Source organism: Rheinheimera sp. KL1 (assembly GCF_001275035.1).
Lineage (GTDB): Bacteria > Pseudomonadota > Gammaproteobacteria > Enterobacterales > Alteromonadaceae > Pararheinheimera > Pararheinheimera tangshanensis.
This window is the reverse complement of sequence record NZ_LAMX01000023.1, coordinates 57,672-101,259: the sequence shown is the minus strand read 5'-3', so window position 1 is coordinate 101,259 and position 43,588 is coordinate 57,672. Positions and strand designations below refer to the sequence as shown.

The 43,588-nt window shown below is 46.2% G+C and carries 47 protein-coding genes (1 of these 47 running past the window's edge); 35 read left to right on the top strand and 12 right to left on the bottom strand.

Features of this window, described 5'->3' with window-relative positions:
• The first annotated feature begins 269 nt into the window (after nt 1-269).
• The 15 genes from WH43_RS13640 (at nt 270) to WH43_RS13570 (ending at nt 8,577) form a co-directional block, all read left to right on the top strand.
• On the top strand, nt 270-632 hold the full coding sequence (locus WH43_RS13640) for a hypothetical protein (protein ID WP_053425158.1): 363 nt from the start codon (nt 270-272) through the stop codon (nt 630-632).
• A 413-nt stretch (nt 633-1,045) separates the two neighbouring features.
• Complete coding sequence (locus tag WH43_RS13635; RefSeq protein ID WP_053425157.1) at nt 1,046-1,438, top strand: ankyrin repeat domain-containing protein; 393 nt, start codon at nt 1,046-1,048, stop codon at nt 1,436-1,438.
• Nucleotides 1,439-1,836: 398 nt separating this feature from the next.
• Nucleotides 1,837-2,166: an SMI1/KNR4 family protein gene (locus WH43_RS13630; protein ID WP_053425156.1), complete on the top strand. Its 330-nt coding sequence runs from the start codon at nt 1,837-1,839 to the stop codon at nt 2,164-2,166.
• Nucleotides 2,167-2,241: 75 nt separating this feature from the next.
• On the top strand, nt 2,242-2,460 hold the full coding sequence (locus WH43_RS13625; protein ID WP_053425155.1) for a hypothetical protein: 219 nt from the start codon (nt 2,242-2,244) through the stop codon (nt 2,458-2,460).
• Nucleotides 2,461-2,560: 100 nt separating this feature from the next.
• Nucleotides 2,561-2,782, top strand: a complete 222-nt coding sequence (locus WH43_RS13620) for a hypothetical protein (protein ID WP_053425154.1) — start codon at nt 2,561-2,563, stop codon at nt 2,780-2,782.
• Nucleotides 2,783-2,880: 98 nt separating this feature from the next.
• Entirely contained in the window at nt 2,881-3,168 is a 288-nt protein-coding gene (locus WH43_RS13615; protein WP_053425153.1) for a hypothetical protein, read from the top strand.
• Nucleotides 3,169-3,339: 171 nt separating this feature from the next.
• The gene (locus WH43_RS13610; protein WP_286049746.1) at nt 3,340-3,489 is read left to right on the top strand and encodes a hypothetical protein; all 150 of its coding nucleotides are present in this window, start codon (nt 3,340-3,342) and stop codon (nt 3,487-3,489) included.
• Nucleotides 3,490-4,265: 776 nt separating this feature from the next.
• A complete protein-coding gene (locus WH43_RS20070) occupies nt 4,266-4,595 on the top strand; it encodes a hypothetical protein (protein WP_152342859.1) in 330 nt (109 codons plus the stop codon).
• A complete protein-coding gene (locus WH43_RS20065; RefSeq protein ID WP_152342858.1) occupies nt 4,586-5,011 on the top strand; it encodes a hypothetical protein in 426 nt (141 codons plus the stop codon). The genes WH43_RS20070 and WH43_RS20065 overlap by 10 nt, the downstream gene beginning before the upstream one ends.
• Before the next feature lie 67 nt (nt 5,012-5,078).
• A complete protein-coding gene (locus tag WH43_RS13595) occupies nt 5,079-5,513 on the top strand; it encodes a hypothetical protein (protein ID WP_053425149.1) in 435 nt (144 codons plus the stop codon).
• Between the two features lie 155 nt (nt 5,514-5,668).
• Nucleotides 5,669-6,022, top strand: coding sequence for a hypothetical protein (locus tag WH43_RS13590; RefSeq protein WP_286049744.1), 354 nt, complete (start codon nt 5,669-5,671; stop codon nt 6,020-6,022).
• Nucleotides 6,023-6,271: 249 nt separating this feature from the next.
• Nucleotides 6,272-7,072: a CPBP family intramembrane glutamic endopeptidase gene (locus WH43_RS13585; RefSeq protein WP_053425147.1), complete on the top strand. Its 801-nt coding sequence runs from the start codon at nt 6,272-6,274 to the stop codon at nt 7,070-7,072.
• Between the two features lie 240 nt (nt 7,073-7,312).
• Nucleotides 7,313-7,771, top strand: coding sequence for a nuclear transport factor 2-like protein (locus WH43_RS13580; RefSeq protein WP_053425146.1), 459 nt, complete (start codon nt 7,313-7,315; stop codon nt 7,769-7,771).
• A gap of 136 nt (nt 7,772-7,907) precedes the next feature.
• Nucleotides 7,908-8,117 (top strand): hypothetical protein, encoded by a 210-nt coding sequence (locus WH43_RS13575; RefSeq protein ID WP_053425145.1) that lies wholly within the window; start codon nt 7,908-7,910, stop codon nt 8,115-8,117.
• A 94-nt stretch (nt 8,118-8,211) separates the two neighbouring features.
• Nucleotides 8,212-8,577, top strand: a complete 366-nt coding sequence (locus tag WH43_RS13570) for a VOC family protein (protein ID WP_053425144.1) — start codon at nt 8,212-8,214, stop codon at nt 8,575-8,577.
• Between the two features lie 29 nt (nt 8,578-8,606).
• Here the strand turns inward: WH43_RS13570 and WH43_RS13565 are convergent, their stop codons facing one another.
• The gene (locus WH43_RS13565) at nt 8,607-9,440 is read right to left on the bottom strand and encodes an AraC family transcriptional regulator (RefSeq protein ID WP_053425143.1); all 834 of its coding nucleotides are present in this window, start codon (nt 9,438-9,440) and stop codon (nt 8,607-8,609) included.
• A gap of 186 nt (nt 9,441-9,626) precedes the next feature.
• Here WH43_RS13565 and ggt point away from each other — a divergent pair, with 186 nt between their 5' ends.
• From ggt to WH43_RS13545, 4 genes are all read left to right on the top strand, one after another.
• On the top strand, nt 9,627-11,366 hold the full coding sequence (gene ggt / locus WH43_RS13560; RefSeq protein ID WP_082335784.1) for a gamma-glutamyltransferase: 1,740 nt from the start codon (nt 9,627-9,629) through the stop codon (nt 11,364-11,366).
• Nucleotides 11,367-11,437: 71 nt separating this feature from the next.
• A complete protein-coding gene (locus WH43_RS13555; protein ID WP_053425141.1) occupies nt 11,438-11,797 on the top strand; it encodes a hypothetical protein in 360 nt (119 codons plus the stop codon).
• A 93-nt stretch (nt 11,798-11,890) separates the two neighbouring features.
• Nucleotides 11,891-12,256, top strand: coding sequence for a hypothetical protein (locus WH43_RS13550; RefSeq protein ID WP_053425140.1), 366 nt, complete (start codon nt 11,891-11,893; stop codon nt 12,254-12,256).
• Nucleotides 12,246-12,704 (top strand): acetyltransferase, encoded by a 459-nt coding sequence (locus tag WH43_RS13545; RefSeq protein WP_286049743.1) that lies wholly within the window; start codon nt 12,246-12,248, stop codon nt 12,702-12,704. The genes WH43_RS13550 and WH43_RS13545 overlap by 11 nt, the downstream gene beginning before the upstream one ends.
• Nucleotides 12,705-12,711: 7 nt before the next feature.
• Here the strand turns inward: WH43_RS13545 and WH43_RS13540 are convergent, their stop codons facing one another.
• Nucleotides 12,712-15,204, bottom strand: a complete 2,493-nt coding sequence (locus tag WH43_RS13540) for a glycoside hydrolase family 95 protein (protein ID WP_053425139.1) — start codon at nt 15,202-15,204, stop codon at nt 12,712-12,714.
• Nucleotides 15,205-15,447: 243 nt separating this feature from the next.
• Between WH43_RS13540 and WH43_RS13535 the strand changes: the two genes are divergently transcribed.
• From WH43_RS13535 to WH43_RS13515, 5 genes are all read left to right on the top strand, one after another.
• On the top strand, nt 15,448-16,908 hold the full coding sequence (locus WH43_RS13535; RefSeq protein WP_053425138.1) for an aminoacyl-histidine dipeptidase: 1,461 nt from the start codon (nt 15,448-15,450) through the stop codon (nt 16,906-16,908).
• 180 nt (nt 16,909-17,088) lie between these two features.
• Nucleotides 17,089-17,400: a hypothetical protein gene (locus WH43_RS13530; RefSeq protein ID WP_053425137.1), complete on the top strand. Its 312-nt coding sequence runs from the start codon at nt 17,089-17,091 to the stop codon at nt 17,398-17,400.
• A 34-nt stretch (nt 17,401-17,434) separates the two neighbouring features.
• Complete coding sequence (locus WH43_RS13525; RefSeq protein WP_053425136.1) at nt 17,435-17,749, top strand: helix-hairpin-helix domain-containing protein; 315 nt, start codon at nt 17,435-17,437, stop codon at nt 17,747-17,749.
• Nucleotides 17,750-17,803: 54 nt separating this feature from the next.
• Nucleotides 17,804-18,310 carry a DUF2937 family protein gene (locus WH43_RS13520; RefSeq protein ID WP_053425135.1) on the top strand — a complete coding sequence of 169 codons (507 nt, stop codon included), beginning with the start codon at nt 17,804-17,806 and terminating at the stop codon, nt 18,308-18,310.
• 192 nt (nt 18,311-18,502) lie between these two features.
• The gene (locus WH43_RS13515; RefSeq protein ID WP_053425134.1) at nt 18,503-20,662 is read left to right on the top strand and encodes a TonB-dependent siderophore receptor; all 2,160 of its coding nucleotides are present in this window, start codon (nt 18,503-18,505) and stop codon (nt 20,660-20,662) included.
• Between the two features lie 121 nt (nt 20,663-20,783).
• Here WH43_RS13515 and fusA read toward each other — a convergent pair whose 3' ends face one another.
• Nucleotides 20,784-22,889, bottom strand: coding sequence for an elongation factor G (gene fusA / locus WH43_RS13510; protein WP_371870996.1), 2,106 nt, complete (start codon nt 22,887-22,889; stop codon nt 20,784-20,786).
• 204 nt (nt 22,890-23,093) lie between these two features.
• Nucleotides 23,094-23,279 (bottom strand): hypothetical protein, encoded by a 186-nt coding sequence (locus WH43_RS13505; protein ID WP_053425133.1) that lies wholly within the window; start codon nt 23,277-23,279, stop codon nt 23,094-23,096.
• A gap of 286 nt (nt 23,280-23,565) precedes the next feature.
• On the opposite strand from WH43_RS13505, the gene WH43_RS13500 reads away from it, so the two are divergent.
• Together WH43_RS13500 and WH43_RS13495 are read left to right on the top strand one after the other, a co-directional pair.
• Nucleotides 23,566-25,674, top strand: coding sequence for a TonB-dependent receptor (locus tag WH43_RS13500; protein WP_053425132.1), 2,109 nt, complete (start codon nt 23,566-23,568; stop codon nt 25,672-25,674).
• 3 nt (nt 25,675-25,677) lie between these two features.
• Entirely contained in the window at nt 25,678-27,078 is a 1,401-nt protein-coding gene (locus WH43_RS13495; protein ID WP_053425131.1) for a PepSY-associated TM helix domain-containing protein, read from the top strand.
• A 336-nt stretch (nt 27,079-27,414) separates the two neighbouring features.
• On the opposite strand, the gene WH43_RS13490 is transcribed toward WH43_RS13495, so the two are convergent.
• The 3 genes from WH43_RS13490 to WH43_RS13480 all read right to left on the bottom strand — a co-directional run bounded on the left by WH43_RS13490 (nt 27,415) and on the right by WH43_RS13480 (nt 29,808).
• Complete coding sequence (locus WH43_RS13490) at nt 27,415-27,957, bottom strand: phosphatase PAP2 family protein (RefSeq protein ID WP_053425130.1); 543 nt, start codon at nt 27,955-27,957, stop codon at nt 27,415-27,417.
• A gap of 16 nt (nt 27,958-27,973) precedes the next feature.
• Nucleotides 27,974-28,324 carry a NirD/YgiW/YdeI family stress tolerance protein gene (locus tag WH43_RS13485; protein WP_152342857.1) on the bottom strand — a complete coding sequence of 117 codons (351 nt, stop codon included), beginning with the start codon at nt 28,322-28,324 and terminating at the stop codon, nt 27,974-27,976.
• Nucleotides 28,325-28,509: 185 nt separating this feature from the next.
• Entirely contained in the window at nt 28,510-29,808 is a 1,299-nt protein-coding gene (locus WH43_RS13480) for a DUF5666 domain-containing protein (RefSeq protein WP_053425128.1), read from the bottom strand.
• A 91-nt stretch (nt 29,809-29,899) separates the two neighbouring features.
• Between WH43_RS13480 and WH43_RS13475 the strand changes: the two genes are divergently transcribed.
• Both WH43_RS13475 and WH43_RS13470 read left to right on the top strand, forming a co-directional pair.
• Nucleotides 29,900-30,568, top strand: coding sequence for a response regulator transcription factor (locus tag WH43_RS13475; protein WP_053425127.1), 669 nt, complete (start codon nt 29,900-29,902; stop codon nt 30,566-30,568).
• Complete coding sequence (locus WH43_RS13470) at nt 30,558-31,796, top strand: sensor histidine kinase (RefSeq protein ID WP_053425126.1); 1,239 nt, start codon at nt 30,558-30,560, stop codon at nt 31,794-31,796. The genes WH43_RS13475 and WH43_RS13470 overlap by 11 nt, the downstream gene beginning before the upstream one ends.
• Nucleotides 31,797-31,840: 44 nt before the next feature.
• Here WH43_RS13470 and WH43_RS13465 read toward each other — a convergent pair whose 3' ends face one another.
• Together WH43_RS13465 and WH43_RS13460 are read right to left on the bottom strand one after the other, a co-directional pair.
• Nucleotides 31,841-32,893: an alkene reductase gene (locus WH43_RS13465; protein ID WP_053425125.1), complete on the bottom strand. Its 1,053-nt coding sequence runs from the start codon at nt 32,891-32,893 to the stop codon at nt 31,841-31,843.
• Between the two features lie 10 nt (nt 32,894-32,903).
• On the bottom strand, nt 32,904-33,209 hold the full coding sequence (locus WH43_RS13460) for an ArsR/SmtB family transcription factor (protein WP_152342856.1): 306 nt from the start codon (nt 33,207-33,209) through the stop codon (nt 32,904-32,906).
• Nucleotides 33,210-33,502: 293 nt separating this feature from the next.
• On the opposite strand from WH43_RS13460, the gene WH43_RS13455 reads away from it, so the two are divergent.
• Complete coding sequence (locus tag WH43_RS13455) at nt 33,503-33,985, top strand: fasciclin domain-containing protein (protein WP_053425123.1); 483 nt, start codon at nt 33,503-33,505, stop codon at nt 33,983-33,985.
• 118 nt (nt 33,986-34,103) lie between these two features.
• Nucleotides 34,104-35,090 (top strand): DUF481 domain-containing protein, encoded by a 987-nt coding sequence (locus tag WH43_RS13450; protein WP_053425122.1) that lies wholly within the window; start codon nt 34,104-34,106, stop codon nt 35,088-35,090.
• Nucleotides 35,091-35,130: 40 nt separating this feature from the next.
• Here WH43_RS13450 and WH43_RS13445 read toward each other — a convergent pair whose 3' ends face one another.
• Nucleotides 35,131-36,939: a S8 family serine peptidase gene (locus WH43_RS13445; RefSeq protein WP_053425121.1), complete on the bottom strand. Its 1,809-nt coding sequence runs from the start codon at nt 36,937-36,939 to the stop codon at nt 35,131-35,133.
• A gap of 278 nt (nt 36,940-37,217) precedes the next feature.
• A complete protein-coding gene (locus WH43_RS13440) occupies nt 37,218-38,204 on the bottom strand; it encodes an LLM class flavin-dependent oxidoreductase (protein ID WP_053425120.1) in 987 nt (328 codons plus the stop codon).
• Nucleotides 38,205-38,532: 328 nt separating this feature from the next.
• Between WH43_RS13440 and WH43_RS13435 the strand changes: the two genes are divergently transcribed.
• From WH43_RS13435 to WH43_RS13415, 5 genes are all read left to right on the top strand, one after another.
• Entirely contained in the window at nt 38,533-39,807 is a 1,275-nt protein-coding gene (locus tag WH43_RS13435) for an MgtC/SapB family protein (protein ID WP_053425119.1), read from the top strand.
• 86 nt (nt 39,808-39,893) lie between these two features.
• Nucleotides 39,894-40,448, top strand: a complete 555-nt coding sequence (locus WH43_RS13430) for a cytochrome b (RefSeq protein ID WP_053425118.1) — start codon at nt 39,894-39,896, stop codon at nt 40,446-40,448.
• Nucleotides 40,449-40,507: 59 nt separating this feature from the next.
• The gene (locus tag WH43_RS13425) at nt 40,508-41,440 is read left to right on the top strand and encodes a pseudouridine synthase (protein ID WP_053425117.1); all 933 of its coding nucleotides are present in this window, start codon (nt 40,508-40,510) and stop codon (nt 41,438-41,440) included.
• On the top strand, nt 41,440-41,790 hold the full coding sequence (locus WH43_RS13420; RefSeq protein ID WP_053425116.1) for a putative quinol monooxygenase: 351 nt from the start codon (nt 41,440-41,442) through the stop codon (nt 41,788-41,790). Before WH43_RS13425 ends, WH43_RS13420 begins: the two co-directional genes overlap by 1 nt.
• A gap of 112 nt (nt 41,791-41,902) precedes the next feature.
• A complete protein-coding gene (locus tag WH43_RS13415; protein WP_082335782.1) occupies nt 41,903-42,151 on the top strand; it encodes a DUF2798 domain-containing protein in 249 nt (82 codons plus the stop codon).
• Between the two features lie 62 nt (nt 42,152-42,213).
• Here WH43_RS13415 and WH43_RS13410 read toward each other — a convergent pair whose 3' ends face one another.
• Nucleotides 42,214-43,588 carry the 3' portion of a PhoX family protein gene (locus WH43_RS13410; protein ID WP_053425114.1) on the bottom strand. The gene runs 629 nt beyond the window's last position, so only the last 1,375 of its 2,004 coding nucleotides appear in the window; the start codon falls outside the window, past its right edge — the gene reads right to left on this strand; the stop codon is at nt 42,214-42,216.

Below are 43,588 nucleotides of genomic sequence, written 5' to 3'. Positions count from 1 at the left end.
AGCCAGTGTCTCAAGTTACAAATCATGTTCTTGCAACATTTATCCGCCAAAAACTGGCCTTAGCCATTGTAGTTCCAGAGGCAGAAAATCGCCTTAAACGTGGTTACGTAGATGATACAGAGCTATACGATGAAGAGCTGGAAGTAGCAATAAATGAACTATCAAAAACCTAACAAGGCGGTTAATTTCGTTCGCTCCGCTCACTGGGACAGCTTACACGCCGCTTCGCTCTGTTCCAGCTGCCCATTACCGCGGTGTTAAGTGTCAATATGAATTCGTACTCTGAATTACTCGACTACATAGTTTCTCTAGATTCTAAATATCAAGAGGTATGGGATAGTGAAGATAATTACCATCGAAATGACGACGGTGATTCAACAATGTGTGGGGTGTTAGCAGCGTTCGGGCAATATCTACAAAATCACCAAAACTTAATGTCACTTCCTTACTTGGAATCATTATTTCAATTTATTGAAATTGAAGCAGACTCTCAAACTGACCTTGGTGGCTCGATCCGAGTTTGCATTCTAGAAAATTTAAGTCAGACCGAGGCAGGTAAAAAGCTAGAAAAGTATATGGGTAGCCGTACTTTTCATTACTACAACGGAGGCTCGTTCCCATGGAACACTTAACAAGCAAAGGCAGCATCGCCCTTCGGGCTGGACGCGCTATCGCGCGCCGCTGCTTTGGGCGTTATGTGTAATTGGTGAATTATCTCTTAATTATGAGTATTGGAAATAACAAAGATATACCTATGAAAGACTGCCTTTCTTGCAATGGTAAAGGGGAAGTCAAATGTCCTGCATGCCAAGGTAAAGGCAGGCCTTTTGATTGTAGTCACTGTGGAGACATCGAAAAACCCGAATCGTGGGGATTCGTGCCCTGTAACCGTTGTAATGGTACTGGTAAAGTTAATAGAGGTTAGTCCGTGCTTAAAACACATAACAAGGCAATGAAAAATCGCCCACAAAAAACGTGGGCTGGACTCGCTAACGCTCGCCTTTTATTGCGGCGTTATATTTGCGTTCAGCATCGAGGTTAAATTTTGAATCAAAAGGAATTGGATGATGCATTAATTCAGGCGGCTGATTGTGACGTCGAATCAGCTCGAGAGTTGCTTGCGGCTGAAGCAAATCCAAATGGCATGCCTTTGATTATGGCTATTCAGTGCGGTGCCGAGGATATTGTTTCTCTTTTCATAAAAGCAGATGTTGACTTGAATTCTAGTTATTCTGATACAACACCTCTAATCAGAGCCGTCACTGCAGGCTACCCTAATATAGTAAAATTGCTTATTGTTAACGGAGCTCAACCTGACTTAAAAGATACCACTGGAAAAACAGCGGAACAAAGACTATCTGAATGCTCTATGCCCCGTTTAAATGAACACAATAAAAAGTTAATTACTGAGTACCTGAGTGGTGCAAAGCAAATATAACAAGCGCCATCAAAAATGCGCCCTTTGGGCGCTCGACTCGAAACAAGTTGCTCGCGCTTGTGGCGGGCGTTATAAGCTTGGGTGAGCGATGAAGTACTTTATTGCAGTAGTAGTAAACATTTTGATTCTGGCTCTTTCGGTTGTGGGGCTTTTGTCTACTTGTATGTGGGGTTGTCCCAATACAGGTATACAGCTTGTTTTTAAAATTTCTTCGGTATGTTTACTAATAAGCCTCGGGATGATTATTTGTCTTTGGATAATAAGTAAAAATGGCAAAAAATATACTCACGGAAATTGATGTGACACCAAATGCTTATAACAAGCGCCATCAAAACGCCGCTTCGCTGCTCGACTCGCAACAAGTTGCTCGCGTTTGTGGCGGGCGTTAGGGCTAAGATGTGAATCGAGCATTTGGTAAAGTATTCAAAAGCGAAACTGGCGTTGAATACGGCGTAATCCGAAAAGCCAAGGAGCCATTTCCTGAAGTCTTATCCACTTTGAATGTCCTTGCCGAAGACGATTGCGGTAACTATTTCGTTTTGCGTCACGAGGCTGTGTGCTTCTGGGATCACGAAACAGGAGAGAACGCGTTTCTTTCTGAGTCAGTAGATGATTTTGTTTCTAGGTGTTCCGCTCCAGAAGAAGTTGAACTAGAGGCTAGCCAAATAGAGTCGGCTTGGATAGATCCCGAGTTTGCGAAGCAATTCGGCATCAAGAGCAAGCCCTAACAAGCGCATGTTTCGGACAAATTTCCGCTGCGCTCCAATTTGCCGCAAATGCGAGCGTTACGTGTCAGGTTAGCCATGAAGAATGAAATCTCGGAATACGATGTTGTTGAGGTGATAGCATTTAATCCTGACGTTCCAGAAGCTGAAATCGGTGATCAAGCGGCTGTACTAATGATCTTTTTCGACGATGATGTTGCCGTTGCTTATGAGGTTGAGTGTGTGTTGCCGGATGGCTCAAATAAGTGGGAAGGCACATTTTCAACTAAGCAAATTAAGTTGGTACAAAAAGTATGAAAGTAAAACACATAACAAGCAAAGGCAGCATCGCCCTGCGGGCTGGACGCGCTAACGCGCGCCGCTGCTTTGGTAGTTATAAACCACAAGGAGAGTTCATTTGAATATCAATGCAACGCTAGTTGGCCAAATTATGTTTGTATTTGTGCTGGTTGTAGGCGCATTAAGCTATTACCTCGGTCGCCGTAAAACGCAAACGCCGGTTTTGGCGGGTTTACTTGGCGTGGTGCTATGTATTATTCCACCATTTGCGCTGGTTTATCTGGTTGTATTAGTACTTAAAAAAGACGTAGGTTCAACATCGGCGGAAGTAAGTGGGTAAAGTGGTTTATAACAAGGCCAGTCACGGCGACGCCTTTTCCGCTGCGGCTTCGCCTCCACTACAAAGCCGCGCATGCTGGCGGCGTTAGGTGTGAAGGTATGCGTTGGTTAAGCCGAAACAGATATTTGCTTCTCAATGGCTTTGTTTTAGTTCCATTGGGCTTGTATATGATGATGATGTGGCTGGCGTTTGCATCTGGATTTGCCCGAGAAAAAAATCCATTGGCAATTATTATTCCACCACTACTTGCGTTGCACATTATTGTTTTTCTTGTTTGCTGGCTGTTCGCGATAAGGCGTTTTAGAAAGCTTGGTAATTATGGCAAGTGGGACTTGATACCGATTTGGTATTTTTGTCTAGCAACGTTGATCATGTTTCTTGTTTAACTATGCAGGTGTAGATGCACCTAACAAGTTGCTGTTGGTCGCCCCTGCGGGGCTGGGACGTCCAACGCGTTGCGTTGTCCGCCCCAAAGCAAATAGTTATAGGGCTTATTGAGGAATATGAGCGAACTATCTGGAATGACTATTAATGAGCGCCTATTTCGGGTTGGAATCATGGATAAGTTTGATGCGGCAATCTTGGCTGGGAATCAGGAAGAGGCAATTTCCCTGTTGCTGCGAGTGGAGCTATCCAGAGAGGCAGCTATCGAAACTGTTGCTGCGATTGTTGAGAATCCAGGTAAGTATGGCTACGCCAATCGTTAGCGGGTCTGCCGCACAGCCCTATAACAAGCGCATGTTGTCGCCCTTGGGGCTGGGACGGCTTACGCTGCGCTTCAGCCGCCCCAAATGCGGGCGTATGTTTAAGGAGCTCTGTTGTTCAACAAGCAATTTTTTCAGGTTCTGATTTGGATCGAAATGATTCCTTTGGTTGCGTCCTTATTAATGGGCGTATTTCAATTATTTCAGTATGATTCGTGGGTTGCTTTTAAAGTGTGGTTGTTTACTTTCATTTTTTTACAGCCATTCTACCTTGTACCAAAATGGCGGCTATTAAAATCATTGGCGAAGGGCAATCGTTTATGAGCAGCGTCTTTAAACATAACAATACGCAGCACTCGCTCTCTGCGGTCGCTGGGACGCCAACCCGCTGCGCGGCTCGTCGCCCGTGTGCTTTGCGTTAGTTTTCGGAGCAGTCAATAATGAACGAAAAAAACATGAGGAGTTGCCGGATCAAGAGGACAAACCTTGGTCTGCAGAGCGATGCCTCTATACTTCTATGATATTTGCAGCATTAAAAGTTTACATACTGTTAACAGAGCAAACCTTTGGCAGAAGTGGCGGCTTTACTCCTCAGGATGATCCTTATTGGTATTGGGGTTGTATCGCTATTTTTGGAGGCATATCTGTTTATCTATTTGCCGCTTACATTGATCGGAGCAGTCGTGAATAAAACTAACAATCTGCATCATTATGCCGCCGCAAGCGTCGGCGGGACGCTCGTAAACTCGCGCCCATGTGCAAGTCGTTAGAGCACTCGCATGAAAGCACGCAGATACTTAACAATTTTGATTAGCTTGTTTTTACTAGGCTGTTCAAATAAGCAAATAAATTTTGATACCGGAACTGGCTTTGCGTGCTTTGATGAACCCCAATGGCCAAACGATAAAAAGCAGCACTATCTATGCGTTTTCGAGTTAAATACAGTTAGCCCGCATTCTTCAAATAGTGACCGCATGGTTTTAGTAAACAAGTTTGTAAAAAAGATAGGTAAAGAATGTACTGTGTCAGAAGCTCAAGAAATGGTAGATCCAAAAGCTGAGGCTGACCACGGTATGTATTTAATGGTGCATCATGTTCGTTGCAATTAAACCGTGCTCTAACAATCGCCATCAAAACGCCGCTTTGCGGCTCGACTCGCAATACGTTGCTTGCGTTTGTGGCGGGCGTTGCAATCTTGGCTAGTCGTAAACTATCGCCCAATTTAATTTTATGGCTTCCTTTTTTGCCAATAATTATTGCGTTTGTGTTTTTCGTATTTATTCTTGATGTGGTGCCAAATGCGTTGTGTGAAGTCGTTGAGCGGGAAATGGGCTGTTCATGGCGGCCATGGGCCGTATATCTCCGTAATATATTTTTTGTTTTTCCTTGGCTTATGGTCGCATCATGCTTTTTCATTAGTTCTGTTAAAAATATAAATTGGAACGGTTGGGTAGCGCTGGCTCTTCTTGCTTTATTGTATATAGGCGGGTATTTCGGCATTGTGCTGCTGAACCGCAGCCACTAGATTTCTGGAAGTAAAATGAATTTATGCTTTCACAATTCTACACCTAACAAGCAAATCTTAATCGCCCATGCTGAGCCTGGGCTGCGACGGCAAAACGCATGCGCGTTTTCCCGCGCTAAATTTGGTAGTTATATTGCCTGAGGTAAATTTGAGAAATCTGACAGTTTTAATTTTATTGCTATTAACATCGTGCGCTTCAACAAATGACGAGAAAGATGTTAAATATCGCATAGACAGTAATACATACGTTAACTCTGAAGGCGTGATTATCCGTGAAGTATCAAAGCAAGAAGGTAAAAAGATATTGCGGGCTTTGGACAAGCAAATGGACGAGTATAATATCCCGAGGCAGTCTGAATACGAGACGTGCGAAGAGCTTTTAGCCTTGTTAAAGGAAAGAAATCTGGAAGTGACCTCTGTCAAAGAGAGGGAAGTTGAAATCAAGTTGAAATGGAATCTTTGGCGCAATATACATCTTAAATCAGGTAATTGTTTAGATTAGTTTGCAATATTACCAGCAACTATTGCAGCTCACTGTGAGCAGTATTTTGCGATATAACAATCGCCATCAAAAACGCGCCCGCTGGGCGCTCGACTAGCAACACGTTGCTCGCGTTTGTGGCGGGCGTTATGTTTGCTCAAAAGTATGGAAACGAAATGACCATTTTGACCACTCCACAGCTTGCTGAAAAATTGGCAGGTGGAGACTCTTATATTCGAACCAAGGACAATATTGTGAAAGGTCTAGCTATTACCATTGAGCTAAACCCCGAAGCACCTGAAATTATTGTTGTTGGAAATGGTACTCGCATCAGAGCAAATGCCAGGTTGCTTTTAGAGCAACAAGAATACGTACCTGTTTATCTGAAGCAGACTGTGAATGCTTGGAAGTTCTTGGGCAAATATAAGGCAGATAGATATTCTCAAGATCCAAAAGTCCGCTTATCTGAAAATGGCAATCTGCGTTATTGCTCTACCAGCTTTGAGAGAGCTAAACATCAATATACATAAGATGTTCCGCAAATCCGTGTCGCTGGACAAGGGCAATTCTCGCAGCCTGTGGTCGATGATGTTAACTACAGAAGGAGTGTGTCAGGTTTATAGTGATGACCCTGAGGGACGTGATTGGATGATTTAACCAGCGGAAGCGCAGATACAACACCTGCTAGTTCTGTCAGTTGTGATATTTCTTACAAATCATTATGTTCCGGGCTGGCAGCGTCTATTTGTCATTTCGCCTGATGCGACCGGAGTACCTCAATGAATACAGATAAACGGCAAAAATCCGTATTGATCGAAAACGAAGTGCAGCATCAGGCCGGTGCAGTGCAGCTCTTGTCATCCGAGCACGCGAGAGTCGCCTCGTCTCAGTCTCTGAACTCTGTGGTTGAGTGCTCATGGCCACTGACTCGTTTGTGTTGGGCTGCTTGCCTGGCATTTACTCTGATGTTGGTATTGATCGCATTTTCCTACAGCTGGCAGCACACATGGCTATATGACTTGTTTGTCCAGGTCTTTTTTTCCGGTGCAATGATTAGTTGTTATCTGCTGATGTCTCCAGGCGGTCAGTCGATTGAAGCGTTGCTGGCGTTGAAACGCTGGCGTGCGTTGTCGCTGATAAGGTTTATTTTGGGGCCTGGCTTGATAGCGTTGCTGCTGGCTATTCTTTATTGCTACTGGCGATTTGAGCCTCTGGCGGCACAATCCAGCGAAACTATTTCGCTGGCATCGACATTCGGTCTCTTGCTGTTGTTGGTAGCTTTTGGGCCGTTGTTTGAAGAAATTCTATTTCGACAGTTGTTGTTAAAGACGCTGATACAAAAGTTAAAGTCAGTCTGGTCAGCAGCGCTGTGCAGTGCTTTGGCGTTTGCCATTATGCATTCAATATCGACGGAACAACATCTCTGGCTTGGCATACAGTTACATCAGTTGCTGTTATTTGTGGCTGCTTTGTTACTGAGTTGGATTCGTTTGCGTTACGACAGCCTTTGGCCTGCTATTATTTTGCACGTCGCATATAACCTTGGCGTTGTACTTATGTCGTTTTATCTGGCAGCCTAAACTGGAACTGAAGTCAAATAGCAAGCGGATACCTGGTACTTAAAAATCTGTTGTCGGCTGGATAATAGTGCTGCAGATGTGCGGATTGGGAAAAGTAGAGCATGGTTTTCTGCTTAATCACTGCTTCAAAGTAAAAATAACAGGGCAATTCTCGCAGCCTGTGATCGAAGGAACGCAAATGTTGACCTGTGTAGCAAAGTAAGGTGTTATATAAATTGTTGAAATAGAAAAGGAGTTCTTATGAAAAAGTTATTGATCTGTCTAGCTGCTGTGACGCTCTTTAGTGCAAGTACTTTGGCTGATGATTTTGACTACGATGCCTTTGTCAAAGCCTATTACCATGCTCAGGTTATGACTCAGCAGCCAAATGCAACACAGGAAGATCTTGAGCATTATTTATCATTTCTGACCGATGATGTTGGCAATCAGCACTTCCCTAATGCGCCAGATGACTCCAGAGAGCCTGATGGTAAAGCAATGATGCGTAAGGGGATGAGCCGTTATCTCGGTGTTCATACCGAGTATAAAGCCGAGATCATTGACTATCAGTATGGTTATAACGCTGTTTCAATAAAGCACAAATTCTCAGCCAAAGGGAAGCGCTCAGATGGTTCAGACTTTAGCTACAGCAAAGTAGCCCTGGATGTACTTGAACTTGAAGATGGTAAGGTGGCTGTGATGCGCAGGTACAGTAAATAATTCACATAACACGCTACTTTTATTGGTGGCAAAAAGTGCTGGCTAACAGGCTGTATTATTTGTTGTTTCAGGCCTCGGCCAGCTTCACACTTTTGTGTGCTTGCCTGCGGACTTCTAAAAGACAAGGAGAGTTTTTTTGAATATAAATGCGACGCTTTATGGTGAATTCATAATCCTATTTGCGCTAACTATGGGGGCTTTGTGTTATTACCTTGGTCGTCGCAAAACACAAAGTCCTGTTTGGGTTGGCGGGTTTGGTGCGCTCCTGTCTCTCATTCCACCTCTGGGCCTGGTTTATTTGCTGGCATTGGTGCTCAAAAAAGATGTAGCTTCAGCAGCAGACTAACCTGTTTTATAACCAGCTCAGTTACAAAGGTGCAGCGTGGACAGGCTCTTAAAGGCTGCACGAGTTTCTCAGGTTAGCTGTGGAGGAAAAAACAATGGATGTTATTGATATAAAAGCTTTTGTTCCAAGTGAAGATTATGAGGTTTCCAAGTCGTTCTATTCAGAGATCGGATTTAAAGCTGACTATGTTTCTGAAGATTTAACGCTTTTTCAAAACGGAGATTGTCTTTTTTTCCTGCAACGATTTTTTAATGCAGATTTAGCTGCAAATTTTATGCTGCAGCTGTGTGTATCAGACATCGAATCAGCATACCGTCTTTGTTCACAATCAAAACACAAAACCAAGATTACTCCAATTCAGCAAGAATCCTGGGGGAAGGTGTTTTATTTGTGGGGGCCTGCGGGTGAACTGTTGCATGTTACAGAGTTGCGCGGCTTACAAAACTCATCACTAGCTTGAGATACCAGCAAACCTGATACTCCAGCTCATCACTCTGAATAGTATTGATTCAGTTTGGCCCAGACTTTTGGCGTGGTACCAAAGCAGCTTTTAAAATGTCGGGTCAGATGACTTTGATCAGCAAAACCACTGCTGATAGCTACTTGTACTAAGGGCAAGCCTCGCTCAATCAAGGCTTTGGCTTTTTGTAGCCGTTTCAGTGTGACGTAACGGTAAGGTGTGGTGCCATAAAGGGATCTGAAATCCCGGGTGACTTGCCACTTGCTGTAGTGTGAAATAACGGCCAGTTCATCCAACGTGATATCGATGGGCATACAGGAATCGATAGCCATAAGATCGTCAATGTATTCACGGACTCGTTTTATTGCCTGGTAGTTTGCTTTGGTATGTTGAATACTGTTGCCCGTTACCTGTTGTAAACTGCTGGCAAAAGCAAAAATAAGATCCTGCTGCTCCAGTGTCTCCAGTGGACGATCAAATTCAGCCAACAACCTGGTGGCGATTTGGATAAAGCGCGGATCTCTTGTGACCCCACCTTGCAAGAAGGGCAGGCTGACACCTTGCAGAATGTTTTGTACATCAACAGGATTGATACTGATCGCGCGATAGGCAAAGGGGCTATCGGTTCCAGCCTGGCCGTCGTGGGTTTCGTCTGGGTGCAAAATGACCACTTCACCAGGCAGTGAATGGCGTAGTTCACCACGATAATTAAAGCTTTGCACGCCCGCTGTAGTTAACGCCAAAGTGTAGGTGTCATGGCTATGTGGCGCATAAGCAAGACCGCTAAAACAAGCTTCGATGCGCTCTGTTTCGCCTGCAGCTCTTTTTACCCAGCTTGTTACCAAATTCTGGTTTTTAGCCATCCTTGTGATACTCCTGAATTTATCCATTTCCAGCCAGACCAAAGCGGATCTTAGTCTCTGCATCAAAGCGCAATATCGTTCAATAACAGACTAGCTGACCAGACTACTATATCCCAGAACTTTCATTGGGTTATAGTTTCTGACTAAAAAACAGATCATGGCCAAACATCGGGGAAACAAAATTATATGAATGGAATCAAGAGGTTTTTACTTTGGATGCTGGCGATCATCAGTCTGGTCGCTATATCGGCTATTGTGGCTGGTTTTTCATTTCGGGCCGGCCTTGGTTCACCTAGTGAGCCTTTTGAGGCAAAAGCTGTGTATGCGCCCAATGGCGTGGTTTCAACCAGCCAGCCTTTAGCCAGTCAGGCAGGTCTTACTGTACTGAAAAATGGCGGCAATGCAGTGGATGCCGCAGTCACCGCAGCTGCGGTTTTAAGTGTGGTTGAACCTTATATGACAGGCATTGGTGGCGACATGTTTGCCATGCTGTGGCTGGAAAAGCAGCAACGCTTGGTTGGCATCAACGGCAGTGGCCATGCCGGTGCCTTAATGACCTTTGAAAAAATGGCAGATCGTCGTCGTGTGCCAGACGAAGGCCCGGAGTCTATTACATTGCCTGGCGCATTATCGGGTTGGGCAAAACTGTTAGAAGCGCATGGCACTATCAGTTTGGCTGAAGCATTGGCACCTGCTATTGAATTGGCAGAAAAGGGCTTTCTTATCTCTGAAACTACAGCAACGGAATGGGGATTGTTCGAAAGCAAGATCAATTGGGATCAAGGTTCAAGAGCCACTTTTTTAATGGAGGGTGGCAGAACCCCTAAAGCCGGTGAATGGTTTACGAACCCTGATTATGCCACCACTTTGAAACTCATTGCGAAGCAAGGCCCGCAAGTGCTGTACGGTGGCGAGCTGGGTCAAAAAATTGCGACAAGAGTACAGGAGTTAGGTGGCTTTTTAACGCAAGATGACTTTGCCAACTACAGCGCCGAATGGGTCGAACCTTTATCGGTTTCGTTTAAAGAGTACCAGCTATGGGAATTGCCGCCCAATGGTCAGGGCATTGCCGCTTTAGAAATGCTGAAGATATTAGAACCTTTTGATTTAGCGGCTATGAAACACAATTCCGCAGACTATTTACATCATTTGATTGAAGCAAAAAAACTGGCTTATGCCGATCTGGAACACTTTGTCGGTGACCCCAAATTTATGCAAATCACGCCAGAACAGTTGCTGTCAGAACAGGTGATTGCCAGGCGTCGCGCGCAAATTAACGCAGACAAAGCCATGGAAAGGGCCGATCCGGAACCCTCTTTAACCACCAGCGAAACCACGTATTTAAGCGTTGCAGATAGCCAAGGCAATATGGTGTCTTTTATCAATAGCTTAGCAGGGTCTTTTGGTTCAGGAATCGTGGTACCGGGCACAGGTTTTGCGTTACAAAACCGAGGAGTAGGGCTATCAGTGCAGCCTGACAGAGCCAATACAGTAGCGCCAGGCAGACGCCCATTTCATACCATCATTCCAGGTTTTGTTACCAAGACAGATGCACAAGGCAGGCAACAGCCCTGGTTAAGTTTTGGTATTGTCGGTGGACCACAGCAGCCACAAGCTCATGTGCAAGTGTTGCTCAACATGGTGCTATTCGATATGGATGTGCAACAGGCCATGGACGCGCCACGGTTCCGGCATTGGGAAGACAATAATGTGAGTTTTGAGCAAGGCATAGCTCAAGACACAGTAGATGAATTATTATCGATGGGGCATGCGCCACAAAATCCAATTATGGCCACAGCGCAAAGCGTTTTTCTTGGCAATAGCAGAGGCCTGATCTTTGGTGGTGGCCAGGCTGTAATGAAATTAGACAAAGGTTATGTGGCAGGCTCTGATTCCAGGCGGGACGGCGTTGCAGCGGCACACTAAAACAAAAAGAGAACGGTGCGGCAGTTACTGCGTACCGCATCTTTTAACGCTACATTGCCCATGGGAGCATCATGAAACTTCTGTATAAAACCGTATTTTCACTACTCACTTTATTGATCGTTATTTATTACTCAAGTTTCTATGTGTTACCTGGTATCAGCATTGTGAACAGTTCCACAGTTGGAATAGCTCAGGCTGAAATTGATTTACCCGCTAGTCATTTAGATTTTGGTTCTATTGCCATCGGGTCAAGCAATGCACTGCATTATTCGTTGACGCAACCAAAGGATGGCGTGTACAGCTATATAATCAAATTTACCGATTCTGTTGAAATAACCGGCAGTTGCGGGTACGTTACTGACAACGAATTCAATAAGCGTGTTGTTATTACTGTAGAAACTGATTATCAGATTCGCTGTGAACAGCAATAGAGCAGGTTCAGTCAGTAAGGCAATTTGTCATTGGGTTTTGGATTTCAGCCAGGATCATAAGTGGCTTGAGATAATAGATGTTAAGGACAACAAATGGATTTTCTTAATCGTCACCTTTGGCTGAAAAGAACCTTGATGTTTCTCGCTATTTTAGTGGCTGCACCTTTTGCAGGTTATTTATTGCTATTTATTGAAGTCGTTGGTTTGGAAGTAGCTTTTACTTGTCTGCTGATACTGATAAACCCATTTTTAACCTGGCTTAAAATGCATGTCGATGACATCAGGGCTACCTTTCGCGCCATTTCAAACAACCTGCACAAACATATCATGGCAAGTCCTGCGGTGTATTTTTCACATGCGGCGAGCAGTACAGCGTTATTTGCCATAACGGGAGTGATCTTTGTATCTGTAGCCGTTTGGCTGCCATTATTTATAGTGGGCGCGCGCTATGCCTGCTAAATCGGGTTATGTAGTGAGTGTAGAGCATGTAGAAAAAGCTGATCATCCAAAGCTATTGGACATTTGGGAAGCCTCGGTCAGAGCCACTCATGATTTTTTGCAAGAAGAAGATCTACAAGAGTTAAAACCTCTGATCCTTGAGCAGTATTTTGATGCGGTTGACCTAAGATGCGCGAAGAACTGTGAAGGTGACATACTGGGATTTTGTGGTGTGCATGACGGTGCTATTGAAATGCTGTTTATAGCTCCTGATAAGCGCCGCCAAGGGGTTGGGTCACTATTGACTATCCATGCCATCAAAGAGCAAGGCGCAACCAGGGTCGACGTGAATGAACAAAATGAGCAAGCCAAAGGTTTTTACCTGCATAGTGGTTTTGCTGTCATAGGCCGCTCTGCGCTGGACGGGCAGGGAAAACCCTATCCGCTGCTGCATATGGCATTGCGTTGATCTGCTGCTAGATACAAGTCCACTGATAATCCTTGCCAGCTTTTGTTGGCACATCAATCAAATAGCTATTGGCCAAAGAGAGCTGTGGCAGGTTTTTGCTGCTGTGTTTTAGTGGTGTTTTAATCTGTGCCTGTTGGTAAAAGGGGTTGGGGTTTTCAGAGCTTCCACTTAGCTTGTGAATCTTAAACGCTGCTACTTCCGGCAAGGGAGAGTGGCTGCGCAGGCGTAAATTACCACCTAAGCGCGAATGGATTTTTACTGTGCAAACCTGGCCGTTTTGCCAGCTTATATCCAGCACAAAACCGCCACGCATCATCAGGCCTGTAACTTTGCCATTGGGCCATTCTTGCGGTAAAGCCGGCAGCAGATGCACAGCGCCATCATGGCTTTGCGCCAGCATTTCTGCCATGCCTGAGGTAAAACCAAAATTGCCGTCAATCTGAAAGGGCGGGTGCGCATCAAACATATTGGGGTAAGTGCCACCGTTTTCGGAGATTTTGCCATCAGCTGTCAGGGCAGGTTTGATTTGGTCTCGTATCAGTTTAAAAGCCCTGTCACCATCCAAAAGACGGGCCCACATATTGATTTTCCAGTTCATCGACCAACCTGTGGACGGGTCGCCGCGCTGCTCCATAGTGACACGGGCCGCATTAAATAACTCAGGTGAGCGCAAAGGTGAGATTTGATTGCTGGGATAGAGCCCATACAAATGCGAAATATGGCGATGTTTATCTTGTGGGTCGTCCCAGTCCTGCAGCCATTCCTGCAACTGATGGTATTTGCCTATTTGCATAGGCGGCAGGCGGGACAGTATGTTTTGCCAGGCCGGGAGCAGGGTTTTGTCTTGGTTTAGAATTGTGGCTGCAGCTATGGTGTTGGAAAACAAGTCAAATAACAGCTGGTTATCCATAGTCACCCCAGCAGCGATTTTGGTGCCTGTGGCTTTGGGGGCATTTTCCGGTGACATGGAAGGGGACACAATCAGCCATTGCTTATCTGGTGATTCAACTAAAAAGTCCTCAAAAAACTCTACGGCAGCTTTCATCACAGGGTAGACCTCAGCTAAATAGGCTTTGTCGCCGCTGTATAAGTACTTTTGCCATAAATGTTGGCTTAGCCAGGCGTTACTGGTAGGCCAGGACCCCCAGCTGTAGTCGATACCTCCTGTGATACGCCAGATGTCGGTGTTGTGATGCGCCATCCAGCCACGGGCGCCATACATGGTTTTGGCGCTTTGCTGCCCAGTGACTGCGAGCTCTTTAATCATCTGGATAAAAGGTTGGTGCAGCTCCGTTAGTTGTGTGACTTCCGCTGGCCAGTAGTTCATTTGGGCATTGATATTTAAGGTGTATTTGCTATCCCATGGCGGGTCTTGTCTATGATTCCAAAGCCCTTGCAAATTGGCGGGCTGACCGCCAGGCTGTGACGAGGAAATCAGTAAATAGCGGCCAAACTGAAAATACAGACTAACCAGCTCTGGGTCATGCCGCTGTGCGAATAAACGGATACGTTGATCTGTCGGCTCGGTGCTAAATTCGCTACCGCCCAGGTCTAAAGTGACGCGGTCAAAATAGTTTTTATAGAGGGTGCTGTGGGCTGTTTTACGGGCCTGATAGGGCTGGCGCTGAAACTGTTGTTGTGCTGTATCCAGATACTGCTGGGCGCGCTTAAGCGCATCAGCGCTGATGTCTTTGTAGTTGATAAAGTTGGTTGCCATGGACACTAAAAGCAGCACCGAATCGGCGTTTTTCACCTGGATCTGATGATCCTTTTGGCTTAGGCTGCCACCACTGTTTTGTACTTGCAGCAAGGAGCCCAGTTGTACTTGCCCTTTTATTCCTTCGTGATCGGCTGATTGCACCTGCATCAGCACCGTATTGGCATTTTGTGTTGAAAAAGCCGCATTGGCCGGATGGGATAAATAAGCTTTAAAGCTGAGCTTGCCAGGTTGGCTGGCGGTTAATTTCACCACCAACACCTGATCGGCCAATGAGGTAAAGACTTCACGGCTGTAAACCACATCTGCCACTTGATAGCGGGTGGTGGCCACTGCATTGGCAATATCTAAATCCCGATAATAATTCTGATACTGCGTATGAGCAGGAAACTCTAAATGTAAGTTGCCAGCGCTTTGATAAGGCATGCCGTTAGCGCCCTGGCTGGTAATGGTTTTAGCGGCCAGTGCTTCGGCAGCGGCATAGTCCCCAGTGGTTATTAAGCTGCGAATTTTGGGCAAGGATGCCAGCGCTGCGGTATTGATGTTGTTATGCGGGCCGCCAGCCCAAAAGGTGTTTTCATTCAACTGGATAGTTTCGTCTGCTGGTTTGCCATAGACCATGGCACCTAAGCGGCCATTGCCCAAAGGCAAAGCTTCTTCCCATAAAGTGGCAGCTTGGTTATACCAAAGCTTGAGATCTGTTGTCGCTGGGGCTGCAATTGCAGTAAAAGCACTGACTAAGCTCAATAAGCAAAGTAAAGAAAATTGCACAGTTTTTGTCATTACCGTCCTGGCCCCTGAAATTCTGTTGTTACAGTCAAGTCGTGGTCATCAGGTTTAACCGTCTGATTTTGATATGTATATAGTGTTTATCGTTAACTTAGTTAAGATTTTTTGTCGCTGCGACCAAGAGCGACCAGCGCCCTTACTGTGCCTGCGCTCTGTCGTGTGCGGCATTCAGTGACTGCTGCTCTTTGTGCTAAAATGCCGGCGTTTTTTAGCTGAGCCTTTAAATCAGGAGTTGTAGTGTCAGCATTATCATCTTTATATCCGCAGCCTTTATGGCAATGGTTTGCACAAATTTGTGCCATTCCTCACCCCTCTAAACATGAGCAGGCCTTAAGCCAGCATATCCAGCACTGGGCACGTGACAAAGGTTTGGCTGTTATTGAAGACCAGGTCGGCAACCTGATCATTAAAAAGCCAGCCACTGCAGGTTTTGAAAATCGCAAAGTGGTGGTGATCCAGGCGCATCTGGATATGGTGCCGCAGAAAAATGCCGACAAAGTTCATGACTTCACTAAAGATCCAATCGACGCTTATGTAGATGGCGACTGGGTAAAAGCCCGCGGAACTACACTAGGTGCAGACAACGGCATCGGCATGGCCTCGGCTTTAGCTATTTTAGGCAGCGACGAGATTGAACATGGCCCTTTAGAAGTATTGCTGACGGTGGATGAAGAAGCCGGTATGACAGGCGCTTTTGGTGTAGAGCCTGGTATGCTGAATGCTGAAATACTGATCAATACCGACTCCGAGCAGGAAGGCGAAATTTACATGGGCTGCGCCGGTGGCGTGGATGCTGAATTTACTGTGCCTGTGCAATGGCAAGCCACAGCAGCTGGAGTGACCGCTGTTGATTTAAGTTTAACGGGTTTAAAAGGTGGCCACTCTGGTGTGAATATTCACCTGGGGCGTGGCAATGCCAATAAGCTGTTGGCGCGTTTTTTAGCCGATCATGCCACAGCTCTGGAATTGGCTATCGCCAGTTTTAGCGGTGGTTCTTTGCGTAATGCTATACCGCGTGAAGCGACTGTTAGTCTGACTGTTCCTGCGACAAAACTTAGTCAGTTACAGCTGGCTGTAGCCCAATTTGAAGCTTTGTTGCAGTTTGAATTGGCCGCCGTTGAGCCAGCATTAAAACTGAGTCTTGCCGAAGTTGTCACTCCAGCTCAGGTGCTTGCAGCTCAGAGCCAAAACACCCTGATCCACTTACTGAACTTATGCCCTAACGGCGTGATGCGAATGAGCGATGAAGTGGCAGGTGTGACCGAAACCTCTCTGAATATGGGCGTGATCAGCACTAAAGAGAGTAGCGTTCAGGTGCTGTGTTTAATCCGCTCTTTAATCGATAGCGGCCGTCAGCAAGTCGAGAGCATGTTAACTTCGCTGGCGCAGTTATCAGGCGCAGCAGTCAAATTCAGCGGGGCTTATCCTGGCTGGAAACCTAACCCGGATTCACCAGTGATGGCGATAGTGCGCGATACCTATCAGGATATTTATCACAAAGAGCCGGTAATTATGGTGATCCACGCGGGTTTAGAATGTGGTTTATTTAAAAAACCATATCCGGATATGGATATGGTGTCGATAGGCCCTACTATTCGTTTCCCACATGGGCCGGACGAAATGGTCAATATCACTACTGTGGGCCAGTACTGGGAATTATTGCTGGCGGTATTAAAACGTATTCCAGAGCGCTGTTAACCTGAGCGCCCTGAACTCAAAGCCCCACTAATTGGGGCTTTTTTTTGCACTGGTGACAGCGGCACTAACGTGATTTCAATCAAAGTCTAAGCTATTGTAGCAACAAGCTTTTCCCGATAAGCTTTTCGCGACAGAGAGTGGAACCACCCGTTATTATTCTGGCACAAAAGGAGGATATAGATGCCTTGGCAATGCCAACATTGCAATACCACTATTGAAGATGACGACTTTGAAGTCTGTTGGAATTGCAACAGTGCACAGGGTGCGCTTGTTCCTGAAAAGGCGGCTGGTCAGTTTGTGCCTGATTGTCTGCGCTGCAAGAAAAAATTGAGCTTTATCGGCACTAAAAACTTCCATGAAGGCACACGTTGGGGCATCTTAGGCGATATAGGTGAGTTTTTTATTAACAAAGAAAACCTTGATATGTACGCCTGTAAATCCTGCGGCAAAGTTGAGTTTTTTATTGCCGGTTTTACTGAGCGTCAGAGCTGATAGCTCTAACGGCTTTAGTTTTAAAGGGCAACAGATGGATCCGGATAAAGTGAGACGCGAAACAACAATCAAGCTGACAGACTTGCCCAATATTGGTAAGGCGGGTGCAGCTGATTTGTTAGTTTTAGGTATCCTTAAGCCGGACGATCTTAAAGGTCGTGATCCCTATCAAATGTACAGGCAGCTTTGTGAGATCACAGCACAAAAGCACGACCCTTGTGTTATTGATGTATTTATCTCTATTACCCGCTTTATCGAAGGGGATGAAGCAAAACCCTGGTGGTTTTACACCGAAGAGCGCAAAAGTATTGTGGCTAATACAGCAGGCAGGGCAGAGCGTTCATTATGAAGCGCCTCGCCTATGAAAAATTTCCAGAGTGAGTAACCCACAGGAAGCACCATTTTGATAGGAAGACTGTTCGACAAATTAGTGTTTGCAGTGGCGCTTATTGCAGCGCTGCAGGTGCCTTTACTGGTTGATCATTATCATCAGTATTTATCTGGCTGGTACAAAGCCATTCAATCACAGGTGGATGGTCACGAAACCACAGCAAAAGCTCATCAGTTTGCTGATGCTAAGGCCATGATAGACAACCATCTGACGAACCCTGAACCCAGTGTGCGTGCTGATGCGGAGCAAAAACTGCAGACCATAAGTCTGCTGTCTGAGCTGCGTCTTGGTATGGAAACTTTTAGCAGTGGTACTCTGTTCGGGAAAATTGGATTTATGCTACATCCTGACAGAATTCATCAGCTAAAAGATGTAGTGCAGAATTTTAAACCTGGTATTCCACTGCATATCAGTGGTCTGGCTTTTGCTGTAATAGGTGCTCTGGTGCTGAATTTTTTGATTATGTTGCCGTTCCGGCTGATGAGATCACGCCCTTCAGTTGCACAGCGTTCGATCTGAGAGTGTGATCGGGAAAATATGGCCTTGAGATTTAGCCGTCAGCGGAATGCTTAGTGATTGCTGCCGAGCAACAGAGAACAGGGTTTCTCGTGGTGAACCCTTAACAACGCAAATGGAAATAGTTCGTAATTGCTTTGCAATTGAGAGCTATTTTCATTTAAAATTCAGGCACTATATTCAGAGGAAAGTGCCATGTCGTTGTTTAAACTCCATAAAATATCCTTAGTTGCGCTGGCTGTGGCCACAAGTTGTTATTCTGCAACCCTGTTGGCAGATGACAGCAAAGCCAAAGCCGAAGAAGACATTGAAGTGATCACGGTAAAAAGTAAGCGGGGTTTAATTTCTTATGTCAGCGCTTCCGGTGCCAAATCGGACACTCCTATTATCGAAACTCCACTCTCTGTATCAGTACTGACGGAAGAGCGTATTGCAGATTTAGGCGCGCTGACGGTTCAGGATGCTCTAGGTTATGTGTCGGGTTTATACAATGGGCCTTATGGTTTGGATACCCGAGGTGATTGGTCTGTGATCCGTGGTGTATCGCCCGTGCAGTATCTGGACGGTCTGAAGTCTTTGTTTGGTTATTACAACAATGTGCGTACCGAGCCTTTTGGCTTATCGCAAATTGAAATTCTCAAAGGCCCAAGTTCAGTCTTATATGGCCAGGGTTCTATTGGCGGTATTGTTAATTTAGTCAGCAAAAAACCTGAAGCAGCCACCAGCGGTCAGTTATGGGCGCAGTTGGGGAATTATTCACGCAAACAACTGGCGGGCGATATCACAGGTTCATTGAATGACGATGAAACACTGCAAGGCCGTTTAGTTGGCGTATGGCGCGACAGTGATACCCAGACTGATTTTGTAACGGATAACAGCAAAGCCTTAGCGCCGTCTTTTAGCTGGCAGGCCAGTGACGATACTAAAGTGACGGTGCTTGGCAACTGGCAGAAAAAAGAGTCCGGCTCCAGCACGCAATTTTTTCCGCATCAGGGCACTATTTTAGCCAATGAGTTTGGTCAGATCCCAAGCAGCCGTTTTGTCTCCGAGCCAGGTTTTGACCGTTATGACACAGAACAACAAGCCGCTACTGTGATTGTTGAACACAATCTGACGGATGACTGGGATTTACGTGTCGCCAGCCGTTACAGCGACAGTCATGCCGATTACGACACTATGTATGGCTGGCCTCCAAAGTTTGAGGATGACAACCGTACTATCTCCCGCGTGGCTTATTTGAGTAACGCCGATGCCCGCTCTGTCACCAGTGATGCTCAGTTGCATGGCAATCTGCAAACCGGTGCAGTAGAGCACCAGCTGGTGATGGGTTTTGATTACCAAAACGCCTACACCGACAATGACTCATTTTATGGCGCAGGTGGTTTATTAGACTTGTACAACCCTGTGTATGGTCAGGTGACAGATTTACCAACAGATGCGGATGTGACCGATTATGCGGCCAATAAGGTGTATCAGAGCGGTGTGTATCTGCAGGATAATATGAAAATTGCTGAGAGCTGGATGGTGTCGGCAGCGCTGCGTCGTGACCGCACTGTCAGCCGCACTGAGCGTGCTGACGCTCAGTCGCAGTATGCCACTACTGGCCGTTTGGGTCTGATGTATCTGATGGATGGCGGCGTTTCACCTTATATCAGTTACAGCGAGTCTTTTGAGCCGATGTTAGGATCGGATGCTTATGGTCAGGCCTTTAAGCCTCAGACCGGTGAGCAGTGGGAAGCGGGTGTGAAATACCAGCCTGATAATACAGAACATTTGTTAACTGCTGCTGTGTATCAAATCAAAGAGCAAAACCGCACTACCACTTTAGCGGCCGATCAGTTGGATGACGAGGGATTGATTGACCCAAATGGTCAGATTCAGGGCGGGGAAGTCACGGCTAAAGGTGTGGAGCTGGAAGCTCAATTGGCCTGGCAGCAACTGGATATTTATGCCAGCTACGCTTACACCGACGCTTATGTCAGCCAAAGTAATACGCTAGGTGAAGAAGGCGCGACTTTATCGGCTGTGCCTGAACAACAGGCCTCTGTCTGGGCAACCTGGCGTTTAGCTATGGTCGATGGTTTGAAACTGGGTGGTGGTGTGCGTTATGTAGGGAAAACATCAGATGGCAGCGCTTATGTGGCTATGAATGGTGTGGTACTGAATGACCCGCTAACGACTCCTTCTTATACCTTGCTCGACGCCATGCTGGGTTATGAAATGGGGGATTACGATCTAAGTCTGCAGGTGCAAAACCTGACCGACAAAACAGTGATCACTTCTTGTCTGAATCGCGGTGATTGTTTCTATGGTCAGCGCCGCGCCATCAGTGCCAACTTGCGTTATAAGTTCTGATTAACACACTGAGGTTCATTCTGATGTAAGCCCCGGACAAAACCGGGGTTTTATTTTTCCAGCGTCTATAAAAAAGCCCCGCGGTTTTCACCAGCGGGGCTTTTTTTGCTTTAGCGGCTAATTAGTTCTTAGCAGCGGCAGCTTTCTTTTCTTTCTCTTTTGCGATTACTGTGTCAGCCACGTTTTGTGGACATGCAGAGTAGTGAGAGAATTCCATAGAGAACTGACCACGACCAGACGTCATAGTACGCAGTGTAGAGATGTAACCGAACATCTCAGACAGTGGTACGTCGCCTTTGATACGTACGCCAGTTACGCCAGCTTCCTGACCAGAGATCATGCCACGACGACGGTTTAAGTCACCGATCACATCACCTACGTGATCTTCCGGAGTGAATACGTCAACTTTCATGATTGGCTCTAACAGCTGAGCGCCAGCTTTAGGCATAGTTTGACGGAAAGCACCTTTGGCTGCGATTTCGAACGCGATGGCTGATGAGTCAACTGCGTGGAAACCACCGTCGAATACTTCAACTTCTACGTCTAATACCGGGAAGCCCGCTAAAGTACCAGTGCTCATCATAGAGGCGAAGCCTTTTTCGATGGCTGGCATAAATTCTTTTGGAACGCTACCACCAACTACAGTTGATTTGAACGAGAAGCCAGAGTTTTGCTCGCCCGGACGAATGCGATAGTCGATTTTACCGTATTGACCTGAACCACCAGATTGCTTCTTGTGCGTGTAGCTGTCTTCCACTTCACGAGTGATAGTTTCGCGGTAAGCAACCTGAGGCTGGCCTACCACTAATTCAACACCGTAAGTACGTTTTAAGATATCTACTTTGATATCTAAGTGCAGTTCACCCATACCTTTCAGAATGGTTTCGCCTGAATCCGGATCTGTTTCAACACGGAAAGTTGGATCTTCAGCAACCATCTTACCGATGGCGATACCCATTTTCTCAACTGAACCTTTGTCTTTTGGTGTTACAGAGATAGAGATTACCGGCTCTGGGAAAACCATTGGTTCTAAAGTACAAGGTGCTTTTGGATCACACAGAGTGTGACCTGTTTGCGTGTTGTTTTTCAGACCAACCAGGGCGATGATGTCACCAGCCTGAGCAGTGGTCAGGTCAGTACGGTCATTCGCGTGCATCTCAACCATACGGCCGATACGCTCAGTTTTGCCAGTGAACGAGTTCAGGACTGTGTCGCCTTTGTTCAGTACACCAGAGTAAATACGGATAAAGGTCAGGGCGCCGAAACGGTCATCCATGATCTTGAATGCTAAAGCGCGGAATGGCTCATCAGCAGAAACGATAGCGAATTGGCCAGTTTCAGCACCTTCTTCGTCAGTCAGCGGCTGTGGGTTTACTTCTGTTGGTGATGGTAAATAATCAACAACGCCATCCAGAACTAACTGCATACCTTTGTTTTTGAAGGCTGAACCACAGAAAGTTGGGAAGAAAGCCAGATCACGTGTACCTTTACGGATACAACGTTTAATGTCTTCGATAGATGGCTCTTCGCCGTCCATGTAAGCCATTAACAGATCATCGTCCTGCTCTAAAGCAGTTTCGATCAGTTGTTGACGGTACATTTCAACATCATCAGCCATATCAGCAGGAACGTCAGTCACTGTGTAGTTTTCTGGTTGGCCAGAATCATCCCACACGTAAGCTTTTTTGCTTAACAGGTCAACTACACCAACAAAAGTATCTTCACGACCAATTGGCAGAACCATGATCAGCGGGTTTGCACCCAGAACTTTTTTCACCTGTTCAGTTACACGGATGAAGTCAGCACCGATACGGTCCAGTTTGTTTACGAAAATCAGACGAGATACTTTCGCGTCGTTCGCATAACGCCAGTTAGTTTCTGACTGAGGTTCAACACCACCAGAACCACAGAATACACCGATACCACCATCTAATACTTTCAGAGAACGGTACACTTCAACTGTGAAGTCAACGTGGCCTGGTGTATCGATAACGTTGAAACGGTGGCCTTTCCAGTAGCAGCTTACTGCAGCTGACTGGATAGTAATACCACGCTCAGCTTCCTGTTCCATGAAGTCAGTGGTCGATTCACCTTCGTGAACTTCGCCCAGCTTGTGGATTTTACCGGTCAGTTTCAGGATACGCTCTGTGGTAGTGGTTTTGCCGGCATCAACGTGGGCGAAGATACCAATGTTTCTATATAAGGATAAATCTGCTGACATAGTCATCTCGATTAGCTAGTGGTTGTAAAATAGGGCGACAATATACAGGAAATTATTTTAATTTGCCCGAAAAAAAATCAGTGCGATCTTCTGTTTTTTCGAATTCACCGTCAACTGCATTTTTATGAACTTTTAGCGCTTAAAGGCAAAGGGCTTTGAAGAGCGTGATCTTGCTCTAGAGGAGTATTACCTGCTTACCAGATCCTGCATTTAAATAAATTGCAATACGGCTGAGCCAATAGCACCAGTGATAGCTAAAAGACTATGCTCGATTCGGTACTCAAGTTTGTTTTCTTGCGAAATAGCTTTGGATGGAAGCAGCAGATAAACCAGATTAATCAACAACAGCGCCAATAACATCAGCCTGGCAACAAACAACACAATTTCATTCAGCACTTTTTACTCCGTTACTTACATTTATATTCATTTTACGATGACAGCTGTATTTTGGTTTTATTTCTGTGAGTCAGACCAAACCAAGCCGGTTAGAATAAAAATGCCGCCAGCATAAGGTGTGGAGGTGTCTGGTCCAATGTGACAAATTGCCGCATTAACATGGTTAAGCATCAACTAAAAAGTTCCCTCAATAAGCTCCACTGCGACAATATGCCGCATCGGCTGATACAATACTGCTGTGTAAAAATAATGCCTGGATGACTTTCTGATTTTAAGGCGCTATTTGATGCAATTCTTTTATTTCCCTCGTCGAACTTTGCTTAGCCTTGCCTGTCTGCAGGCTTTTTTTGTGCTGTCTTTTTCCGCTACAGCTGACGAGCAAAACAAAACTGATACCGCAGCTGAAGGCAGTCTGGAACGCTTATCTGTCTATGGTCAGCGCCAGAGTGACACTTTTGGCAGTAAGTCAGGCATTTTATTAAAGGAGCTGCCGCAGAGTATTCAGCTTTTGGATGTAGATCAGATGCGGGGGCAGGGGCTGGTGTCTGTTGGGGATTTATTGCGCGATATTCCAAGTGCGAATCCGGGGTATTCCAGAGTTGGGCCTTATCAGTCTTTTAGTCTGAAAATCCGCGGTTTTGGGGCCGACCAGATGCGTAACGGTATGCGCCAGCGTTATTTTGAAGATGTGGATGCCTCCGCTCTGAACAGCATAGAACGGATGGAAGTATTAAAAGGCCCGTCTGGTGTGCTTTATGGCCAGTCTGCTGTGGGTGGGGTGATCAATCTGGTTAGCAAAACACCGGGCGCAGATCACAGCGGCAGTGCAGGCTTGAGGTTAGGCACTGATAATCAAAAAGTTGCTAATGGGGATATCAGCAAGGTGTTGTCTGATTCTGTGTCATTACGCTTAACAGGCGAGCTGGAGCGCTCGGACACTTTTGTCGACCGACAGCCGATGGACAGAAATAATATCAGTCTGATGCTGCAGCATAAGGCAGGAGATAGTGCCACAGGTCATTTTGTCGCTGAATATATTAAACGCGAAACCGACCGTTATGTCGGCTTACCAGTGTCTGTAGTCTTGCCTGATCAGGACAGTGAAGAAATCGATATCAGTACTCAATTGGGTGAGCCGGGTTTTACCAGCCTGCGCTCTTTTGCACCTTTGTATCAATATTGGCTGGATATTCAGCTGACCCAGGATTGGACTCTGACACCTCGCCTGCAATATCAGGAATTTAATACGGTGTTTGGTCAGGTCAATTTGCGTGCCCCAGTCACAGCTCAGCCAGAATTGATCAGCCGCACCGGCCGTCAGGGCCGCGAAAATGACGACTACCAAATCGCTCAGCTGGATTTAAATGGTCGTGTGATGACAGGTGCTCTGGAGCATAAAGTGCTGTTAGGTTATGAAGCAGGCCGTGAACGGGGCCGTTTTACTCAGTCCAATATCCGGGCTGGTACTTTAAATCCAGTCGATATTCATAACCCGCAGTATCAATACGATACGCAAAAACCTGTACTGGATTTTGCTTTTGATAATTTTTACAACCTGGATTCTGATGCCTGGTACCTGCAGGATCAAATCAAGTTAACCCCAGAGCTGCAATTAATAGGAGCTGTGCGTTACACCGACAGTAAAGCGGGTAGTGGTGCCTGGGGCAGCGCAGCTGATGAGGTGCCGGTGTCGTCCACTATCTGGCAACTGGGCCTGACTTGGCAGCTTAACGATCAACTGACACTATTTACTGGTCACAATACAGGTTTTGACGTTGAAAGCAGCGCAGCTGCACGCAGCAGAACAGGGGATGCGCTGGAGCCTGAAGAGTCCGCTCAAACAGAGTTGGGTATTCGTTACAGTGCGGATGAGTTCCATGGAAGCCTGGCGCTATTTCGGATTGAACGCTTAAATGCGCTGACGACAGATCCTGTGGACTCAGATTTTAGTGTGAACAGTGGCGAACAGCGTGTCGACGGTGTGGAGTTGGAAGGGAGTTGGCAACTCAGTTCTGCGCTGCAATTACAAGCCGGTTACGCTTATATGGATGGCGAAATCATTGAAAGTAATGATGGCGATCGTGGCAATAAGCTGGGCGATTTGGCGCGTCATCGGTTGAGCTTCAGCGCCAACTGGCAATATGACAATGACTGGTCGGCTTTTGTGCGGGCGAATTACAGCAGTAGCCGGCCTTTAATTACAGGCTCTGCCTGGCAACTGGATGCATACCGCCTGATTGGCACCGGGTTGCGTTATCAGCAAAGTAACTGGTCTGCGCAACTGGCAGTCAATAACCTGCTGGACGAGCTGTATTACACAGCCTCAGGTAATGGATTTGTGGTGTATCCGGGCGAGCCTCAGCAAGCTAGTTTGCAACTGATATGGCAGTGGTAACAGATGACTGAATTAAATACTTCAACTGTGGATAAAAGCGGTGCTGGTGCTATGCGCGCCGTGTTTTTCTGGCATGGTTGGTCTGCGCTGATGATAGCGCCAGTGCTGCTGGTGTTGTTGCTCACAGGCAGTGCTTATCTGTTTGATCGTGAATTTGACCAATGGTGGCAACAAGACGCGCTGGAACTGACACCTGAAGGCACAGCCGCTACCTTAGCGCAGCAGCAGGATTTTTTACGCCAGCAGTATCCGGACTGGACCATCAACAGGGTGGTGCTACCACAACAATCTGCTCACGCAGTGCGCTGGCAACTGACAGCAACGGATGCAGTGCATTTAATTTATCTGGACCCTTATCGTTTACAGATAAGAGCTGATATTGACCCTGCAACTCAGCCTATGGCGATAGTGCGGCGTTTGCATGGTGAACTGCTCGCAGGCCCTGTTGGTGGTTATGTCATTGAATGGTTTTCCTGCTGGACTTTGTTTTTACTTTTGACCGGAGCCTGGCTATGGTGGCCGAAGCACTGGCGTCTGGCCGGTGTGTTAGTGCCGAGAAAACGCAGCGATGGTCGGGTGCACTGGCGCGACTGGCACGCTGTATTGGCGTTGGTCAGTTCTTTAGCTTTGGCTTTTCTGGTCATCAGTGGTATGCCCTGGTCAACCTTTTGGGGCAAGCAGTTTGCGCAATTAGGCCTGGATTTGAGCCCTAAGTGGCACTGGGTGACGCCATCGCCTAATTTCCATTTACCTGACAGTGTCACAACCAGAGCGGCTGATCCACATCACGAGCACAAAATGCAAGCATCTGAAGTGCATGTGACAGGCGGAAAAGAGTCCTGGGTAACAGAACATCATCCTGCACCTGTAAGCACTATGCAGCATCAGCCTCAGGTCGCGGATATCAGCAAAGCTGAACCTTATCTGGCGAGGCTGGCACTGGATACTTATGGCTCAGGTGTACGGATTTTTTATCCGGCAACTGATAAAGATGTATTTAAAATCAACTATGTGCCTGATAAAGCCCAAGGTCAGCAGACACTTTATATAGACCCAGTCAGCGGTGAATTATTGGATGATATTGGCTGGCAGCGTTATTCGGCCTTAGCCAAAGTGGTGGAGTGGGGCACTATGACTCATTTAGGCCGGCAATATGGAGTATGGAATCAGTGGTTGAATCTACTGTTTTGCTTGCTGGTGCTGGCGGCTCTGATTGCAGGTTTAACCTTATGGTGGCGACGCAGAAAACCAGGGCGCTGGTTACCACCTTTACAGAGCACTGACCGCTTACCATTGGGTTTAAAGCTAAGTTTGCTGGTACTGGTGATTCTATTTCCGCTACTTGTTTTGTCGCTATGTGCGTTTATGTTGGTGAGGTTTTGGCGAAGTAGAGTAGCAACATAGGTCAGTCAAGGTAAGATGCTTCGTTCTGTTTGGTTCTTTGTCTTTCATCGGAAGCAACGGATTAACAACTGACGCAACAGAGATAGGTTGTACTACAGAGCAATACAAAGACTAGCCTGAGAAGTCTGATGTGGCAGCAATGAGTTAACTAAAGTAGCTATTATTCTTTTGCTAGTTCAGGTTGCCTCACTGAAGATGTTGCTTGTTATAAACATTACCCTCTAGGCGCCACATCAATACTGATCATTGATATAGAAGCATAAATCCAAGTTGACAGGACACTTAAGGGGATTGTTTTTAGCGACTACTCCACTGCATGGCAGAGGAGTTTCAGTGTTACCAGCGATAATTTAACGCCAAACCTGTGCCTTGCTGACTGACGAACGGCATGACGTGCAGGTCTGAATTCTCGGTAAAATAATAGCTGCTGGCAAAGCCAATCAAAGCCCCGGCCAGTACATCGGAATAATCATGTTTGTCCGAATTGACCCTGCTTTGCGCTGTCCATGCCGCTAAAACGTATGCGGGTATCCCCAGCTCATTGCCATATCTGCGCTGAATAAAAGCAGCTCCCTGAAATGCCATGGCACTGTGCCCGGATGGAAAAGCGTCGTCGTCTGAACCGTCAGGTCGGCTTTTATGTATGGTGTGCTTTAATGCATAGCTGCTCAGAACAGTCGCAGCGAAACTTTTGTAAAACTGCGTCTCTCCGTCCTGATCTGCATAATAACGGGTCATAGCCCAACCGCTGACGGGCAGAGCGATACGAAGCAGATTCGCTGTATTTTCAGTGCTGCTGGCATGCAGTGGCACTGAGCAGTGAAGGCCGATTAATACAGAGGTTAACGACCATTTCAGCAGAGCTGGAATTCTAGCCACAGTACTATTTCCTTATTCAGTTAGTCTTTTTTATCGTTATATATTCCACATCGATCTCAGGGGATTCCAGAAAATCTTTTTCTACTTCACCGTGAATTTCAATCAAATCGTTTTCATCAAACTCACCAGCCGGGAAATCTTCAGGCTCAATCTCGACCCGAATTTGATGGGTGCCATCAGAAAACCAGTATTTCTCGTGGCTAAGTTTTTCAGTCAGATAACCTGTCAGGCGTACGCCCTGGTTGTCTTTTGGGTTATCCAGAATCGCTTTAATTTGTTGCTGAACTGCGGCTTGTGGCCCTTTGTACTGAGCATGCAACTGAAAGGATGCCAGTGTTAAAACAGCAAAAATAAATAATGGTTTCATGGTAAATCTCCAATCAAATAAAGCTGAATAAGCAAGGCTGAATGCTGCACTTCGCAGCTTTAGCGCCATTAAAGCACTGTATGCGTGAAGTGAACGTGAAGTACTTTCTGTAGTACTTCACGTTACCACACAGAGCCAGTTAGTTATTCGAGTCACTAAGAAGCATGATGATTCGTTATCCAGCCTTAATCATCCAGTACACAGGCGGATAAACGCACGCCATCAAAACTGCAGTCCAGTTCAAGCCATTGATTCTCAAAGCTGCTCAGGCTGTTATCTGCGGCCTGATAACCCCAGATGCTATTGTTCTGTACTAAACCTGTCAGTTCTACACGTGCTGATACTCCGGCTTTTTCCACTTCTTTCACTGTGATGCTACCATCCGCTCTTTGTACGGCCTCAATTTGCAGGTACTGACTATCCAATGTCTGTAACGTCAGGCCATCCTCCAACTCCGTCAGGCTATTCACTGCAAAACTAAAACCATTGAGCTGTAGATGAGTACCATCAAAGGTCATAGTGCCAGTAACTTCTACTCTTTGACTGCCTGGGGTGCTGATGCTTTGGTTGTTAAATTCAACTTCAGTCAGCACACTTTGGTTATTCTGCTGCTTTAATGTCACTTCGACATAGCGGCCTGGCTGCAGCTCATTGGCAGAACCTTGTTCGAAGCGGGTGGCCGTGGTGACGTTAAAGCTATAGCGCTGGTTCAGCTCAAAGCTGGTTTTGCTTTCGTTAACCCAGCTGATCACGCCGGAAATTTCAGTTTCTGCAGTGTCAGGGAATTGTTCGAAATCAACTTCGCTGGCTTTTAAAACACCATTGCTAAGCTGGCCATAGACTTCTGCCCAGCGGCCTGAAGCTACTGGACCATCTTCAATCATTGCTGCTGAATAATCGACTTGTTGCCCTAATATGCTAAAGCGCTGAGTGCTTTCATTCAGCTCGCTGATTTGGCCTTCCAGCTCGATATAAAGCGGTGTATCTGCCGAAGAGAGCTTGGTCACTGCTGTAACTTCGCTGCTTTGCAGTGGGTTTAAACTGACCAGTACAAAGTCTCCTGCTGTCAATGAATGGTTAGTCAATTGCAGGCTTTGGCCATTGATGTGCAGCGTATCGCCCTGAACTGCACTGACAAAACCTGCCAGATCCGGATTAAGTTCCACCTTATGTTGGCCTGAACTGTCGCTTGTGACCCGAACTTTGGATCCGCTGGTTAATACAGAAGACGCTAAATTTTGTTTGGCGTAGCTGACAGTGCTGGAGCTGAAGTTAAAGCTTTGCCCTTGCACTGTGAATGCGCTGCTGTTGACGCTATCAACCGTACCTATAGTGGTTTTAGTGGTGGCAGGCGTGATTATCGGATTAGTGCCATTGCCTTGGCTCGGTGCTGCTGTTGTATTATCTGAGTTGCTATTCGAGCTGCCGCAAGCCGCCAGACTTAATGCAGATACCGCTATCATCAGGTTTTTCATGTGTTTCATATAGACCTCTTTGGTGTGTCAACATAGACTGATGGCGGCAAGTGTAGGTAAGCCTGAGTGAAGTGTTCGTGAAGTCTTTGGTGGAAAATAAATGAAAGTACTGTTAGTGGACGACAACCAGCAAGTGATGGAAACCTTAACCGACTATCTGGAATTATCAGGTGTTCAGGTCGATTGCGCTTACAATGGCCTTAGCGCTTTAGCTCTGCTGAAACAGCAGAGTTTTGATGTGATAGTGATGGATATTATGATGCCAAAGCTGGATGGCATCAGCACGGTGCAGCACATCCGTCAGGAATTGCTATGTCAGACGCCGGTCTTATTTCTGACTGCCAAAGACGGTTTGGTGGATAAAGAAGCGGCCTTTGAAGCAGGAGGCGACGATTATCTGGTGAAGCCTTTTGCCTTAAAAGAGCTGCAATTGCGGCTTGAGGCCTTAAGTAAAAGAGGCGTGCGGCAGGATTTAACCACGCTGGTGTTGGGTGATGTAAAACTGGATCTAACTAGCTTGTCTGCGACTAAAGGGGACCGACCTTTGAAACTTAGCCGTATTCAGCTGCAAATTCTAAAACTGCTGCTGCAAAAATCTCCTGCTGTGGTCAGTCGTCAGTATCTGACAGAACAGATTTGGGGCGATGAAGAGCCGGCCAGTGATGTGTTGCGCAGCCATGTCTATGCCATTCGCAATCAGTTAAGTCCGAAGCAGGAAAAGCCTGTGTTGGAAACCTTACATGGTCAGGGGTATAAGCTTGTTTTATAAAGCAAATAGCAGCTTTTTCCGCAGAGTGACGCTCATCACTTCTATTCTTAGTCTGGTGTTTATTTCGTTATTCTGGCTGGTGATTTTAGTGGCTGAAGATCAGATGGAAGTCATCAGCCTGGATCACTGGCTGGACGCAGAAGCCCGAATGTTTGAACGAGATTATCAATTGCAGGGGGCTGCGGCTGATTTACCGAATCACTATGAATTTGACAGCTACTGGAGTGAAGAGCCTATGCCACTCTGGTTGAAAGAGTACACAACTCCGGGCTACTACGAGCATCATTTAGGGCCTGAAGATAAGCATTTTCTGGTGCGGCAGCATCCATCAGGCAAGGGCCTGTTTTACGTGGTGTTTAAAGACAATGCCGATGATTATTTGGACGAATACGAGTCCAAGCTGCATCTTTTTACCTTGTTATTTGGTTTCGCCATCATGCTTTTAACGGTTTGTTATGGTGTGTATATGGTGCGGCAAATGGCGGTGCCGCTGCGTAATGTCGTTAGCAAAATCAAACAGATGTCGCCTGAGCAGCCTTCTTTTGTCGTCGAGGCGCGCTTTGAAGAATTACGGACTATAGAGCAGGCGCTGTTTGACAGCAAAAAACATATAGCGGCTTTTTTTCAGCGAGAACAGGAATTCAGTCGTTTTGCCGCTCATGAAATCAGAACACCGCTGATGGTATTACAGGGCTCGTCCGAATTACTGCAAACTATGCTGGCAGAAGAACCTCGTTGTCAGAAAGCTTTGCTCAGAATTGAGCGCGCTTGCCAGGACATCGCTTTATTGACGGACACTTTTTTGTTATTGGGCAAAGAGACAATAGATGCTCACCATTATCAGCAGCTTGACTTAGAAACTGTGTTGCGTGAGCAATTGCCACTGGCGCAACGTGCTGCGATTTCTGACACAGCCAGCTGGACCATACAGGTTCATCAGAATATACAGCTTTGGGCGCCACAAAGTTTTGTGCGGGTGGTGCTGATCAACTTATTAAAAAATGCCTTTATTCATGGCAATGGCGAGCTTTTCGTTGAGCTGAATGAAAAGCAATTAAAGGTCAGCAATCACAGTAGCAAAGAGCGGGATAGTCAGGGCTATGGTTATGGTTTGGTGATAGTAGAGCGTATTTGCAGTCGTATGGGTTGGCAGTTAGACATACAACATCAGTCAGTCGACTTTTGTGTGCAAATCAGTTTTCCGCCAGAGCCGAAGGATACTGTGTAAAAACAAAGGGCCAGCAGGCCCTTTGTTCGTTTCAAAGCCGGATGTTAAGCCAAAGTCGGGTAGTCGGTATAACCGACCGGACCTTTGCCATAAAACAGTTCTGGTCGTGGCTGATTTAATGGCGCATCTGTTTCCAGGCGTTTTGGTAAATCCGGGTTGGCAATAAAAGGAATGCCAAAGGCGATAGCGTCTGCTTTGCCTTCTGCTAACCAAGCGTTGGCCTCTGCTTTGCTGAATTTTTCATTGGCAATCACAGGACCACCAAACAGCTGTTTAATCAGCGGAGTGATGCTGTCCTCTGCCGGATGTTCGCGGGTAGAGATAAAAGCAATACCACGTTTGCCCAGCTCAGTCGCAACATAACCAAAAGTAGCAGTGCGGTTCGAGTCGCCCATATCATGTGCATCCATACGAGGTGCTAAGTGTACTGCCACTCTGTCTTTACCCCAGACTTCAATACAAGCGTCTGTGACTTCCAGCATTAAGCGAGCGCGGTTTTCCAGCGAGCCACCGTATTCGTCATCCCGTAAGTTGGTGCTGTCCTGCAGGAACTGGTCCAGTAAATAGCCATTCGCTCCGTGCACATGTACACCATCAAAACCTGCGGCTTTCGCATTGATTGCACCCTGGCGATAGGCTTCAACGACCTCTTTGATTTCGCTTAAGCTTAAAGCCCGTGGCTCATCAAAGTCTTTCATTGGACGCACCAGACTGACATGGCCCGCCGGACGCACTGCACTTGGGGCTACAGGTTTTTCGCCATTTAAATAAATCGGATCGGAAATGCGGCCAACATGCCACAGTTGCAGGAAAATACGGCTACCTGCTTTGTGGACTGCGTCAGTCACCAATTTCCAGCCGTCAACCTGAGCTTGGGACCAAATACCAGGTGTATCCGGATAACCGACCCCCATAGGAGTCACCGATGTGGCTTCGGATAAAATCAAACCCGCACTGCTACGCTGGCTGTAATACTCCGCCATCATGGCATTAGGCACGCGGCCTTCATCAGCACGACAGCGGGTTAAAGGCGCCATCACAATACGATTTTTCAGGGTTAAATCACCCAGGGTGATAGCATCAAATAAAGTTGGCATCTGTCATTCCTTAAAGTTGATCGGTTAAGCGCGCCAGAAAGTGTTGGATAACCTCTTCATTGCGCGAAAAAAAACTCCACTGACCTACTTTCTTACTGCTGATAAAACCAGCACGTTGCAAAGTGGCCAGATGGGCAGATACGGTGGACTGCGACAAACCTGTTTTCTGGTCGATTTTGCCGGCACACACGCCAATACTCAGTGGGTGCTCCTGATCGGCAAAATAGACTTCAGGTTGTTTCAGCCAGTTTAAAATGTCCCGTCGCACCGGGTGGGACAGGGCTTTGATCATTTCATCGAGTTCTGCAGAGCTCATGGTTTTATCCATATCCATATATCGCGATGTGGCGAAATATATATCGTAAGTTTTCGATATGCAACTTTTATTTTATTCTGGTCGGTACATTAATCTGGCTCACAGCCGTAAACAGAACGAAACACTAGCAAGAGATAGCCTGTTAGGTAGTAAAGAACCACTGAAGTTATCATACGTATTACGACGTTTTTTTAACCAGGTTCAGAAAAAATAAACAAATATACTTTTGATCTCTTTATGGACGGACAGCGTTTTCTATTGCGGGTTTTATGTTCAACTAAAAGGAAATCAGAATGAAATTTCGCTCATTATTGAATTTAACCGTTCTTTCAGCAGCTTTAGTTGTCTCTGCTGCATCCTACGCTTCTGCTAAAGTAGATATTGTCGATACCGCCGTAGCCGCAGGTAGTTTCAATACACTGGTGACTGCAGTTAAAGCTGCAGATCTGGTCGATACCTTAAAAGGTGCTGGTCCGTTCACCGTATTTGCACCAAACGATGCTGCATTTGCTAAGGTTCCTGCTGCAGATTTGGAGGCGCTGTTAAAAGATAAAGCAGCACTTGGTAATGTACTGACATACCATGTGGTTGCAGGCAAAGTGATGGCCTCTGATGTGGTGAAGTTAACATCCGCTAAAACAGTACAAGGCCAGGAATTAAAGATTGCCGTGAAAGATGGTGTGGTCTATGTCGATGGTGCTAAGGTGATCAGTACAGATATTGAAACCAGTAATGGCGTCATTCACGTGATTGATTCTGTTGTCTTACCTAAATAATCGTTTTTAATCAGAGAAAAGGAGCTGTGCTCCTTTTCTTTTTTTCAATACGACCAACGCTATCTGCTGTTAAACTTCATGTATCCTTTTTGATTTTATGTAGTTAGGGACCATAGTTGTGGCCAAAACACTGATGTTTGTCGCTTTATTGTGGTTTGCTTTTTGTGAAGCGTCCACAGAGCACAACGCTGTTGTCTGGATGAAAAATGGTGACAGATTAACAGGTGTTATCACTCAGCAAGACAAAGACATTGTCTTTTTGAATCTGCCTTATTCGGGGCAAGTGCAATTGCCCAGAGCTCAGATTGATCGGATTGAGCAGCAAAAGCTGCTTGCTGTTTCCCCCATAGTTGTCGCTGAAACTCAAGCTGTGGTGATAAAAAACCAAGCTGTACGGCACTCTAGTGTGGATCTGACCGCAGGTAAAAAACGCAGTAGCAGTAGTACCGACAATCTGGGTTTTAAAACGGCCTTTGAGCAGCGTGATACCAATATACGGCTAACCTTTGATGGCAAATACGATTACGAAACCAGTAATTCGCTCAAGAAAACTCATAAATATCTGCTCAATCCGGGTGCTGACTATTTTTTCCAGCCGCAATTATTCTGGCGTAATAAGGTGGATTATTCGCAGGACTTTATCGCGGCCGATTACAAAAACATCGATCTAAGCTCGGGTTTAGGCTACAGCTTTTATGACACCGCTGAACTGAGGATTGAGTTTATTGCACTAGCGGGTCTAAAGCGAACTCACTTTAAAGAAACTGCAGGGCTGGAATTATTTCTTGGCGACCGACAGCAGTTAGATTTTCGTCACATCCAACTGGAATGGGATTTGCGGTATTTATGGCCTGGCAGCAGCTTTGAGGTGTTCAGTGAAGGCAGCTACTTAAAACCAGTGAATCAGCCGGTGCAGTACATTGAATTCAGACAAGATGTAAACATAAGCTCAGGGTTGCATTATTATCTGACTGAGCGCATTCGATTGTCCTTTTCAGTCGATTTAGACTGGTCAAAAATTGATGTGGTGTTGCCTCGATACGAGGGACTCTCGGCAGATAGCCGCGATTTACATCAAAAACTCAGTATAGGCGCCAAGTTCTGAAAAAAAGGGGGCTGAGTATACCCAGCCCCTGAACTATCAATTAAAGGCTGATAGCAGTGCTGGCGCTGCACTTAGTTGTGCTTGCCGCTTCACAGACTTTATAGCTGTAGCTGCCACGGTTTAACGGACCATCACGATGGGCCCCGTCATTGGTTGTGGTCAGAATTTTCACGTTATTGCGGTACAGGTCAACTGAGCTTGTAGTTGCACTTGCCCAGTTCAGGTCAACATAACGTTTACCTTTACTGGAAATGCCCTGTAAAGTCAGGCTGATACCTGGTGTTGGAGTCACGCCACCACCACAACCGTTGGTCGTCAGGTATTGATGTGCTGCTGCCGCCTGAACAATACCGTAACCGAAGTAAACGTCTTTACCTGCGGTACCAGAGTCTTTCGCCGTAGCTTTTAACGCATTACGGATTTGAGCACCGGTACAGCCTGGATGATTTGACCAGACCAGAGCTGCGATACCTGAAACAGCAGGCGTTGCCATAGAAGTTCCGCTCATCAGGCCATAACCGCTGGTGCCTATATTGATTGACGCTGTAGTTGCAGAAAGTAGGGCAGTTCTGTCTTCAAAAGCTGCGCCTACGGCAGGGATGGACGTGGTGTTGGCTGAACCTTCACCTAAGGTGCCGTATAACATGCCTGCAGTGTTATTGATCAGAACAGCTCCAACGCCACCAGAGTTCTGACAGTTTTTTACCTTGTCGTGGAAGGAGATCACACCACGGTCAATCATACAGATTTTACCGGCTGCGCCTGAATTCACCGTTTCTGCTGTGCCCATAAAAAAGGTTGCTGCACTTGCTGACCCTGGATTTTCCATGGCTGAGGTTGCAAAAGGAGTGCCGTTTGCGCTTAAGGTTGCGCTGGTTGCCATATCGGCTGGGTAAGTCGATAGGGTATCTACACCACCAGCAGTGGCCTCCACACAAATAGTTTCGTCCGTTTTTCCATTAGCAGTACAGCTAGGGAATTGGGAGAAGTCGGCGATATTATTGTTATTGTCGTTGGCACCTATCATCATGACCGAAGGGTAACCTGCCGGGTAAGAGCGCACATTGTTACCGTCATTTCCTGCAGCTGCTATGACTAAACCGCCAGCGTCAGTGAAGGTTTTAAAGGCATTTGATTCAGTAGTATTGGCACCACCACCGCCTAAGCTCATGCTGATAATGTCAGAGCCAGCATTTTTACATTTTTGTGCGGCGTAAGCTAAATCCGAAGAATATCCCCAGCCTTCAGCGTTAAATACTTTGATGATATGCATAGAGACACCTGGCGCCATACCGACTACACCAAAACCGTTATCAGCCGCACCTATAGTTCCTGCTACATGAGTACCATGCGGCCCACCGTTGACGTTCCAGCTGCCTGTACCTGAATCGTTGTCACCTGTAATGCTGCCCCAGTCAAAGTCAGGATTAGATTGGTCTAAACCTGAGTCGATCACACAGACTTTAATACCAGCACCAGGGTTAAATTGCACCTGATTGGCTTGAGACTGGTACACAGCATAAGGAGTGATTTGTTGTTGCATCGGATCGCCAGCGTCATCATTAAACAACGCCAAAGGTTTACGCACTAAATCTTCTTCTACCAGTTTGATATGAGGGTTTTTTAAAATACCTCTGATTTCGTCCACCGACTTGCCGTTGAACTGAGCGGCGATAAAACCATCTGCATCTACTTTTACTTCGCCACCCAGTTGTTTTGTTAAGGCGGTGATGATCCCTTTGTTGGCATTATCGACCTGAATAATAACCCGGTCCGCTGCTGCCGCAGTGGTGCAGCCCAAGGCTATTAAAGTTGCGAAGGAGATTTTGCTTAACTTACTGATTTTCATTGAGTTGTTCCCGTTTCTTATTGTTTTTTTCTCCACTGCATCTGAGCATCTTTGTGCTTTTATCGCATGAATATGGAGTCTTGTCGCATTTCTTGCTGTATATCAGCTTCTTCTAAATGCCATTTTTTTCGATGAAAAAGCAATCAGAATATTAAATTTTGTTTCCAAGTGTAATTAAATGTAATCGGTGGCGTGTATAGCTATTTGTACAGAAATCAGCTGGAGGGTGCTTCGTCTGGCAAAAACGAAGCACTCAGGAGACAGATGAAAAAACAGAATTAACGAGTGATCAGCTCTGAAGCGATTTGAAAAGAATGTTGTCGTGCTTTTGGGTCGTGCATCATAGCAGTCAGCATTAACTCGTCTGGTTGATGTGTTGCAATAAAATTCAGAATACCTTGTTTTACTTCAGCCGGATTACCGATGACAGAGCAAGCCAGAGCTTTTTCCACATAAGATTTTTCGTGCGCTTGCCAGATCTGATCCATATCCTCGACTGGCGCAGGTAACAAACCTGGCACACCGCGCACTAAATTAACAAACTGCTGCTGTGGTGAGGTAAAAAGACGCTGAGCTTCGGCTGTGGTATCAGCTGCAAAGACATTCAGCGCCAGCATCAGGTAAGGCTTATCCAGTTGAGTCGATGGCTTAAATTCTCTGCGATACAAAGCTGCCGCCTGTTCCAGCATGGCTGGCGCAAAATGTGAGGCAAAAGCATAAGGTAAACCCAGATGGGCAGCCAATTGAGCACCATATAAGCTCGAACCTAAGATCCACAAGGGGACATGCAGGTGTTGCCCCGGTACAGCTTGTACCGCCTGATTGGGTTTAACAGGCCCAAAATACTGCTGCAATTCAAGGATATCGCTTGGGAACTGATCTTCAGTTTCCATACGATTGCGCCGCAAGGCCCGTGCAGTTTGTTGATCGCTGCCCGGCGCACGGCCCAAACCTAAGTCAATCCGGTTTGGATACAAAGTCGCTAAAGTGCCAAATTGTTCGGCGATGATCAGAGGGGAGTGATTCGGCAACATAATGCCACCAGCACCCAGGCGGATGCGTGAAGTCGCAGCGGCTAAGTGACTGATTAGCAGAGATGTTGCGGCACTGGCAATACCCGGCATATTGTGATGTTCAGCCAGCCAGTAGCGATGGTAACCCAAAGCGTCAGCTTGTTGTGCCAGAGCTTTGCTATTTGCAAAACTGTCGCTAATAGTACTGCCCGAAGGGACAGGAGCTAAATCTAAAATAGAAAGAGGGATCATCAATACTCCGCTTAGCTGTAAGCTTTCTGTTTATACCAATTGGTATGGAACTATGGCAGCTATGGGTACGCAATCATCTTTATTCAAGCCTGATGCTGTATTTCTCTCAGTGACAGGGGTGAGTGAGTGTTTTTTTGCGATGGACTGAACTTTGTCATTTGTCGAGCATTTAGAATAACTAAACGTCGCTCCTCGTTTCGCGTTCAACGCGGCGCCAGAGCAAACAAAATTTAATCTTGAAACGTCAACACGCCCTGGTATTGCGATAGATCAATAGCTTATATTCTGAATCAGCTAAGCTGGGCTCACCTAACAAAGACGATGAATCATGGCAGAATTTGACGTAACCCTGACCCAAAACTTTCTGATCGCGCTGCTGATTGGGGCTTTGGTGGGTATAGAGCGGGAAAAACATAAAAGTAACTCTCACCCCGGTTCTTTTGCCGGAGTTCGAACTTATATTTTATTGGCTCAGTTTGGTGCCGTCAGTGCCTGGTTATCGGTATTTTTACAAACGCCCTGGTTATTTATCGCTGCTTTGGCTGCGGTGGCTATGATAGTACTCAGCTCTTATTATCTGGAAAACAAAGCCAATGCAGTGGCTTTAGGTTTAACTACTGAGCTGTCTGCTATTACGGTCTGCCTGTTAGGGGGCGCCGTTATGTTTGGTTTTGCCGAAATTGCAGTGTCACTGGCCATTTTAACTTCGGCTATTTTAGCCTTTCGTGATCCCTTACACGGTTTGGTTAACAAAATAGGTGCTGATGATCTCTATGCTGGATTAAAGCTTTTGATCGCCAGTTTTATCGTCTTGCCTTTGTTGCCAAATCAAGCTGTTGATCCCTGGCAGGCGCTAAATCCTTATAAACTCTGGCTCTTGGTCATTTTGATCTCTGGATTATCTTTAGTGGGTTATGTCGCGGTGCGTTTTTTTGGCTCAGTCAAAGGCACTATGATTACTGCCCTGACTGGTGGCCTGGTGTCCTCTACCGCTATGACTTTAAGCTTTTCCCGAAGCAGCAAAACGGAAACTGACAGTGGAGCAGCCAACAGATTAGCTGCCGGTATTCTGCTGTCCTGGTTAGTGATGTTCTGTCGGGTTCTGTTGATTGTCGCTGCCGTCTCTGTGCCTTTGATGCAACAATTAGTCTGGCCTTTGTTGGGGCTGGCATTGTTAACAGCAGTATTTGCAGTTGCATTTTTTCTGGCCGGACACAAGCTACAGTCGGTCGAAGCCACAGAGTTGGCTGTGACTAATCCTTTTAGTTTATGGTCAGCTATTCAATTTGCTTTGTTATTTGCACTGGTGCTGTTGCTGGTTAAGCTCACAGAACATTATGCCCCGGGACAAGGTTTATATTGGTTGGCCGCTTTAGCGGGCTTAACGGATGTTGATGCCATCAGCTTATCGGTCGCAGATTATGCTGGTCGCACTCAAGCTGTAGATTTAGCCGCTACAGCTATAGGTATCGCCATCCTGAGTAACTCCGTAGTAAAAACAGTCATGGTATGGGTGGCTGGCACTCGAACTTTGGCCCTTAGGGTGAGCGCAGCTACTGCGGCGCTTGGGCTGATGGGTTTGTTGTTATTTCGTATTAGCTAAATGGAAAGTCACTGAGTCGGCGGATGCTCAGCTTGTCTTAAGTTTTGCTTGCCACAATAAAAATAACTGTTGAAAAAGAGGTGGATATGTCGGGTTCTCAACAAAGTTACAATCAATGGATGGTTCGTTTGCACTGGCTGACCGTGCTGTTGATCATCGCTATTTATGCCAGTATTGAATTCAGAAGCATCTTTGAAAAAGGCACGCCAGAGCGCGATTTGATCAAAGAGGTGCATTTTGTGCTGGGGTTAAGTTTGTGGTTTATTACCTTGCTGCGTCTGGTGGTGCGGCGTTTTAGTGCTGTACCTGCAATAGAATCAGCGCCCTCTGCTCTGGCTATTAAAATTTCTGGTCTGATGCATCTGGCACTTTATGGCTTTTTACTGCTGATGCCTTTACTGGGATGGCTGATATTAAGTGCTGGCGACAAAGTTATTCCGTTCTGGGGTTTCCAATTACCAGCGCTGATAGGGCCGGATCCGGATTTGGCGGGGTCCATTAAAGAAATCCACGAATTAGTGGGCAAAGCTGGTTATCTGTTGATTGCTATTCATACTTTGGGTGCACTGGCGCATCACTACAGACTAAAAGACAACACCTTAAAGCGCATGTTGCCTGGGTTATTTGACCAGAAAAGCTAAAACTGGTTGACGAGATGTGTTGAAAGGTTTTAACTCTGGGCCCTCTTGAGTGAGGGCCTATGAGTAAAGCAAAACAAGCTTCCGAAATTACCTTGCCTCCCAAAGATTTGGGCTGGGGCACTGTGCTGAATTTCCTGATTGCGAAATTCAGCCGTATCGATGCTGCTATTTGGCGACAGCGGGTAGCAGATGGCAAAGTGCATTGGTTTGGTGGTGACGTGATCCATGCCAATACTGCCTTTTTACCCAGCCGCAGAGTCTGTTATTACCGTGAAGTGGTCGCTGAACCTTCAATTCCTTTTGCTCATCAGATTATTTATCAGGACGAGCATATCCTTGTGGCCTGCAAACCGCATTTTTTACCCGTCACACCAGGCGGTGAATTTGTCAACGAATGTCTGCTCGAGAGAGTAAAACGGGAGACAGGTTTGCCTGACATAGCGGCTGTGCATAGATTAGACAAAGAAACAGCGGGTTTGGTGCTGTTTTCTGTCAATAGCCAAAGCCGCCCTTTGTACTATGAGCTATTTGCTACTGGCCAGATCTGTAAAAGTTATCAAGCTGTTGCTTATTTGTCTGACGAACTACAGCAGTTGTCATTACCTCAGCACTGGCAGGTAAAAAACCGTCTGGAAAAATCGAATCCGACTTTTTTAATGCAGCAGGTAGAAGGGGAAGTGAATGCTGTTTCCAGTCTCAGTCTGGTGGACAAAAGAGCTGAACTTGGATTATTTGAATTGAGTCCCCATACAGGTAAAACCCATCAACTGCGTTTGCATATGCTGTCTTTGGGTTGCCCTATTTTATTTGATAAATATTACCCGAACTTATTACCAAAACAGCCAGGGCCGCAGACGGATGTTACACAACCTTTGCAATTACTGGCCAAGCGCTTAAATTTTACTGATCCGGTTAGCGGATTAGAGCATCAATTTGAATCAAGTCGTCAGTTGCAAAGCTGGCCTTTTGATGACGGTTCTAAGGAAAACTAATGTCTAAAAAAGTCTATTGTGTTGCTCAGTTTCTGCCTAAGCCGGGTAAAGAGGCTGAACTTTTTAAAGTACTGCAAGGTTTGGAGGCCAATACCTTGCGTGAAGATGGCTGCCTGCAGTACAGAGTAACGCGTCAAATCTCCAGCCCTTTTGCTGAGGGTAAAAGTTTCCCCATTGTTTTTAATGAAATATGGGCTGATCTCAAGAGTTTTGAAGCACATTGTCAACGCAATGAAATTAAAGATTTTTTTCAAGCCTATTGTCTGGCTGAAACAGGTTTAGCTGCTGACTGGAATGTCTGTATTTACAGCGATGAGCCAGAAAACTTTGATGCACCAAAGCTGGTATAGTCGCGTCAGACAGGACTGACTTTATTTTTTAAGCACAGTTTCTGAGACCTGACTGCTGTAGGCCCGAACTTAGTATGAACACTATCATCCCATCCATCTGGTGAGCTCTTACATGTCAAAACCAGTTTTTAAAAAACTACCTGCCCATACTATGGGTTATGTGATGCCGCTTATTTTATCCATTATTATGAGCTGTATTGTGTCTTTGATCAGTACGTTAAAAAGCACAGGCTTTAGCGGTTTTGAATTACCGATTTGGTTGGGCGCCTGGGGATTATCCTGGGTAGTGGCTTATCCGGTATTGCTGTTGATATTACCCTTGGTGCGTAAGCTGACATCCTTCATTGTCGAAACGCCTTAATCGCGCTTTTCATGATAAAAAACGCCGGTACGAAAACCGGCGTTTTTATTTAGAGCAACCTATTAAGAACCTATTACGCCGCCATCATCTTTAGTGATAATCACAGTAGCAGAACGTGGTCTGCTGCTGCCATCGTTGGCTGGCCAGTTACTGGTGAACTGAGTTGGAGTAGAACGATCGCCTGGGTGCTGGACATTGACAAACATAGTTTTTAAATCAGGTGTAAAAGCCAAGCCTGTGACTTCAGCATCCACTGGTCCGACAAAAAAGCGTTTGATGGTGCGACTGACTGGGTCTGCAACCAACATTTGGTTATTACCATAAGGGCCTTCACCTTGTTGCGAGCCACTCATGTCGGTTTGGATCCATAGCAAACCGTTAGCACTGAAACATAAACCATCCGGGCTTGCCATGTGGTTATCTGCAGTTAAAACCAGGTTGGTACCAGGGGTTGCAGTACCTACATCACCAGCCAGCAGGAAGATATCCCAGTTAAAGCTTAACCCCTGAGTCGCAGCGTTTTCTTTCCAGCGAATAATATGGCCTGTGGCGTTATTCGCGCGTGGGTTTGCCGGGTCAATTTGCTCTGGTTTACGACCTGTGTTGTTGGTCAGAGTAAAATACACTTCACCAGTGGTTGGATGCACCGCACCCCATTCAGGTCTGTCCATTTTAGTTGCGCCGGCAATATCGGCCGCCAGACGGGTGTTTATTAATAAATCAGCCTGACTGTCAAATGTAACACCGGCAGCAGCGGCTTTCGCCATCAGAGCTTCGTTATTGATATCTAACGCCAGCCATTCACCTGAACCGTCGGTATTAAATTTTGCTACATACAAAGTACCGTCATTAAGCAGGTGGCCGCCTGCGGTTGCTTGAAAGTAGGCCGCTTTAGACACGTATTTGTAAATGTATTCAAAAGTAGAGTCATCACCAGAATAAACACTGATTGGCTGACCTTCGACTACTGGTCCAAAAATAACACCTTCATGGCCAAAACGGCCTAAGGCGGTGCGCTTTTGTGGCACGCTGTCAGGGTTAAATGGATCTATTTCTACTATCCAGCCAAAGGTATTGGGCTCGTTACGGTAATCTTCGCTCGCATCTGCACCTATGCTGGATGCATTAAAGCGCTGGTACTGATCGGCACCTGAATCTGCTGTTTCCCAGTAGTAACGGCCATTTTTATTGCCTACACCATAACGTTTATGTTCACGGGGTTGGGTGACGTCGGCATTCATAAAGTAACCTGCCCAGTTTTCTTCGCAGGTTAAATAAGTGCCCCAAGGAGTAAATCCATTACCACAGTTATTTAAGGTGCCGCGGGTTCGGGTACCGTCCTGGCTGTATTTTGTGACTACTTTGGCATCACCCCGTACAGGGCCTGTAATATCCATAGGGGTAGCGCCTGTAATACGACGGTTCAGCGGACTACCT

Excerpts from the sequence above, each read along its gene's own strand:
- WH43_RS13640 (WP_053425158.1), top strand. The coding sequence starts at position 270 with ATGAATTCGTACTCTGAATTACTCGACTACATAGTTTCTCTAGATTCT.
- WH43_RS13625 (WP_053425155.1), top strand. The coding sequence starts at position 2,242 with ATGAAGAATGAAATCTCGGAATACGATGTTGTTGAGGTGATAGCATTT.
- WH43_RS13615 (WP_053425153.1), top strand. The coding sequence starts at position 2,881 with ATGCGTTGGTTAAGCCGAAACAGATATTTGCTTCTCAATGGCTTTGTT.
- WH43_RS13610 (WP_286049746.1), top strand. The coding sequence starts at position 3,340 with ATGGATAAGTTTGATGCGGCAATCTTGGCTGGGAATCAGGAAGAGGCA.
- WH43_RS20070 (WP_152342859.1), top strand. The coding sequence starts at position 4,266 with ATGAAAGCACGCAGATACTTAACAATTTTGATTAGCTTGTTTTTACTA.
- WH43_RS13595 (WP_053425149.1), top strand. The coding sequence starts at position 5,079 with ATGCTGAGCCTGGGCTGCGACGGCAAAACGCATGCGCGTTTTCCCGCG.
- WH43_RS13590 (WP_286049744.1), top strand. The coding sequence starts at position 5,669 with ATGACCATTTTGACCACTCCACAGCTTGCTGAAAAATTGGCAGGTGGA.
- WH43_RS13585 (WP_053425147.1), top strand. The coding sequence starts at position 6,272 with ATGAATACAGATAAACGGCAAAAATCCGTATTGATCGAAAACGAAGTG.
- WH43_RS13580 (WP_053425146.1), top strand. The coding sequence starts at position 7,313 with ATGAAAAAGTTATTGATCTGTCTAGCTGCTGTGACGCTCTTTAGTGCA.
- WH43_RS13570 (WP_053425144.1), top strand. The coding sequence starts at position 8,212 with ATGGATGTTATTGATATAAAAGCTTTTGTTCCAAGTGAAGATTATGAG.
- WH43_RS13565 (WP_053425143.1), bottom strand. The coding sequence starts at position 9,440 with ATGGCTAAAAACCAGAATTTGGTAACAAGCTGGGTAAAAAGAGCTGCA.
- ggt (WP_082335784.1), top strand. The coding sequence starts at position 9,627 with ATGAATGGAATCAAGAGGTTTTTACTTTGGATGCTGGCGATCATCAGT.
- WH43_RS13555 (WP_053425141.1), top strand. The coding sequence starts at position 11,438 with ATGAAACTTCTGTATAAAACCGTATTTTCACTACTCACTTTATTGATC.
- WH43_RS13550 (WP_053425140.1), top strand. The coding sequence starts at position 11,891 with ATGGATTTTCTTAATCGTCACCTTTGGCTGAAAAGAACCTTGATGTTT.
- WH43_RS13545 (WP_286049743.1), top strand. The coding sequence starts at position 12,246 with ATGCCTGCTAAATCGGGTTATGTAGTGAGTGTAGAGCATGTAGAAAAA.
- WH43_RS13540 (WP_053425139.1), bottom strand. The coding sequence starts at position 15,204 with ATGACAAAAACTGTGCAATTTTCTTTACTTTGCTTATTGAGCTTAGTC.
- WH43_RS13530 (WP_053425137.1), top strand. The coding sequence starts at position 17,089 with ATGCCTTGGCAATGCCAACATTGCAATACCACTATTGAAGATGACGAC.
- WH43_RS13525 (WP_053425136.1), top strand. The coding sequence starts at position 17,435 with ATGGATCCGGATAAAGTGAGACGCGAAACAACAATCAAGCTGACAGAC.
- WH43_RS13515 (WP_053425134.1), top strand. The coding sequence starts at position 18,503 with ATGTCGTTGTTTAAACTCCATAAAATATCCTTAGTTGCGCTGGCTGTG.
- fusA (WP_371870996.1), bottom strand. The coding sequence starts at position 22,889 with ATGACTATGTCAGCAGATTTATCCTTATATAGAAACATTGGTATCTTC.
- WH43_RS13500 (WP_053425132.1), top strand. The coding sequence starts at position 23,566 with ATGCAATTCTTTTATTTCCCTCGTCGAACTTTGCTTAGCCTTGCCTGT.
- WH43_RS13495 (WP_053425131.1), top strand. The coding sequence starts at position 25,678 with ATGACTGAATTAAATACTTCAACTGTGGATAAAAGCGGTGCTGGTGCT.
- WH43_RS13485 (WP_152342857.1), bottom strand. The coding sequence starts at position 28,324 with ATGAAACCATTATTTATTTTTGCTGTTTTAACACTGGCATCCTTTCAG.
- WH43_RS13480 (WP_053425128.1), bottom strand. The coding sequence starts at position 29,808 with ATGAAACACATGAAAAACCTGATGATAGCGGTATCTGCATTAAGTCTG.
- WH43_RS13475 (WP_053425127.1), top strand. The coding sequence starts at position 29,900 with ATGAAAGTACTGTTAGTGGACGACAACCAGCAAGTGATGGAAACCTTA.
- WH43_RS13465 (WP_053425125.1), bottom strand. The coding sequence starts at position 32,893 with ATGCCAACTTTATTTGATGCTATCACCCTGGGTGATTTAACCCTGAAA.
- WH43_RS13460 (WP_152342856.1), bottom strand. The coding sequence starts at position 33,209 with ATGAGCTCTGCAGAACTCGATGAAATGATCAAAGCCCTGTCCCACCCG.
- WH43_RS13455 (WP_053425123.1), top strand. The coding sequence starts at position 33,503 with ATGAAATTTCGCTCATTATTGAATTTAACCGTTCTTTCAGCAGCTTTA.
- WH43_RS13445 (WP_053425121.1), bottom strand. The coding sequence starts at position 36,939 with ATGAAAATCAGTAAGTTAAGCAAAATCTCCTTCGCAACTTTAATAGCC.
- WH43_RS13440 (WP_053425120.1), bottom strand. The coding sequence starts at position 38,204 with ATGATCCCTCTTTCTATTTTAGATTTAGCTCCTGTCCCTTCGGGCAGT.
- WH43_RS13435 (WP_053425119.1), top strand. The coding sequence starts at position 38,533 with ATGGCAGAATTTGACGTAACCCTGACCCAAAACTTTCTGATCGCGCTG.
- WH43_RS13430 (WP_053425118.1), top strand. The coding sequence starts at position 39,894 with ATGTCGGGTTCTCAACAAAGTTACAATCAATGGATGGTTCGTTTGCAC.
- WH43_RS13425 (WP_053425117.1), top strand. The coding sequence starts at position 40,508 with ATGAGTAAAGCAAAACAAGCTTCCGAAATTACCTTGCCTCCCAAAGAT.
- WH43_RS13420 (WP_053425116.1), top strand. The coding sequence starts at position 41,440 with ATGTCTAAAAAAGTCTATTGTGTTGCTCAGTTTCTGCCTAAGCCGGGT.
- WH43_RS13415 (WP_082335782.1), top strand. The coding sequence starts at position 41,903 with ATGTCAAAACCAGTTTTTAAAAAACTACCTGCCCATACTATGGGTTAT.